Consider the following 56,863-nt stretch of genomic DNA (forward strand, 5'->3'; position numbering starts at 1 on the left):
AGGATCGGATATTTGCACTTTTTGAATGGGTGCATAGTCAGTATACTTTTTGTCATCTGATTCACGAATATATGTAGTAAAGAGAGTTAAATAGATAGAATCGATGTTTTGATCTGCGCTCCCTCCTGTAATTTCTACTATACCCTTTGCTGTTTCACCTGCTTGATAGCTTGATTTTTCTAATTTTGTATCTACTGTAGCTGCTCCGATTCCAATTGAAGCAAACACTTTGTTAAAAAAAGACATATGATTTTCCTCCTCGATTATCTTTCTTGTCGTGTATCAATCACTCGGGATAATTCCTCCAGAATCTCCTCAGCGTCCGTAAACCCGGAATCAATCTGCAGAAGTCTTCTGATCACCATCCTCGTATCATGATGAATGGTAAGTTCTTCTTCCCAGCTTCTTTCCTTTTTCATCGTCGGTTCATACGAAGAATACAATAAAAATAACAGAAAATGCCCGATTGCGTAGAAATCACTCTTCTTCGATTTATCCCTCATATAATCCTTATGTTTCCCTGGGCCAGTTTCTGATGTTGCATTCATTTCACAAGCAAGACCAAAGTCTACTATTTGAAGCGTTCCATGATCAAGTAGAATATTAGGGATCCTTAAGTCTCGATGAACGTATCCATTTTCATGGATCCATTGAACCAAGATGACCAATTGTACACCTAACTTTAGTGATTCTCCCTCCGAGTATGTTATTCCTTCCTTGAAAATTAACTCTTCAAATGTTTGACCGTGCATTTTTTCCATTACGAAATAAGGGATCTTCCTATACTCACCTGTTGTATAAACGGATGGAAACCGGGGATGAGATAAAGTTTGTAGTGCATTAATTTCATTTTGAACATATTGGACGTGATTAGAAAATAACTTTTTGTAAGGGCGAATTCTTTTTAATATGGCTTCTTTTCCACTTGAGTGGTCGATGACCGAGTAAGTTGTACCATAGCTTCCTTTTCCAACTAATCTATTGATATGGTAGCCATTGATGTTTTCTCCAGGGTTCCACGGCTGCTCAAAGCCATCGATCAGTCTGCGAAAAAGCGTGTGTAGCATAACCCGTTTCCTCTCACTCAATCAACTGCTAAAAAAGCTGGAAAAAAAGCTTTTACTCTTATGCTTCTTATAATGCTGATGTCCAAAATGTTTATGTTTAGGTGATTTATACTTTTTCCACGCATCACTGGAGCTGTATCGATGATGTTTCGAACCTAACAGACTTTTGATTATTTTCCTTAACATAAGCAAACCTCCCAAAATGTTACTTATCCACTTGTATTACTATATACGTTTCATTTAGAAATTAGTTTCAAACATAAAAAAATATCTTGGTGGAGCGTGATCCCTTGACCTTTTCACCGTTTCAGAAGTTTTTAAACCTTATTAAGACCGGAAACAATGACCATACGCGGCCACTTCTTAAAGAGAAATCTATTTGCGAACTTTATAACATAGCCATCCAAGAGCCTGCTCCGATTGTTAATTTCCCTCAGGATCTTGAACTGTACGAACGTATTATGATGAAAGTAAAGGATGCTAATCTCAATAACGTTACAAGAACTGCATGTTACATTGATTTTTTCAAGAAGCACCCTGAAATCCACTGGTCGTTTCTTGCTCATATGGTATCCAGGAATGCCGGCTATCATATGACTGACCTTCGAAATAATCTGCTTTCACACGTCTTGTCCAAAAAAGGGCAAAATGCGTTTTTCTCATTCCTCGAGTTGTGTAACGCAGCCATATTTCAAGATGCGTATCCTCAACTATTACTATATGAACAGTGGAAAAGAACGGGGCATGCTTCTTTTCATCTTCTCAAAAAATTCAACGTTTCCATTTTCATGAAAAGTATATGGAATGATTATCTCACAACGGGTAATGAACAAGTTTTAACCATAGGGCTCATCATGAATGAACAGCATATGATTCAAAAGAGAATATTAACGGGTATGAAGAAATCAATTGGAGTGGAAGAATGGCTTTTCCTATTGCAGGATCGATTAGAATTTGCTTCTATTCTCTTCCCGTATGGAAAACATTCCCCCTTCTCTCTTGCCGGGCTTTCTCTATCCCACTTTGAACAGGTTAATCGCAGAATTCTGTTTGGCAAGAAGTTATACGGAATTTTATTTCATCGCTCTGTCTTCCCTTCCTCATACTCATATGCGACTCACCATTCCCACAGCGGCTCGAGAGCAGATTACTGGCCACACATATATTCCAAAGAAGATAAAAAAACTCGTCTATATAGTCCCACTCTATCTTCTGCTTGGGATAACATGCCTTCTTTCACAATCTCTCCGTCTGACTGGTTTGCTGACCAGCCGATCGAAGTGATGGCACCTCTAATGACGATGGTGATACCTGATCGCTTTTCTATGACAAAAAAGTGGAAAGGGTTGACCTCAATTCTTGTGAATCTAAAGAGGGATTAACTCAAAATAAAGTGCCTTCATGTTTTTCTGTAACCCGAAAAACATGACAGGCACTTAAGAGTTAATCCCCATTATGTGAAAGGACATTCCTTACGATGTGATTTCCAATTCGATGGTTGAAAAGATTCTATACATCTTCTTCCCATTCTTCATCAATGATACATTTGGCAATCAGATACTCGAATGTGATATCCGCTATTTCTTCAAGCTCATCTTCTGACGGTACATATCCTCTTTGAACGAGTTCTTTCATGAAGAACTCGGCAATTTCTTCGGTGTCGATAAAGACTTCTATCTCCCGCATGTGATCGCCCCCTTTGATTCTCAATTTATGACAGAACTCTTCCAGTTATGCTATGAGAAAAAAGTTTTCATAAGACTTAAGAGACAAGCATAGACTTTATCATCAAAGATAAGGAGCGATTCGATGTTAAGCACATTTACTCAAAAAACGAAAACGATATTAAAAGATTTAGAAAATGGTGAGGGAATGATTGTTTCAGGAATGCAGTGGATTCTTCGGGTTGTATTGCTTTCATTTTTAATTATAAGCGTTCCGGTTTTTCTGTATATCATGTGGCTTATTCCTTCTCTTTAACAATAGATTGTGAGTTTGTATGAGTTCTCAATTGTTCTAGCACATAGTCCATCTTATTCTTATATTTAGTATCTTCAAAGAGAAGATACAGTGCTTTGTAATCATTATAATGATCCAGAAGCTGATCAATCCAACTCGGCTTTGGGTGAGCAGGTGAACGAAGCGATTTTATTTTGCCTTCTTTTTTCTGCGGAAATACGAATCCGTATTTCTTAATAAAGGCTTCTGCTTGCTCTTCATCTGCAACTAAGGTGATTTCATCTTCGTCTGCTTCTAACCACTCTCCATCTGTAATTCTCATTAACTCATAAATGACGTCTTCCCAGGCATCGTCCTTATAACGCCATATTTCTGTCCTGAAGCCAACCACTTTAAAGAGATCCTCTTCATACCCCTTAACGATAACAAGATCTCCGAATAGAAATTTATATTCAATATCGATCTGTTCCTGTTCAAAAATGTATCCATCATAAGAATCAAGCAATTCTAATGCTTTCTCCTTGAAAAGCCCTTCACTTTCGTTTACCTCATATAAAAACTCACCATCGAGTTTTTTAATATCGGTGATTTTCCCGACAGTACCATAGATTGTTACGACTACCGTTTCTCCAACTCTGAATCTAGGCTCTTTTCGTTTCTTCATTCTCCCCTCACCCTTAATCGCCTTTTTTATATGATATGCAACAACAAGCATATCGGTATACACGAAAAGCCTTTTTAAAAAAGGACCGACATTTGTTTTGAACAAATGTCAGTCCATTGGCTTTAAGGATTATTTGGTTAAACTTTTTCTTCTAATAAATAGGCGTCCCATGCCATATCGAAAATGGACATATTTTCAAGATAATGACCATTCATTTCAAGGTAAGAACTAATCTCATGGTATTGTTTTGATTGTTTAGGAAAGCTATGATCATCATAAGCTGAATTTGCGAAATGAGTTAATTCATCCTTGGCAGTAGGCTGCCTATATTTCATTAAATAATGATAAAAGGATTTTCTCACCTGTTCCACCTACCCTTGTTGTTTCTTTTCTAAAAGGATAGCCGAAGAAGATGAATTCGTAAAGTGTTTGCTATACGGAAGTACATTTACCAGAATGATCCACGGTTAAAATCGAAAGTAATTTTTCTTTAGTAGACGGGGAAGTTCCATTAAATCTGTGTACGTGATCACTTTATCGATTAAATTGGTGTCGATTAACATAAGCTGGTCTTCTATTTCATTGATGACCGCTTCTTCCTGATACTCCATTCCACAATGACTGCAGCTCATACTGGGGACATTCGAGATTTGAATCGCTCTAGTACCATCGGGGAGCTCCCAATACACGTTCGATTGATCCTCATGAGCTGTCTCTCCTTCACACCATTCGCATATTTTCGCCTTATTTTTATCCATTGATGGTTTTTTCCTTATCATCATTTTTATCTTGTTCCATTTTTGATAGCATCGCTTTATGCTTCTTTTCTTTAAGCTGATCTCTCTTTCCTCTGAAGTCCTTAAGGGAATTGTGATCCGGATTTTCCTGATATTCCTTTCGACGTTCCAAACGCTTAAGTCCGCTCGGGGTGAGGGAAGAATGGGTTTGATTCATCAAGCCGGCAATTCCAATGGTAGGTTCTTTAATCTCTTCATCATGATACACTTCTTTAAAATAATCATCTGCCCTGCCCGCTACGTATTCTTCAGGTTCCGGATAGGTTGAGATGACTCCTTCAAAATTACGGACGACCACTTTAGAAGCACTTTGAGAAATAAGATAATTCGGTTGAAGGGAAATTTTCCCTCCACCACCAGGGGCATCCAACACAAAGGTAGGTACGGCATAGCCGGATGTATGTCCCCTTAAGCCTTCAATAATCTCCAGTCCTTTGGAAACAGGTGCCCGGAAGTGGCCGATTCCTTCTGATAAGTCACATTGATAAATATAGTATGGACGTACCCTGATCTTAACAAGGTCGTGCATAAGCTTTTTCATAATAGGCACACTGTCGTTTATACCGGCGAGAATAACCGCTTGATTCCCTACAGGAACCCCAGCATTTACGAGCATCTCACACGCTTTCTTGGACTCTTCCGTAATTTCGATCGATGTATTGAAGTGAGTATTCAACCACACGGGATGATATTTCTTCAGGATATTACACAGGTTCTCGGTAATCCGCTGTGGAAACACTACGGGCGCCCTCGTTCCAATCCGGATGATTTCGACATGTGGAATCTCTCTTAAATTCTTTAAGATGTATTCAAGAATCTGGTCATTAATCAGTAGACCATCCCCACCCGACAGCAGTACATCTCTTACACTGGAAGTATCCCGGATATATTCAATGGCCGCATCAAGTTGCTTCTTTGGTACGCCCATTCCAATTTGTCCCGAAAACCTTCTTCTCGTACAGTAACGGCAGTACATGGAGCATTGATTGGTTACGAGAAATAACACTCTGTCAGGATATCTGTGCGTCAATCCAGGAACAGGGGAATCTTCATCTTCATGTAAAGGATCCTCCAGGTCATACTTCGTTTTATGAATTTCCTGTCCAATCGGAACGGATTGCATCCGGATAGGGCATCGCGCGTCATCCTCATTCATCAACCATGCATAATAAGGAGTAATATTAAGCGGGATCGTTTTGGTCGAAATCTTTACACCTTCCTCTTCATCCGGTGTCAGGTTTACCACTTTCTTTAGGTCATCAAGGGTTCTGATGGTGTTTGTCAGCTGCCATAACCAATTATTCCATTGTTCATCCGTAACGTCTTTCCAGAGCTCAATATCCTTCCAATCCCTTTTCGGTTTATAGAGATTCATTTTCATCTACTCCACCAACTTTCAAAAAAGTATCTTTCAATCAGGAACAGAACTATACATTAGCCTATGAAATAGAATCCCAATCGGTTTTCATCTTTTACATTACACTTAAATCTTTTTCCCAAATGTTCATATCTTCCATTTTGTCGAAGATGATGCAATTGTTCGCCAGTCTTCCGCCGTATCGATATCCAAGCTGATGGAATACCGCATTCATACCAAATGAAAGTGCCCTGGCAATCGTATAGGCACAGAAAATGTCGCGGTTAAGCAGTTCCCATTCCAACTTTCGGATCAGATGTTTCATATACCCGCCTTTTCGATAGGAAGAGCGTGTAGCACAATCCGTCAATTCGGCGTTCTTAAAGGTTGAGGACACATCGGCGGAAGCAGCACTGATGATTCTTCCTTCCTCCTCGATATAAACAAAGATTGTCCCACTTTTCATTGACTCTCTCACATAGTCGGGATTGTGTAATGGTACAGGATATAACTTAAATACTTCCTGATAAAGGTCGGCCAACTGCCCTGCATGCTCTTCGGTCGCGACGGAAATCGGTATAGAACCTTCGCTTTCATGTCTACCGAGCTCCTGGACGGATTGAAGAATGGCATCCTCATCCCTCCAGTACGAGCTATTTCTTCTTTCATCTGTTAAAAACTTACTCATAAAAAAAGCTTTATCCCCATTAAAGTATGCGTTTACTCCCCCCTCCAAGATGAAACCTTTTTCGAATAAATAGAGAGATTGTTCCCTTCTTGCTTTCACAATTACCTTTTCATAAAGATTGGACTGAGTTTCCTTCTTCACATACTCCCACAATAATACCGGGTTGCCTCTAAACTCATCCACCCGCAGCCTTCTGTTATAGCCATCTTTATAAATAGCAGCTTCTATCTTCGGTTTTTTAATATATTCGTATGTCTGCATTCTTATAAGCCCCTTTTTTACCAACATATGAAGTGATAAGGTAAGTTATGAAACAAACCATTATAAAAAGGAACAACCTATGTCTTAAATCATGAGGGTTGTTCCTTCTGTGGATGATATGAAGTTAATAAACATTGAAGCTGACCAACGGTATGTGAAAGGGTAAATATCATTTATTACTCTATACCCGTAAACAGGAAAATTATGACTCTTTATTACACCAATCCAAAATAAATAAGGAAAGTATTTCAGCAGTCTGATAGATTTTATTCAATTCGATGTATTCGTTTGCGTCATGAGCCACTTCAGTTGTTCCAGGACCAAATACGACGACCGGAATATTCCCTCCCCTAGATAAGATTCCACCATCCGTTCCCCAGGGAGAGGCTTCGATGATTGGGGTGGTTTCCAATACTTCATTGGCATGATAGCAAAGCTTTTCCACTAATTCATGCTCACAGGAAAGGTCCCCCGGCTGCCATCTTCCACCAAACCATTCGATTTCCACAGGATGACGATCAAACCATGAATCAACCTTATCCATCTTAGAGAGGGCATCTTCTACCTCTTTTTCTACTTGTTGTAAGGACTCCCATGGTCCAACCCCCACCCTTCCCTCAATGATAGCAAGATCAGGAACGGAGGATGGCCACTTCCCGCTTTCAATTCTTCCAATATTGATGGGTAATGGAATGGGAATATTTCTATACAAAGGATCATCCACCCTCTTGTTTCTGGATAATTCCAGTTCTTGAAGAGTTTGAATGACGGTATAGGCTTTATCAATGGCGTTTACCCCTTCATACCTGGTGCCCCCATGTGCCGATTTCCCTCTTACTTTCAGGCGGAACCACATGGATCCCTGTTGCTTCGGAAAGATCTTCATGTTGGTGGGTTCGGGAATAATGGCAGCATCTGCTTTATACCCTCTCACTAAGGCGGCAAGGGTCCCGGTCCCGCCACTTTCCTCCTCTATCACACTTTGAAAGAGGATATCACCTTTCTGTGGGATGTTTAACTCCTTCACGATTTCCAATGCAAGGAGTAAAGCAACAGATCCCCCCTTCATATCGGTTGACCCTCTTCCGTAAAGCTTTCCTTCTTCAATCACACCACCGTATGGGTCATATGTCCAATTCTCCCTGTCTCCTTCCGGTACGACATCGATGTGTCCATTTAAGAGGAGACTCCTGCCCCCACCTGTTCCTTTTAACACACCGACTACATTTGGGTTGCCTTCGAAGTTCTCACGATCACATCGATAAAAAGGATGGTCCAACACATCCGATTCTTTCACTTCCCAAATGTCCAACTCCAAGCCAAGCTTCCGGCATTTCTCGATGACAATCGCCTGGGCCTTAGATTCATTGCCCCTGACACTATCTTCCTGCACTAACCTTTGCAGGAGCTTGATTGTACTTTTCTTTTTTTCTTCTATTATTTTCTTGATGAGACGGTGAGTTTCCAAATCGGTTCCTCCTAGTCTATATACTTGATAGCGGGGCTCAGTGTATAATGAGCTTCTGTTGTCTCTTCAATATCTTGAAGTGTGTATGGATTAAATAGTTCTTTTAATATCAATCTACCATCCTCAATTGTAAATACGGCCCTGTCTGTAATGATCATTGAAACGCATGATCTCGTGGTTATTGGAAGCGTGCACTCCCGAACGATCTTGCTTCCACCTTTTTTATCCAAATGGGTCATGAGCACTATGACTCTCTTTGCCTTCGAGGCAAGTTCGGTTGCACCTCCCATCCCCGGTACTTTTTTGCCTGGTATGATCCAATTGGCAAGATCTCCTTTTTCGCTGACTTGCAGGGAACCTAGAATCGTTAAATCGACTTTGCCCCGGCGAATCATGGCAAATGCGATGGAGCTATCTGTATAACAGCCTCCATTCATCAATGACACAGGGTATCCTCCCGCATTACACAAGTTTTCGTCCTCCTGCCCTTGCACAGGTTCAGGTCCGATTCCAATAATTCCGTTCTCCGATTGAAAAACAACGGGAAACCCCGGGGGAAGATGATTTGGTACAAGTGATGGTATTCCGATCCCTAAATTTACGATCATATGCTCTTTCACTTCCAAAGCTGCACGCTTTGCTAACTTATCTTTCAATTCGTTTCCCAGGCCCATTTCCAGTCGACTCCTTTAGATAAAACAATATGATCTACAAAAACACCCGACGTAACGATTTCCTCAGGATCCAACTCGCCGACATTCACAATTTCTTCTGCCTCTACAATCGTGATATCTGCTGCCATAGCCACAAGGGGATTCGTATTTCTGGCACTTTTATCATAAATAAGGTTCCCATATGTGTCGGCTTTTTTGGCATATACTATCCCAACTTCAGCATCCAGGGCTGATTCATATAGGTAACGGTCTCCATCTATCTCCAGTATCTCTTTTCCTTTATTTAAATAAGGATCATCCACACCTATTTCGGTTACGATACCCTTCAATCCCACTCCACCAGCCCGGATTCTTTCAGCCAATATGCCCTGTGGAGAGAATTCAACTTCCAGCTTCCCTTCACTCATCAATCGACCTGCTTCCGGGTTAGACCCGATATGGGAGGCAATCACCTTCTTTACTCGGTAATGTGCAACCAGTTGTCCGATTCCGATATGAGGAAAGCCTGTATCATTTCCAATAATCGTGATATCCTTCGTTCCCCAATCCAATAAGTGCTTACATATAGTAGGAGGAGAACCCACCCCTCCAAATCCGCCAAACATCAACGTCATTCCATCATTAAAAAAATGTTTTATATTTTCATAGCTACTTCTTTTATTATGAAGACGGGACATATTTAGATCTCCTTCCAATTCTCTTCTACTAGTTGAAAGGTCCTTCTGAGTCTCTTAACCATTTCCTCGAGCTCCCTTTTCGAACTGTTCAATGGAGGAGCAACCATAATGGCGGATCCCTTCCTACCATCTATCCCCGCCGCTGCGGGATATAATAAAATCCCACATTCAACCCCTGCTTGAACAATATAAGAAGTAAATGGTGCTCCAAGGGAATTCAGCTCTATTCCCAACATCAGTCCTTTTCCTCTTACATCTTGCACAAAGGAAAATTCAGTTTTTAATTTTTCTATTAGATTTTTCAAGTATGTTCCTTTATGATCGACACCTTCAATCATCTTTTCTGAGTCAATCAGCTTTAGAACAGCAAGTGCTGCTGTTGCAGACAGAGGATTTCCACTAAATGTATGACCGCTCATAATGACTCTTGATCCATTCAATATCGGCTCCATAATGTTATCGGAAATGAGCGTGGCAGCAATTGGGGCATATCCTGCACTTAGTCCTTTTCCTATCGCTACAATATCGGCTTTTACTTGCCACTGCTCTAAAGCTAAAAAGGTTCCAGTCCGACCACACCCTGTCATCACTTCATCTGAAATAAACAAAATATTATGTTTCTCACAGATTGACTTTATCCGTTTATAATAACCTTTTGGAGGAGTAATCGCCCCACCTGCCGCACCGATGATCGGTTCTGCCATAAAGGCAGCAATATTATCGGCTCCTATTCTGCTTATCATCGTTTCTAATTGAGAAGCACAGGCAAGATCACATGATGGATGCGTTTTTCCAAAAGGACAGTGAGCACAATAAGGCGGCTCGACGGTCGGCCAGTCAACTAAAAAGGAGTCGAATCGTTCTCTTCTGGATGGATGTCCAGATGCGGATAATGCACCGAAAGTGATTCCATGGTAACTCAGCCATCGGGATAAAATCTTTCTTTTCATCGGTTTTCCTTGTTCCTGCCAATGCTGGATAGCAATTTTGATGGCCGTCTCAACCGCCTCAGAACCACTATTCACGAAGAAACTCCATGGATAGCCTGTCTTATCGTGAAGAAAGGATGCTAAATCCTCTGCAGGCTGATTACTGAATTGAGAGCGATACACAAATGCCACTTTATTTCCTTGATTCACAATTGATTGAAGAATTTCTTCCATACCATGTCCTACATTTGCGGTAACAGCTCCAGAACAAGCATCTATATACTCCCGGCCATCAGTATCGTACAAATACACACCTTTTCCATAGTCAATCGTTGGATAGTGTTCACCAATCAACGGCTTTATTAAATGCGAATGAGGCATAATCCCCCTCCTGAAAGAATCAGATTCGTACTCTCTCTCGATTCGCTGATCTGGTTGCATAAAAAGATTTCCCTACCATTATTCATATGTATGAAAAACAGAATCTTTCTTTTCTTTAAGAAAAAAGAATAATACAAATGAATTTTTTATTAAAGCTCAAAGCCTCATCAAAAATCACAATTTTTTTCAATAGGCTCTTCTCGTAAAGTTTGTTGCTATTGTAGAGGAGAAAGTAATAGTTGATTTCCGCTCCAGGATGCTCGCTTTCCGCGGGGCTGGCGGTGAGCCTCCTCGGCTGCGCCTCCGGGGTCTCACCTGTCCAGCTATTCCCGCAGGAGTCGAGCATCCTGCAGCGAGGATCAACTTTCTGAGCATGAATCCAAAATTGAAAACAATTTAAACAAGCTATTTAGCAAACAATCTTATTAAAGGTAAGTAAAGATTGAATTTCCTTTTAAGGAAGAAGAATTATTTTTTCTATTTACATTGTTTTCTTGCACACCTTGAAGCTCTGTCATGAAAATACTGTTAAAGATGGTGAGGGGAACTGCGCAGACTCCGGCGGATTTTGGACGTGCCGAGACCCCGTTCGGCTAAGCTGAGGAGGCTCGGCCGAACGCTAGCTGCAAGCGGAGCAGTTCCCCTCACCATCCAGCAAAAACCTGGTTGACAGAGCCCTGGCAGATTCTATGCTAGAAAACAACAATCTTTGCGAAAAGAGTCTTTCAATAAGAGTTTATTGAGTGAAATGTACTAAGATTCTTAAAAATTCGACAAAAAGTTCATAAAGTGACTAGATAAATTAGGTCGATATGTATAAAATAATGGTAAGTTCATCCTATGATGCTACTTTTTGCTTATCTTCAGGAGGGGGAAATGGTGAAAAAGACAAGAGAAAAACATCTGAAAAAAGCACCAAAAACAAAGAAAAATAAGAAAGAAAAACAAAAAAAGACATTGGGAGCCTTCTCATATTTCCGGACAATCCGGGGAAAAGTGGTTCTGTCTTTCGGTTTATTGACCATTGTCCTTCTAGTCCTTGCCTCAACTTCTTATTTCAATATGATGAAGCTTGAGAAAGAGATCAACACGCTGATTACATATGATATGCAGGTTGATACAAAGGTGAAGGATTTATCGAAGGTCTTAAATGAGATTGAAATTGGAGAACAAGGCTTTGTCATTACAGGGGCAACGGGATTTTTGGCACCCTATCAAAATGGTAAAGGTCAGGTAGAAAGTCACATCGAAGAATTGAATACTCTATTACAGGACGATCAGGAGCAGCTTGATAAATTGGATAAGATAGAAGCTCAATATGGATTTTGGATCCAGTTCGTTGATCGGGTAATCGAGACAAGGAAGGATAAAGGACTTGAGCAAGCAGCAACACTCGTTGAATCTGGTACGGGTAAGAAATATCTGGACGGAATCCGCTCATATGTAGATATGATTGTAGTCGACCAACAAAAGGATCTGAATAATCGTATTGATTCTCTAAATCAACAGGTTTTTCTGTCCAAAGTCGTTACCATTGGCTTATCGGCATTTGCGGTTTTATTGGCTATCTTCTTCGGCATCATTTTATCTCATACAATTAAGACGAACACCAGGAAAATCAGCCGCTCTATTTTAGAGATAGCAAACGCAGGCGGAGATTTAACAAAACGAATTCATGTGAAATCCAAGGATGAGCTAGCTGACCTGGCATCTGATACAAATCAGCTTATCGCCGGAATCGCCATCTTGGTGAAGCAGGTTTCGGAAATGGCCGAAAACGTATCAGCCAGCAGTCAGGAACTTCTTGCTTCAGCCGAAGAGACATCAAGGACGATTACTTCCATTGCAGAAACATCCACTGAAATTGCAGCTGGAAGCGATCAAACAACAAGTCGGATGTCTACCTCATTAGAAAAAATGAATAGTTTGGAAGAAGCCGCCCGTTTTTTATTCAATCAAGCAGAACAAGTACGAGAAACTGCACGTGATATGAGGGTAGTTGCTGAACGAGGCGGCAAAACCGTTCAAGCCTCTTCATCTAAAATGTTGAACATTGAAGAAACCATGTCCAATACAAGTGAAACCGTCGAAGCGTTAGGACAGCGTTCATCACAAATTACGACGATTATCGGTACCATTACTGATATTGCAGAGCAAACAAATCTTCTTGCATTGAATGCTGCCATTGAAGCGGCACGTGCCGGTGAGCATGGAAGAGGCTTTGCCGTTGTGGCAGATGAAGTCAGGAAACTGGCTGAACAATCCCGACAAGCGGCAAAAGGGGTTACAGAAATCGTACACAGTATTCAAGAAGAAGTGAATGTCATTATTAAGCAAAATTCTGATGGAGTAAAAGAGGTTATCGCAGGGGTCGAAATCACAAATGAAACAAATGCCTCCCTTGAAGATATACTAAACCAAACCACAAAAACAACTGTTGTAGTGGATGAGATGGTTGGTCATATTCAGGAAACCCTTAGTCTCAGTCATGATGTAGCAGCTTCATTTGCCTTGGTCAATGAAATTGCTGAAGCTACTGCTTCTAACACAGAAACCACTGCTGCTGCCTCCGAGGAAGGATCAGCTGCGATGGAACAAGTAACGGCAAGCGCTTCAGAGCTTTCACAACAAGCGGAAAAATTGAAAGAACTTGTTTCAAGTTTTAAAATCTAAGACTAAAAAAGAGCCGTCGTGTGACGGCTCTTTTTCATTTCTCATCTAACGATAAAATCTGGAATCACTTCCCGCAGTAGCAAACGGCTCCAATAATAATTAACAGGATGAATAACACAACAATCAACGCAAAATTATTGACACCGGCAACTGGATAAGCATATCCACCTTGATAGCATGGATCACAACCATAACCATAGTTCATACCTATCACTCCTCAAAAAATATTTATTTACATTACACTGTATGTCATTCACCTAGAAATGGTTTGTGTATTTGCCTAATTTATTTTAAGGCAATTTCTTTTCTGTACCATAGCCTTTCTATATAATAGGAATAGATTTTAAGAGAAGACAGGAGAAATGACAGTATGAAATGGTTTTTAAAATCGTTTATTAACGGTGTTCTAACAATTGTTCCGATTGGATTGGTCACTTATGTAGTTTATAAAATGTTTCTATTCCTCGATGGATTATTAGGAAATGTTTTAAAACCATATCTTGATGAAAATTATATTCCCGGTATTGGACTACTCGCAACCATCGTTCTATTGACCGTGCTCGGTTGGCTTTCCACAAAGTTTTTTACTGGTACGATCATTCGTATAGTTGATATCCTTTTACAAAAAATCCCCTTTGTGAAAACGATTTACTCGGTCATCAAAGATACCATTCACTCCTTCTTAGGAGAAAAGAAGTCCTTTTCCAAAGTGGCACTCGTCAAAATGCCTGGTACAACAATGAAATGCCTGGGCTTTATTACGACAGAGAACCTTGCAGATTTGCATAATGACCTGCAAGATCACGTAGCAGTATACGTACCTCAAACGTTTCAAGTAGCAGGAGTCACCTTTTTGATTCCCAAAAAAGATATTGAAATACTGGATATAAAATCTGAAGAAGCGATGAAGTTTATATTGTCTGGGGGAATGACGACGAAGAAGGAAAAATAGTTGATAAGCTGATTAGACAATAACATTGCGGTGATTTGCGTCCCGATGGACACCTTATAAAAAAAGACCGGCAATCAAGCCGGTCCATACCTACTATATTATTTTGTCGAAATTTCCAATACCTCATCTTGTCCTGCTGTAACAGAGGTCAACTCTTTTTTCACTAGTTCAGCCATGTCATCACCGTTTGTTAAGATGATTGGCGTGATGGTACTTTTTGCTTTTTCTTTCACAAGGTCTAAGTCATATGTAATTAATGGATCTCCGACATTCACTTTGGACCCTTCTGAAACATGTGCTTCAAAGCCTTCACCGTTCATTGAGACTGTTTCAAGACCGATGTGGATAAGAATTTCAGCACCGTTTCTCGCTTTGATTCCAACTGCGTGCTTTGTTGGGAAAAGCTGCATGATTTCGCCGTCTACAGGTGAAACGACCTTACCTACAGTAGGATCAATCGCAATCCCATCTCCCATCATCTTTTGAGAAAATACTGGATCTGGAACCTCTTCAAGTGATTTTAATGTACCCGTTAAAGGCGCAACTGCATGGACGATTTTAGGTGCCTCTTCTTTTTTACCGAAAAGCTTTTTTAACATAGTCATTCACCTTCCTATATATATTTTATATACACATATGTAGCGCAATGTAAACATCAGAAATCTATTCTAGCACATATGTGAAGACTTTCACAACACTTCATTATCTTAAAATAATTTTTTGTATTTCCCATATCCTTCTTCGTCAAGCTTCTCAGCCGGGATAAATCGAAGAGCGGCTGAATTAATACAATATCGAAGCTTGGTTGGTCCCGGCCCATCATTAAAAACGTGACCCAGGTGAGAATCTGCTTCTTTACTCCTCACTTCCGTTCTGACCATAAAATGACTGCGGTCTTCTTTTTCAGTGACTTCCTCTTCATCGATCGGCTTTGTAAAACTTGGCCAACCACAGCCGGCATCATATTTATCTTTAGAGCTAAAGAGAGGTTTTCCTGATACGATATCTACATAAATTCCCTCTTCAAACGTATTCCAATACTCATTACTAAAAGGAGGTTCAGTGCCGTTCTTTTGTGTGACATCATATTGTTCAGGAGTTAACGTTTTCTTTAAATCTGCCTTACTCATTTTTCTTCCCCCCAATGATTTTCAATAAATGCTATTCTTCCAGACCCTCGGCTATATCGATTATAATGACCAGGGTTCTTTTTGTAATAACCCTGATGATACTCCTCTGCAGGATAAAATTCCTTCGCAGGCAGAATTTGAGTAGCAATCGGTTTTTGAAACTTGCCTGACTGCTCAAGTTTCTTTTTAGATTCTTCCGCCAGCTTTTTTTGTTGTTCATTATGGTAGAATATAACCGTTTTATACGAATGTCCACGGTCAAAGAATTGCCCGCCTGGATCGGTTGGATCAATCTGCTGCCAATATACTTCCAGTAATTCCTCGTAAGGAAACACTGATGGATCGTATTCAATTTGAACGGCCTCATAATGTCCAGTCGTTTCTGAGCATACTTCTTTATACGTTGGATTCGGAACGGTTCCTCCCGTGTAACCTGAAATCACAGTGCCAATCCCCGGCTGTTCATCAAACGGTTTCACCATGCACCAAAAGCAACCTCCTGCAAATGTAGCTTTTTCATAATGCGATGCATCCGACATGCTCATCATCCTTTCCATTTCATTCTCTTTCACAATTCCCTTTGTAAGAGATTTTAACGCATTCATGTTAAAAGGGAAAATATTAAGCTTGTTGAATTGGTTTACAGTTAACAATGAAAAATAGACCCTGGAGTTATCCAGGGTCCTTCTTACCTCTTTTATTTAAGCTTCCTCTGCTTACCGATATTCTTCCATTTTTTTCGTTCTAACGACTCCAGTCGCTTATTCCCTTTTCTCTCCATATAGGCAATTTCTCTTTGCAACTTCAGATAATGCCCGTATCGTTCCTCTGACAAAGTACCCTCTTTTATCTCAGCTCTAACCTTACAACCAGGTTCATCCTCATGGCGACAATCGGTGAATCTGCATTGAAGTGCCAAATTTTCAATATCGTGATACTGAGTGGATAGCCCTTCTTGTCCCTGCCATAGTTGAATCTCCCTCATACCGGGCGTATCAATGATGGATGCACCACTATCCAATAAGAATAACTCTCTGTGTGTTGTGGTATGACGTCCTTTATCATCTGATTCCCTGATTTGTTCGGTCTTCTGAACATCATTCCCTACAAGGAGATTTGTGAGGGTCGATTTTCCCACACCGGAAGAACCTACAAGCGCTACCGTTTTTCCCTTTTCCAGATAGGGATGCAGTTCCTCAATTCCCTCATGATTTACAGAACTTATGGCTAACACTTTAACCCCGAGCAATTTGCTTTCAACTTCTCTCTTATTCTCTTCAATATCTTCACATGTATCAGATTTGGTAAGAACGACAACGGGATTTGCCCCGCTTTCCCAACATAGTAGTAAATATCTCTCCATCCTTTTACTGTTTAAATCATCATTTAACGAAGAAAGAATAAAAACCGTATCTATATTCGTGGCAATGATTTGCTCCTCCGCTTCTTCTCCTGCTTTTTTTCTTGAAAATTTACTTGTTCTTGGCAAGACCTTTTCAATGATTGCTCCTTCTGAGCTCAGGAGAACCCAATCACCTACTGCTGGAAGATCTTCACGTTTTACCGTTTGGAACCTGAGTTTCCCGGATATTTTACTTAAACGATCTTCTGTTCTCGTCATGACCATGAAGGCACCCTTTTGCTCGGTCACAACTCTTCCTAACATGTATCCTTCTTCTTCAAAGTGTTTCATCATTTCAAATACTTCTTCTCTATTATTCAATTCAGTTCCTCCCAAAATTAAAAAAATCCGTTGCGCAGTTCTACACGCCAACGGATTTTTCAAGATTGAAAGAATGAAAAAATCAGATTATCCCGTTAAAAGTGAGTTGACGCGTAGAACCATTACGAAGCATATTTAGTTTACTTGTATAACAAATCAATAATAAGTTCATATGTCATCACCCACTTTCTCAAATAGTAATTTTATTATCCATTATTTTCTTCTATAACGCAAGAAATATTTCTGATTTATTCAAAAAATAGGTTCTTTCACCATTTTTTCTCCTACGCATAATCTATTGTGTTAATAAACAAAAGGGAGAGATACGGATGAGCCAACATGATTATTTGAATAAAGCAGCGATGTATGACTTATTATCCGATTATTATAAATACACAGATCCATCCATGCATATTCATTATTATCAAAAACATTTAAAATACATGAGGCTTGCAATGCAAGCTCAGCGCGCTGATATGACTACATCCACACAGCCTTCTTATGTCCGCGTTTTACATGCTGTACCCGATGCACCGAATGTGGACGTTTATGTGAATGGAAACCGTGTTTTACGCGATGTTGCCTTTAAGGATGTCAGTGATTATTTAACCTTGCCAGCTGGGAAATATCATATCGATGTTTACCCTGCAGGTACAAGTGTAACGACTGTTATCAGTAAAAAAGTAAAAATTGATCCAGGTAAAATTTATACTCTCGCCGCTGTAGGTACTTTAAATAAACTGCAACTTCTTCCATTCCTTGATGATCCTACGGTTCCCAGCGGAGAAACAAAGGTTAAATTCATACATCTTTCCCCTGACGCCCCTGCAGTGGATATCGCAGTAAAGGGTGGAGATGTCGTATTTCCTAATATATCCTTCAAGCAAGCCACAGACTACCTTGGATTAACCCCGATGACGGTCAATCTTGAAGCCAGAGTGGCAGGAAGCAAAAATACCGTACTGAGTGTTCCGAATGTTAAATTAAGCCCTAATCAAGCTTACACCATCGTAGCTGTCGGGTTAGCCAACGGAACCCCTGAATTAGAAGCCATTCTATTAAAAGGATAATCATGTCTGTGTCCCGGTTTGTGCCTACTTACGCCCGCATACGAAAAAGGTGGCTTCCATCGGGAGGCCACCTTTTCCTATTGAGCACGATCTACCGGTACTAATAACCGGAATGAAATATTATCTTCCTTTAAATTAAATTCGTTCGCCCTTACTTTAATATCACTCTTCAATTTCATGTCCTGTAATGATACGTATATTAATTCATCGGTAGGTTGTATCTTCACCCATTCCGGAAAGTTATAAGAATCTCTTATTACCTTCAATACGTATGAAACCGGCAGATTCAATTGTCCTACTGATATGGATTTCTGTTTCAGGAGGATGTCTCCATTTTCCAGTGCTTTAGGTTCAAAATCCAACTTAAAGTCTAAGTTTGATGTAAATACCGGAACAGACCCCATTAATTCCACGTCGTCTTTTAACTGAACCTCATAATCAACAGGTCCCTTCATTCCTTCTTCTTCAATATAATGTTCAATAATAAGATTTAAGTCCTTTTTGTTTGTTTCTACGTTAAACCCTACTTCTTGATTGGTGTTTTTGTTGTCTTTAGGCAGTGCATCATCTTTAATCGGCATAAAAATCATTGAAACAATGATGGCTAATCCTATTAATACAACTCCTAAAAGAACAAAAAACCCTACCTTCCATTTGTTCTTCATGACGGCTGCTCCTCTTCCTCAACAGGTTTCTTTCTATCTGTTAATGTAGCTAATGTTTCCCCGTTTGTCAGGTTTATAAACATGCGATCTGCTATCATTTTGTAGCCTTCATCATTTGGGTGAAAGTAGTCTTCAAATAATAAAGTATCCCCTGCATCAATAAATAAGTCCTCTATCTTAACGAATAAGGTTTTATCATAATCTGAAAGAATCTCCCGGCTGGCATCATTCCAATCATGAATCACCTGGTTGACTTCTTCAATATCAGAAAACCATGTATTGAATGGATTATATAACCCTACAAGAACGATTCCTGCATTTGGGTTATAGCTCCTGATCTTTTCGATGATTTCTTTTAAACGTAATTGGTATTGGCGTTTTTCTTCTTGAAACACTTCTAACTTCAAGTGTGAAAGATTTTCACGAAAGATTTTCATAACGTCGTTTCCGCCAATTGTGATCATGACTAAATCTGATTGTTCGATCGAAGTTTTCACGTCTTCTTTTTTCAATCTTTTTAATAATTGGTCGGTACGGTTCCCTCTTACCCCATAGTTATGAAATTGGGCGTCTTTCACTCCATCCAATGATTCCAGATGTTTCTCTAAATAAGGGACATATCCACCCTTTTTCGTACTGTCTCCCACACCTTGAGTTAATGAATCTCCCACTGAAACAACTTTTAAGTTCTTCGGTATAAAGGTATCGTTCGGATTATCTTTATCCCACATGGATACTTCTCTTGTAATATGCTCAGCAGCATCTTCTAACGAACACCCTGACAGGAAAAAAACAAAAGCGAGCATGATAATCGGTAGTTTTTTCATATGCGTCACCTCGCTTGCATTTTAGTATTATTATATCACGCTTGTTTCGTCATGAAACGTTTGTAAACAAATCATTAAGAACATGTAAATTTATGTGACTTTGTCAATCTACCGGCTGGGCCCAGATTTCAACGTCTCGAATACCTCTGTGATAAACTGCCTATAGTTGAACTGCTTTGCGATCTTATGGATCTGCCAATTTTCTTTTTCCTTTGACTGCCTAAAATCTCCTATGCTCTGACCAAAAGTCCAGCCTGTATTGGTCGCAACCCTGATAGGAACTTCTTCAAACATCATTTTATCGCCATCCGCAAGTGCCCACATGGCCAATAAATCGTGCAAGGGACTTCCTGAAATATCTGGGTACGTTTTCTTATAGAACTCATAATAATAATCCACCATCGGTTTGATGATCTGCCCGACTTTGTCATTTGATTTCAAATAAAATTCATGGAGATGATCAATCATTGCAGGTGTTAAAAGAGCATACATAGTTACATCTAAGGGGATGAGATGAATTTGTTTGGGGGCGAGTTGAATCAAGATATTGGCAGCATAAGGATCTCCATAGAAATTCGCTTCTGCTGTAGGGGTCACATTGCCCGGTACATGAAATGCACCTCCCATCACATAAAATTCTTTCACCTTTTTCATTGTTTCCGGGTATAGCACAAAGGCAGTTGCCAAGGAAGTCAATCGACCAGCAGAGTATATATATAACTCACCTGCATACTTATCAATTAGTGAATTGATTTCATAAAAGTTTTCGCTTATTTCTGAGTTGTCGAGTTCTATATCATCAAGTGATATCGGTCCCAGGCCATCAATACCGTGTATATCTGGAAAAAATTGCGGTTGTATGCCCGTCAAAGCAGAGACCGCTCCCCCGATAACAGGTATATCGGTGATTCCGGTAATACTTTGAAGATATTTGACGTTTTTCAATGCACTCGCTTTAGAGACATTTCCATAATCAGAAACAATTCCTACAATTTCAATCGTATCACTATAGTAAGCATATAATACTGCGACAATATCATCGATCCCAAAGTCTGAAATCACCAATACTTTTTTCTTATCAGTCAAGTCCGGCCACTTCCTTTCATTTGATGTCAATATAATAAGAAAGAATCATTTTTTAGCTATTGGAGAGATCAGACCAAACTTCTTACCTATTATACTTCTATGATATGATTGCATTGGTTATGAGGACGCAATAAGATTCATAAAATCATCAAGAAATGGTACAAACCTGCTTTTTTAAAAGTGGTACAATACATTTATAATCGCGTAGGGAAGGAGAACGTATGAAGAAAAATCTCTTATTATATTTCACTGTTGTTATTGGTTTATTAGGCATTCTTGCCGGTTGTTCAAGCAATCAGGAGGAGGAAGCTCATCATGATCATACAGCCGCCAATGGGGATCTTAGGGAGGAAACTGCTTCCGTTGATACACTTCCCTCTTTTCTCGATGATAAGGACGACAATATGAAGCTTATCTATTCTTCAGCTGCTAAAAACCCTGAGCTGTTACAATATATCCCATGTTATTGCGGGTGCGGTGATTCTGCCGGGCACGAGAGTAATCTGAATTGCTTTGTTTACGAAATAAAAGGGGACAAAGTGGTATGGGATGATCACGGTACCAGATGTCAGGTGTGTTTGGAAATTGCGGCAGAATCCATTGTGAAGTACAAGAATGGTGAATCCATCAAGCAAATTAGAAACTTTATCGATGAACAATATAATGAAGGTTACGCTAAGCCTACCCCGACGCCTATGCCTTCATAATGTTAAAAAACAGCAGATGATTCTGCTGTTTTTTAACATAGAAAAAAGCGAAAGGAAAATTCCCTTTCGCCTTTGGTTAGATCAATCTGTGTAATACATAAATCCTATCGCACCAATTCCTGTGTGGGTACTGATGATTGGTGTTGTCGGAACGATATCGATTTGGTCGTAACCTGTTTTTTCGATAATCTTAGCTTTAAGATTTTGAGCCAGCTCCAGGCCATCGGCATGAACAAGCCCTACGCCTCGAATTGTCTTCCCTTTTACATCGTCTAAAAATTTCGTTGTTAAGTATTTTACAACCTGTGAATGGCTTCGAACCTTTGCAACTGGAGTGTATTCGCCTCCTTCTAATGAAGCGATTGGTTTAATATTTAGCAAGGAACCGATCATTGCACGTCCCTTTCCGATTCTACCGCCTTTTGCAAGGTTTTCAAGTGTATCTACCACAACGAACAAGTTTGTATTTTGACGGATCGTTTCAACTGCTTTAAGAATTTCTTCCAATGGCTTTCCTTCTTTAGCAAGCTTGGCAGCTTCAATTACCTGAAAGGCCAATCCTTTAGAAATAAAGCGGGAATCTACAACCGCCACATCTGTTGAAGACATTTCTGCAGCAGACTCAGCTGAGCGCACAGTACCACTCATTCCACCTGTCATATGTATGGATAAAACTTTCGAACCATCTTTCCCTAATTCATCATAAAGTTCCACAAATGTTCCTGCCGGTGGCTGCGAACTTTTTGGTAATTCCTTAGAAGCTTTCATTTTTTCCAGAAAGCTAAGTGGTGAAAGATCTACTCTATCTAAGTATGTCTCTCCATCGATTGAAATGGACAGAGGAACTACATGAATATCCAGTTCCTTTACGACGTCATCTGATAAATCTACTGTTGAGTCTGTTACAATCTTAATTTTGGTCAATTTTGCCACATCCTATCTCCCATATCATTAGTATTATATCGTTAAATGCAAAGGAATTAAATAGATACGAAGGATTTCCACAACCGGTTGTCTAAATTGATATATTTTTGAACGTGTATTTTCCGTAATTGTTTCATATATGTAGTGATAAGCACATAAAAAGGACTGGTCCCACGTAATAATACGCTAAAAGACCAGATCCCAAGAAAATTATGCATTATTCTTTAACTCTTCTGATTGATATATTTTTTCATACTCTGACCATTTCGTCGTTCTCTTTAAATGTTCTCTAAAGCTGTACATGGTCTTAGGCCCATTCTGATTGACAACCTTTGAAATGAATTGATGAAGCCTGAGGTTTACCCTTAGATAGAGCGGGCTATCTTCCTTCATGACAGGAACTTCTAAGATTTTGACCTTCCGTCCATCCTTTGATTTGAACTCAATGGTTTTTGTCAGCAAAGTATCAATCCTCTTTTTCACCCGTTTATACTCTTATTATACCCCATTTAATGGCGCATAAAATGTCTAATCGTGCAAAAACTCTAATATTTTTTCTCTAAATCGGCTATGAAACAGGCACAATACATTCGGGGGAATCATGTTTGGATGAATTGACGATATCGGATACCTGGTATCCTTTCATTTGGTCTTTTTGAAGCGGCGTTAAAACCGAAGAAGCTTCTTCAAAAGAGTAATCGTCTGTGTTTACCCATTTCTCAACCGCTTCCTGACTCGTGAGAATAACAGGCATTCGTTCATGTACTGGTTGTACAATGGCATTTGCACCTGTCGTAAGGATTGTGGAGGTTGTGAACTCTCCATTGCGATCCCACAATCCGGCAAACACAAATGGCTCTTCTTCTTTTAATTGAAATCTTACAGGTACCTTTTGATCTTTCTCCTTCTTCCATTCATAAAATCCATCGGAAAAAATCACCATTCTTTTCGAATGGACAAGGGAATTGAAGCTCGGTTTCTCCAATAAGGTTTCACTACGGGCATTGATCAACGGTTTCCATTTCTTCCGATCGGCCCAATGAGGCACGAGCCCCCACGTTATCTCTCCTGCTCTGCGCTTGCCCTTATGTGAAATAAGGGACAATACTTTTTGAGTTGGAGCAATATTGTATCTTGGCTGCCACTCTTCAAGGAATTCATCAATTAAGTATTGCCTTACTAATTCTTCTAGTGGGGTTGTTAAGGAAAATCTACCGCACACAATTGCCACCTCATTTGTTTTCTTTATTTAGGAATATACATCATTATGAGAAGAATTTCTAATCCAAAAGGCGCACTTTAACCCTTTACTATGTTAATGATTGCACAATGACGATAAGAGGATTATCATAAATATATACAATATTGACTCATTGAGCGTTCAATGAGGGGATAATAGAAAGGATGAGACTTCTTTGACATATGATTTCGATTTTTCCAATTGGAAAGAAGAAGTTGCGAACGCCATTACCCACGGAATTGGATTGATTTTGAGCATCCCCGCTTTAGTAATGTTAATCATTTTCGCCGTTCACGAAGGCACTGCATGGCACGTTGTCAGCTTCTCTATCTTCGGTGCTTCAATGATACTTCTATACTTATTTTCAACTCTGTTACACAGCTTTAAGCCTTCAAAGGTAAAAAATCTATTTGCCATTTTAGATCATTCGGCGATATATATCCTGATCGCGGGCACGTATACACCGTTTATGCTAGTCAGTGTGAGAGGTGCACTAGGCTGGACATTGTTTGGGATTGTCTGGGGACTCGCAGTTGTAGGGATTGTATTTAAATGTTATTTTGTTCAACGTTTCCAGGTCGTTTCCACTCTCTTTTACCTGGTAATGGGCTGGCTCGTTATCATTGCCATTAAACCGTTGTACGCAAGTCTTACCGGTGCCGGATTCGGGCTGCTGCTGGCAGGTGGGATCATGTATTCCATAGGAGCCATTTTCTATGTGTGGAACAAACTGCCTTACAATCACGCAATCTGGCATCTTTTCGTCCTGGCAGGAAGCAGCTTTATGTATTTCTGCATTTTGTTCTACGTTTAAGGATGTTATGGTTTTTCAATAAAAGGGTACTGACGGAATATCCCGTCAGTACCCTTTTATGATCTTCTCATCTATTTACGTACATATACATTAAATTCATAGTCGTAAGGATTATTCTCATCCTTCAATCCTTTAACAGATGAGATACAAGTGAAATCCTCCCATGGGATGGAAGGCATGGTCGTGTCGCCTTCAAATTCATGATGAATCTCTGTTACATACAACTTATCTACATGGGGAATGAACTGCTTGTACACTTCTCTTCCGCCCATAATAAAGATTTCTGAATCTCTTCCTTCCGCCCAATTTAGGATATCCTCCACAGAATGCAGGACAAGACAGCCATCCGGTTGAAAGCTTGTATTTCTTGTAAGAATGACATTCTCCCGATTTGGTAACGGCTTACCGATGGAATCAAACGTTTTTCTTCCCATGACGATTCCATGTCCATCCGTCGTTTTCTTAAAAAATTTCAGGTCTTCAGGAAGCCTCCATGGCAATCCATTGTCTTTCCCAATCAATCGATTCTGATCCATTGCCCAAATAAAAGAGATCATACACTCACAGCTCCTTTAATATGTGGATGCGGATCATATTCTTCAAGGTTGAAATCATCAAACTTAAATCCGAAAATATCTTTCACTTCTGGATTGATAGATAATGATGGTAATGATCTGGGTTCTCTGGAAAGCTGTAAATTCACTTGATCAAGGTGATTCTGATAGATATGGACATCACCAAAAGTATGAACAAACTCTCCAACTTCCAGATCACATACCTGGGCTACCATCATCGTTAATAGAGCATATGAAGCTATATTAAAAGGAACGCCGAGGAATACATCAGCGGAACGTTGGTACAGCTGACAGGATAATTTGCCATCGGCTACATAGAATTGGAATAAGCAGTGGCAAGGAGGCAAAGCCATATGATCTACATCCGCAACATTCCACGCACTTACAATCATTCTTCTGGAATCGGGATTGTTTTTAATCGTATCAATGAGGTTCTTAATTTGGTCAATCGTTTCCCCGTTTGCTCCAGACCATGATCTCCATTGGTGACCGTATACTGGGCCTAACTCTCCATTTTCATCGGCCCATTCATTCCAAATCCGGACACCGTTTTCCTGAAGATATTCAATGTTTGTATCTCCTTTTAGAAACCAAAGGAGTTCATGGACAATGGATTTCACATGCAGTTTTTTAGTTGTAAGGAGAGGGAATCCTTCTTTTAGATCAAAACGCATTTGATAACCAAATGTGCTTATCGTGCCTGTACCTGTTCGATCTTCTTTCTTGGTGCCATGTTCAAGGACATGTTTGCACAAGTCTAAATATTGCTTCACAACGACCACACCTTTTATAAGTTTATAGTTCTTTAAAGAATTGATATGTTGCTGGTGCCTTCTTTTTTAGAAGATTTCTAGTTTCAGAGTTTAAATAATACATAGCAAATGTTTCAGCAAAATATTCTTCTTTGTATTGAAGAAAATAGGGTTCGTTCGGGAATACCCGTGGAGCTTCCCTCTTCCAAATAGGCAAAAATTCCAGCTCGTAATTAAGATCCGTTAAGACGTAACGATCAATACTGTGAGCGAGTTCATGTAATTCCAGATTAGTCGAATTATGCCCCTTCCCTTTCTCACTATGACCGATTTTCACTAATACAAGCTTCGATCCACCGATCCCGGGAACGTCATCCCATGTAATACTTTTATTAGTGTACCCTCTTGGGGTTACTCCTTTCAAGTGACTTGTGGTAGAAAAATCGGTTAATTTTTTTTCAAACAGCCTTATTTTGATTTCCTGTGAATTCGTAGACTCTAAGAGTGCGGTCGGAATATGATCTAATCTTTCAATCATTTCCATAGCAGCTGTTTTATCATAAGCAGCATGTGGCAACAGGACCATATTTTCTAACTGTTTACTGGATTGAAGGTGTAATTGTGTTTTTAGAGGAGAATGCTTTAAGAGGGTTCCACTGTAGTTGGCTTTTGAGTTGGTCCACAGAATGACCAGAGTAACCGAAATAGCGAGGATGATGAATATACGCTTCAATTATTGTCCCTCCTTTCTTCTAAGGAAAGTATCATGATGTTATTACTATTTTAACATAATGATACAGTTGTTTTTAGGAGAGATTGTTTCCAATAACTAAAGCGGAGGCGGCTTGCTCAGAGGCGACATGCATAAGACGAAGCTGCCGGAAAGGCGCTCTTTGCCTTTTTGGCAGGTTTGACTTATGACCTCGAGCCTCTAGCCGCCGGAGCTGGATGATAACTAAAGCGGAGGCGGCTTGGGCAGAGGCGACATGCATAAGGCGAACCTGCCATTCGAATTGGAACAAAAAAGCAAGCACGCATAATTCACGCACTTGCCTTTATTCTTATATGGACGTTGAAATCAGGAGACACTCATCCATTGCGGCGGAGTGTTTTTATCCCAATATATACTTCCTAAATCATGATGTGCTTGAAATTGATCATGCACTGTATGATAGTGAAAGTTGAAGTAATAGCCATCTTTAGGCGGATGGTCTTTTCTTACATGGAACCGTATGACATCTTCACCAGAGCGTTGGTCATAAATATGAAAAATCTTTTCTGTTTTTGCATATTGGGGCACTTCTGAAATAGTAAGTGACGTTAAGTCTTCTTCTGGGAATTGAACAGCTGTATCAGCTATCGCCTTTTCGATCTTAGGAAGGATTAAAGACTTGAATTCGTCTTCAATGACAGGCTTGATCTTAGTCCCAAACTTTTCATAAGCGTTTTTCTCTGCTTGGGCCATCATATTCACTATGAAATCCTCATGGGAAATGGAAGACTCCTCTTCCAGTACTTCCTCTGGAACAGATTCAACCGACGAAGGCTTCCCATTGCCTTTTGCCATGGTATGATTTTGTTCATTCAGGAAGGATTGTGAAGGGGAAACAAGTCCAAATGTTAGAATGGATAGCAGGATAAAAAACGACTTTTTGAGCCAGATTGACATAGATAACGTCCTTTCCTATGTATTACGTCTATTATTATACTATTTCTTACGGATAAAAAGTGAAAAAGGTTTCATTTTTTTGTAGGATATAAAAATATTTATGTGGTAGTATATTAAAGAGGATACTTTGTAAGGAGGATAACTAGATGGATACAGGACTTATGATCAATATCGGATACTTACTTCTATTAGGTTATTTCATTGTACTAGGATTTACTGATTAATACTTAGATGATTAGACAGGCTTAAGATGCCTGTCTATTTTATTGTTAAAAAAAGGTTATTTTCACAAAGATCATTTTTTAACAAAAGGTCTTCTTCTGCTCTGTCAACCGGTGTGTGCTGGATGGTGAGGGGAACTGCTCCGCTTGCAGCTAGCGTTCGGCCGAGACCCCACAGAGACAGTACGTCGAGAAGGCTCGACTTCCTCCCCGGGGAATCTTGTGTCTGGAGCGAAAAGGAACGGTCCCTGTTTTCACACTACCAATTGTTTAAATTATTTTCTTCTTAGGAGAGACATAATTTTTGCGATTAGAGCTAAATAATAGACTTTTATACTCGAATGATCCCAAAGTGAAATTTGGCTGATGGTCTTTTGATTACGTGAAATCCCAGTTCTTCGAATAATGGGGACTGATAGTGCTCTTTTAATACTACCCGCTTTTTGGCTACCCTTATTGCTTGTTCTATTCCTTCTTTTGTTAAGCCTGTATAGCTTGCCCAATGGCGGATTGGGTTGATTCCATGAGAATCTGTTAAGGCATCTTCGAACATGGGATCAAGGTAGACGACATCAAATGCATCATCCGGAATACCTTTTAATTCTTCCTGAAAATGTCCATTGATGACACTGATTCGATTCATGGCGCTATTCAGATCGTGAAGTGGAGATACCCAGTCCTGAAGTCCGTGATGAAGGATATGTGAGATATACTTATTCGCTTCAATTCCGACTACTTTCCCCTTTTCGCCGACTATATGACTGGCGATGATACTATCTGATGCAAGACCTAGTGTACAGTCCAGAAAACTCATGCCCTCCTTAAGATCGGCAGCCTCAACGAGTGGATCGGTCTCTCCGCGAATGATTCTCTTGATTCGGAAGGAAGCGGAATTAGGGTGGAAAAAGAATGGTTCGCTATTGTCTTCTCTAGTATGAAGTTCTAATCTCTCTTTTCCGATCACTAAACAGTCTTGTTCGTGCAGAGTCATATGGTGTAGAATCGATCTCTTTTTTCTGGGGATATAGGGAATATCGAGTACCTCTGCTGTTTTATATGCTTTTTCTATGACTTCCTGGTTCGCTCTCCCACATGTTGTTACAAACACGATAAACATTCCCTCCTTTAATGGTACCATTTTGCTTATACAAATTTTTTATGTTTATTTATCCTACCATAAAAGAAACGGATGACAGAGTCACCCGTTTTTTTGGTCTTTAGCAATTTTCGTTAAAAGCTGTGGATAAATTGGAAATGATAGACGAAATATCATGATCTTCAATTTCTTCCCTTGGGATGAAATGAACGACTTTTTTTCCTTTAAGTAAAGCCATTGACGGGGAGGAAGGCTCGTACCCTTCGAAGTACTCTCTCATTTTGGTGGTTGCCTCTTTGTCTTGCCCTGCAAAGACAGTAACGAGGTGATCCGGTGTTTTTTCATTATTCATGACTGATTGCGTTGCAGCGGGTCTTGCAAGTCCCGCTGCACACCCGCATACTGAGTTAATAACGACCAGGGTTGTTCCATCTGCATTGTCCATATAATTCTCAACTTCTTCTTCTGTACCCAATTCTTTGAAGCCTGCTTGTGTAAGTTCTTGTCTCATCGGTATAACTAACTGCCTCATATACTCTTCGTAAGCCATTGACATTTATAATCAACCCTTTCCCACTATTATTGGTGACGTGCTTCGGTCATCTGTTTCCAAACAGATCCTTTTGCTTCTTCTCCGCCCTCTATTCGTTCGATGGCCATTTTCACTTGAAGCTTCACTTCGAATTCAGGGTCATTTTCCGCTTCCCGTAAGCCAGGCAATGCAGATTCATCCCCTACCTCATAAAGGAACATGGCAGCACGCCATCTCACAAGTTTACTCTTATCCTTTAAGGCTAGAATCATTTCAGGAGTGGCTTTTGCAAAACCTAAGTCCGAAAGGCAATCTCCAGCCGTTCTCCTTACTGTGACTGATTTATCACGTAACCCTTTATACAACAAAGGAAGAACTTTTTCATCTTCAATCATTCCCAAATAGACAATAGCCAATCGGCGAATGGATACTTTCTCGTCCTCCAGGGCTTTCTCCAGCAGAGGCAGGTCATCTAAAGTCGGATCCTCCATCGCATCAAGCTTCTGATACCTTGTTTGCCAGTCCGGCGCTTCAAAGTCCGCGACACTTACCTTTTGCTTTTTCTTGTAAATGAGAGGTCCTTTGGAATCGGTTGTTTCCTGTGCTTCTTCTACAAGTGCTGCCAGCCTTTCAGAAGGATAGGCTGCAACTAGTTCTTCCGTCACATTGTTACCAATCTCATCTAAGTCTCCGTACCGGATACCGTAATCTTTCCACTTTCTGAGAAGGACGACATTATCCCCATCTTTTTGAGACTGACCGATCGCTTCCAGGAATGGGGTCGGAAGTGAAAATCGCTTCTCTTGTTCCCCGTCTGTCACCTTTACTTGCATCGGAATTCCTTTGAACATCTGCACGCTAACATTCACTTCACCAAAATGTTCTTCCATGGGAGATTCATTTTCCTGGTCCAGAGTATCTTCACCGAAAGCTTTTCTAACCTGTGGCAAAAGCTCCTGCCAATCGAATTTCGCATTTCGCTCAACGGCTAAGAAGTCGGCAACATGATAGACCCCTTTAATACCGTCTATGGCAAGGATATCTTTAATGACGGGAGGAGCCCCGTCCGTTTCATCTTTTTTATAATTATTGCTCTTCCCGGCTTTCATTTCCTGATCAAGAAGAACTTTCATCGTATTAGGACTTGGAGTAGGTTCAATCGATACTATCCTCAAGCTTGATACCCCTTTCTATAAACAGTTCTTATACCATCCATTCTAACACAGTATCCATGATGCCTTAAACGAAGAGACTTATTCAGCAAATTCGGAAAGGTATGTCCATCTTTCAATGAGCTCTTCCAATTGCTCGTTAAGATTTTGACTTTCATTCATTAACTGCTGTGCTTTTTCAAAGTCACTGCCGACCTTTTGCAGCTCAACATCTGCTTCTTTTATCCTCTGCTCGATGTCGGCCATCTTTTCTTCAATTTCGTCCCATTCTCTCTTTTCCATGTAAGAAAGTCTCTTTTTCTCTTTTTCCTTCTCTTCCTTCACGGGAGCAGATTCTTGCTTCTTGACCGGATCCTGCTTCTTACTTTTCGCTTCGTTCTTTTCCAAGTACTCAGTATATTCCCCAAAGTAAAAGTCGATTTGTCCATCTCCATTAAAGACCAGTAATTGCTCAGCTGTTTTATCTAGAAAGTAGCGGTCATGGGAAACGGTTATGACAACACCTGAAAATTCATTTATATAATCCTCCAGAACGGTGAGGGTTTCTGTGTCTAAATCATTCGTCGGCTCATCAAGCAAAAGGACATTCGGTTTTGACATCAATAACTTAAGTAAAAAGAGTCTTCGTTTTTCTCCTCCGGAAAGCTTTCGGATCAATGTACCATGCGTACTCATTGGAAAAAGGAATCTTTCCAACATGGAAGTAACTGAGATTTGCTCGCCTTTATCCGTCGTTATATATTCTCCTGCTTCCCTTATATATTCGATCATACGCATATTCTCATCAAGTTCTTCATGACCTTGAGTATAGTATGCGACCTTTACGGTTTGGCCTTTGAGTAAATCACCACTTGTAAGATCGTCGGTTCCGGCAAGAAGGTTAAGAAATGTTGATTTTCCGCTCCCGTTTTTACCTACGATTCCGATTCGGTCTTTAGGTTTAATAAGGAAAGAAAACTCATCTAAAATTCGCTTGTCTTCAAACATTTTTGAAGCATCCTTGAACTCAAACACTTGTTTACCCAGACGGTTTCCTCCGATTGCCATGTCAACCTGGCCGCCCGAAGGACCTGAAGACATCGTATCCTCTAAATTTTCAAATCGTTGAATTCGAGCCTTTTGTTTAGTGGTTCTGGCTTTTGCTCCCCTTCTCATCCAGGCAAGCTCTCTTCGATAAAGGTTTTGCTGTTTTTCGGATATTTGGCGTTCCACTTCTTCCCTGGAAGCCTTTGCCTCAATAAAAGAAGCATAATTTCCTTTGTAGGAGTAAAGGTTTCCTCCATCCAATTCGAAGATTCTGTTCGTTACCTTATCGAGGAAATAACGATCATGGGTCACGAGCAACACAGATCCGTTATACTTTCCTAGATAATCTTCCAGCCATTTGATGGACTGGTAGTCTAAATGGTTGGTCGGTTCGTCCAGGATTAATAAGTCAGGTGTTTCAATCAGGACGCCTGCCAGCGCCACTCTCTTTTTTTGCCCACCTGACAGCTCGCTCATTTTCTTTGAAAAGTCGTGAATTCCCAGTTTTGTTAAAATGGATTTCGCATTTGCACTTGCATCCCAGGCGTGAAGTATATCCATTTGCTTTTGAGCTTCAAATAAATCTTCTTGTATTCGAGGATTTTCTGAGTTGTTCTCCATTTCCATAAGGGCCATTTCATAATTCCGCATAGCCTGAATGATTTTTGCTTCACCACGAAACACTTGTTGTATCACGGTTAAATCCCCATCAAAAGCAGGCTCTTGCTGAAGGTAGGCAATATGATAATCGCCCGGCTTAGAAAGCTCTCCGGTATCATATTCTTCCATCCCGGCAATGAGTTTCAATAGGCTTGATTTACCCGTTCCATTCACCCCGATCAGTCCGACTCTTTCTTTCTCGGTAATTGAAAACGATATATCTTTAAATAGAGTTTTCTCTCCATACGTTTTAGAAAGATTCTCAGCTGTTAACATTCTCATTCTTGACCAGTCCATTCTTTATTAAATTGCTCTAAAAACCGCAGCATGAAAGCATGACGTTCCTCTGCCAGTTTCCTTCCCGTTTCCGTACACATTAAGCCTTTCAACTTCAATAACTTTTCATGAAAATGATGGATACTGGAACTATCCCCATTTCTATACTCCTCTACGGTCATTTCCGTCCTGACTTGAAATTCAGGGTTATAAAGTGGCCGACCTTTCTTACCTCCATATGCAAATGTTCTTGCAATCCCTATGGCACCAATGGCGTCAAGGCGATCGGCATCCCGAACGATTTTCGCTTCTAAAGATGTTAATACTCCTTCGTGACCACCTTTATATGAAATGGAATAAATAATCGATTTCAGTAATTTCGTTTCAGCTTCCATAAGAGACAGAGTGGATAGGATGTGATCCAGCCTTCTCTTCCCCTCTTCTTCTTCCACGAACTTATCATCCGGAACATCATGTAGCAATGCAGCCAACTCGATGATATATGTATGGGGTACATTTTCTTCCCTGGCAATGATAATTGCCTGCTTTCGTACACGATCCAAATGATACCAATCATGTCCAGTAGACTCACCAAGGTACTCACATTTCAAATAGTCGATTATACCGTCCAGCTTTTTCCGTTCCATGGTCACCTTCTCCTCTATTGTACCAAATAATATCCTCTAATCAGAATAAAAAGGAGTGGATGTATGATTCTTCACATCCCTCCTTTCTCTACTAATTCTCTTCGTTATCTCCAAACCAGCTTATTCCGATCGTATTAGCGCCTGCATGTACTCCGATGACAGCTCCCAAAGGATATGCCCCGAATTCTATCTCCGGGTACGTTTTTTTCAATTGGTCTATCCATTCTAATGCATCTTCCCGGTTTAACCCGTGTAATACGGATATTTTCTTTATTTTCTTCACGGATAGAGCTTGATCTAAGCGATCACTCATGCTCGTCAATCCTTTTTTAATACTTCTTACCTTATCCTTCACTTCAAGTTTTCCATTCTCTATGGCAAGCATAGGCTTTACATTGAGAACACTTCCAAGGAAGAAAGAAAGCCCACTCATTCGTCCACTTTTATGTAGTTGCTCTAAGCTGCCCACCATTACATAGGTTTCACAAGAAGCGATTCTTTTTTCAATTGCTGCTTTTATTTGTAGTGGATCTTTTCCTTCATGCAGCAGTCTTTGACCGTACAGGATCAATTCTGTCAATGGATTGGAAATGACCTTGGAATCTATACAGATAATGTTCGGCAGGGTATCCTTTAACAGTTCTGCAGCTTGATGGGCAGATGAATATGTGCCGCTGAAATGGGAAGAAACATGAATCGAAAAGATATAATCATAGTCCTTGGATAATTCTTCAAACAACTCTTTAAACGTCCCGATTGAAGGTTGTGAGGTTTTCACTTCTACCTTTTCTTCCTTTAATTTCAAGAACAGTTCTTCCGGAGATAAGTCTACGCCGTCTTGATACTCCCGCTCCCCAAAGAGTATATTCATTGGAACGATATAGATGTGATTTTCTTTACTACTTGAATGAATTGGAACAAATGCTGTGCTATCTGTTACCCAGGCTATTCTCATTGTAAAATCCCCTTTTTCTATATAATGATAAACTCTTTGTAGTACTAGAAGTCTATTCGATCAAGCTGTTGTAATGTATCAACGGAAAATGAGATCATTTGAAGAACATCATCCACCATTTCTTCTGTAATGACTCTATTAAAAGTCAGTACCCCCTCGTACGCAGTCGGTTGAAGAGAAGATATAACTTCTTTCCATTCCCAATTTTTATCCTTATTCCATGTTTCTTCAAGAAAAGACCGGCAATGGTGCAACTTCTCATCTCCCTTATAGACGATGAGGATATCAGCTCCTGCCATATTCTTTTCTGTCATCATCTTTCTCTCTGCCAGAAAATGACCCATATCAGCTTTTAAATGAAATTCAATCGAAATGGATTTCTTGTAAGGTAAAGAATAGTGAATTTGATAGCAACGCTCATAGTGGGCAAAGTCAAATAAATCCTTCCGGTCAAGGATTTGGATTTCCCCTGTCAAATCAAGATCATAGACAGCTCCTTCAAAGACTACCTTTAAGTTATCAAAGGCTGTTGGATCAAACATGTTCTCCTCTCCTTTCAAACCTCAATGACTAAAATAACCCTACAGCCCTGCCGTCATCATCCACATTCATTCCGAATGCTGCCGGATTTTTTGGCAGGCCAGGCATGGTCATGACTTCTCCTGTTAATGCAACAATAAATCCTGCTCCGATCTTCGGCTTAAGCTCTCGGATTGTGATTGTAAAATCTTCAGGACGGCCGAGTTTAGATGGATCATCTGATAAGGAATATTGGGTCTTGGCCATACAAACCGGCAGGACGCCCCACCCTTGATCTTCAAACTGCTGAAGCTGCTTTCGTGCTTTCACCGTGTAATCTACTTCTTTCGCTCCGTAAACCTTTTTCGCAATCGTTTCAATTTTAGATTGGAGTGAATCAGAAAGTTCATATAGACGAGAAAATTCTTTCGTGTTCCCTTCTATCTCATCCAATACCTTTTCGGCTAAGTCTCTTCCACCCTCTCCACCTTTAGCCCATACATCGGTTAGTGAAACTTCTACTCCCAGGTTTTCGCACCACTTTATAAGGGTCTGGATTTCGTCATCACTATCCGTCACAAATCGATTAACCGCAATCACATAAGGTACGTTGAAATGATCTAACGTTTCCATGTGCTTCTTCAGATTAGATAGTCCTTTTTGCAGTGCCTGAAGATTTTCAGTTTGAAGATCACCTTTCCCTTGACCTCCATGCATCTTCAGAGCACGAATGGTGGCAACAAGCACGATGGCATCCGGTGCTATGTCTGCAGCTCGAGATTTGATATTCAGAAACTTCTCGGCTCCTAAATCAGCACCAAACCCAGATTCCGTTACAACATAATCAGCCAGCTTAAGAGCCGTTTTGGTTGCCATGACACTATTACACCCATGGGCAATGTTTGCGAATGGCCCGCCATGAATAAGGGCAGGAGAATGTTCGATCGTTTGAACGAGATTAGGTTTTAAGGCATCCTTTAACAATAAGGTCAGCGCACCTTCAACTCCTAAATCTTCAACGGTCACCGGTTGTTTTGAAAAGTTGTATGCGACAACCATTCTACCAAGCCTTCTTCTTAATTCCTCAAGATTTTCAGATAAACATAGAACAGCCATAATCTCAGATGCCACTGTAATATCAAATCCGTCTTCACGGGGAACACCTTGCACCGGTCCACCTAAACCAACGATGATTTGTCTGAGGGCACGGTCATTCATGTCCAGAGCCCGTTTCCATACGACCCTTCTTTGATCAATATTCAATTCATTTCCCTGATGGATATGATTATCTACCAATGCGGCTAAAGCGTTATTCGCAGTCGAAATAGCGTGGATATCACCTGTGAAATGAAGGTTGATATCCTCCATGGGCAGGACTTGTGAATACCCTCCTCCTGTTGCTCCGCCTTTTATTCCCATCGTTGGACCAAGTGATGGTTCCCTCATGGCAATGATGGTGTTTTTATTTAACTGATTTAACGCATCCCCGAGTCCAACCGTAACCGTTGATTTCCCCTCGCCTGCAGGAGTCGGGTTAATCGAGGTTACAAGGATTAATTTCCCATTGGCATGGTCCTTGAGTTTATGTATCGCTTCATAGGATAATTTCCCTTTGTATTTACCATAAAGCTCTAGATCATCTTCTGTGAGACCGATTTTTTTCGCAATGTCCAGTATCGGTTGCATAGTTGATTGTTGAGCAATTTCAATATCTGATTTTACTTTTTTCTTCGTTGTCGTCACTTGAACTCACCTTCTAGTTTCATATTTACAGCTAAGCAGCATGTACTTTTATTACATTCACTATTTACTTTACAAAATAGCATGCATTTCCTTAAAATTCATTTACAGAGAGTTTGTACTCTGTAACGATTGTATTTCTTTATTTTACACTATAAATCAACCTTATCTCTTTTAAGTTTATATCTCCACCATTATATCCTTCCTAATAAAAACATGACCGGTCCTCACATTTGAGAATCGATCATGTTTTTTTATTTTTGGAACATAAACAAGGTCATAAAGGTTAAAGCCTGTTTTAATTCATTTGTGAGATTCTCTGTTATGGACGACTTCACACCCTTTTTATATACCCAGTCTTCATCGACCTTCTTCCACCCTTTTTCACCAGCCAGTTTCTCTAATTCCCATGGCATCATCGTATTACATATAGCTTCCTTTCCGTGTAAACGAGGAAAGGCATTATCTCTGGGGTGAGCAGTGGGACCTAATAAACCAATACATATGTACCCATTCGGAGTCACAACCCGTTCGATTTCGTTTAGAGTATGTAAGGGATCTTCAGTCCATTCAACTGAATTTATCGCCATGACGGCATGAAATTGTTCATCTTGAAATGGAAGGGATCGCAAATCACCCTGTAGAAATGATAGTTGGTCCATTTCTTGCTTCTTCGCTATTTCAACCATTTTCCCAGAAAAATCCATCCCTGTGACCACATAGCCCTTCTTATATAACAAGTAGGAACCATATCCGTCACCACATCCTAAATCAGCTACACGATTCCCAGTATCAATATGTTTAGTGAAGAATGGGATGATCGCTTTCCTACTTCCGCTCGTCCACATTTCAACACTTCTTTCGTGCCAATAATCTGCATTGTCTTCCCAGCGGGTTTTCGCACTTGTATGCCATTCTGAATTTTTCATATGTACACCTCAATAATATTTTCTCTTTAGTTTAATATTCTCATTCGATAAGCGAAAATCCTTCTTTCAAGGGTGAAGACTTTGGGAACGCGGAATAAATAATAATATTATGTAAACTTAATAGACGAATTGGCAAGCCGATTATGTTTTCCATCCTTTTTGTCCATACTAGTCCTATAATCAGAACAAGAAAGGTGATGTTGTATGGAAGAGATTTCTAAAGTTCAACGGAACTACCATGGAGACATTATCAGTTTCCAAACTTCTTCTGGCCGTATAATCTCTTATCGAAAAGCTGTTTTAGAAGCTTCTGAGGGATTACTTCAAGGAGTGACCTTGAATGAGAATGAATGGGGAGAAACAGAATTATCAAGTATGTCCGTTGATGATGGAAGCTTCAATGACTATCCTTCAATTTTTTGAACGGGACCTTTTACTGATTTATGCACTAAGAAACAGTACCTAAATACAACAAAAAGGACATTCATGCCATGTTGCATGAAGTCCTTTTTTTCTGTTTCAGTTGCCATGATTTTTATTCACTACGATTTTGAATGGTTCGAAGTTCTTCCACCCGGTCCTTCTCTTCATCGAAGAATTGGACGAGATCTCCAATACGATCAATGGAATCCCAGCTTAAGTGGTGTTCGATTCCTTCCACGTCTTCATAAATATGCTCTTCTTTCACTCCAATTACACGAAGGAATTGTTCTAATAGTTCATGTCTATATACTAAACGCTTTCCTACTTTGTTTCCTTTTGGAGTCAGAACAAGCCCGCGATATTTCTCGTAAATGAGATAATCGTCCTTATCTAACTTCTGCACCATTTTGGTAACCGAGGAGGGGTGAACAGATAAAGCTTCTGCTATATCTGATACTCTGGCATAACCTTTGTTCTCAATTAACATATAAATCTGTTCTATATAATCTTCCATACTTGGTGTAGGCATTCTGTACCCTCCAAATTTCCATAAATATCATTAAAAGTTTACTATAACTACAGAATGAATACAACCCAAGCACTTTAAATTACTCCTCTGTCAACCGTTGATTCAGCACCCTGGATACCAACCCGTGTTTCGGTGATAACATCCATACGATGAAGAAAACAAGTCCGGCGGACACTGCCATTGCACCTGAAATGGACACATCGAACATCTTTGCCCCGTAATATCCGATGATGCTATCAAAGACTCCAATGCCCCCGCTTAAAAGAAGCATCACTTTATATCGGTCAGTAAGTAAATATGCTGTAGCTCCAGGGGCAATGAGCATCGCTACCACGAGAATCGCACCTACGCTATCAAATGCGGATACAGTCGTAACGGATACCAGACCCATTAATATATAATGAACCGCAAGTACCGGGATACCGATAGCCGCTGCCATACTTGGATCAAAAGAAGTTAATTTAAACTCTTTGAACAGAAGGAAAATGATGAGAATATCCAATAGCAATACAAATCCCAGCATCACAACTGATTTAGGAATGTCCCCAAGTATTGGCAATGACAAGGTATTCCAAGGGACGAATGCAATTTCACCCATTAAGGCATGCTCCACATCCAAATGAACATTCTTAGCAAACAATGAAATGAGGATGACCCCTACAGCAAACAGGGAAGTAAACACTACACCTATTGCAGCATCTTCCTGGATCCCGCTGGAATTCAATAACTGAACCATAAAGGTAGTCAACAATCCAGCCACTGCTGCACCGATCAACATATAAAATCCATTCATACTTTGGCTGACAATGAATGCCATAACCAGTCCGAGGAGCACGGTATGGCTGATTGCATCTGCTAACATCGACATCTTTCTCAGGATTAAGAAGCATCCTACGATGCCACAGGATAAACCTACTAAACTACCAGTCAGAAGAATCCATAATTCATAACTCATATCCTTGCCCCCCTCTTCTGCTTGACATCTTTACGTTTAAGAAAGGATATTGCATATAAATATCGGACATTTTCATTTGCAGCTTTGTGAGTTGTTCTTTTGATAACGCCTCTTTTTCTTCCTTTTCAATCCACTGGATATCAAGTGACCCCAACTCACTCGGGTACATTTCTTTCAGTTCCATGATTTCATCAACAAAGCTGAATTGCTCCGCTTTCATTAGCCCTGATTTTGTAATCGTCAATATTCCATCCTCTTGATTCAGGTAACCTTTTTTCATTAAATGCTTCAATACCCGATTAAATCTTAAGTTAGAAATATTGCTTTGTTGAAATATATATTCTACACGTATCGTTTGTTTACCGGATTCATACATCTTTTTCAGTATAAAGCGCATAGCCAGTCGATCATCATTTTTCAATCTTTTCAATATAACCGAGATTAATCCGCGCTTCGGAGAGAACAGCATGGATATGATGAAAATAACTGTGGCCGTCAATACAATGAATGGGCCGGTCGATAACCCTTTACCAAGGGTACTGATCAGCGTTCCGATTGCCCCTGATAAGCCTCCGACCATTCCAGATATAAAGACCATTATCCGTAATGAATCCGTCCAGTATCTTGCTGATATGGCTGGAGTGATCAGCATAGCCGCCATCAGGATGACGCCTACTGCTTGAATTCCGATGACAACCGTAATAACCAATAAGGAAACAAAAAGAAAATTCAAAAATCCTACAGGAAGCCCGATTCCCTTCGCAAATTGAGGATCAAAGGTACTTACCTTAAATTCTTTGAATAAAAGTGACGTAATAATAATTAAAGCCGCTGCCGTTAAGCCCATAAGCTGAACATCTCTCCCCACCAGGGAAGCTGCCTGCCCAAAGATAAAATCATCCAAGCCGCTTTGGTTACCCGTAGGCATTTGAGCAACCTTTGTTAAAAGGACGATTCCCAATCCAAAGAATACAGACAATACTAAGCAAATAGCCGTGTCTTCCTTGATTCTCGTTGTGTTCGTAATGAGTTGTATCGTGTAAGCAGCAAGTAGACCCGTGGCGGCAGCACCAATCAATAGTACAAAGAAATTTTTCTCACCCATGAACATAAATGCAAAACAGATTCCCGGCAATGCTGCATGGGCGACCGCATCCCCTATTAAGCTTTGTTTCCTTAGTAAAGCAAAGCTGCCTAAAACTCCGCTCGCAATTCCCAGTAATAAAGTACTAAGTAATACCCATTGGGTATTTCCGTCCGTTAAAATCGATTGCCATAAATGATTCATCGTATTCACCTCTTTCTATGGATGAATTAACATTTGATCCTTTTCCAGGAAAGATAGTTTCCCACCATAGGTTAGTTGTAAATTCTCTATACTAAACACATCTTTTGTCGGACCATAGGCTATCGTTTTTCTATTCAGTAACAGCGTCCAATCGAAATACTCTGTAACAGTCTGTAAATCATGATGAACAACCAATACAGTCTTGCCTTGTTCCTTCAATTCATTCAATAAGGAAATGATTGCTTTTTCCGTCGCAGCGTCCACACCAACAAATGGTTCATCCATGAAATAAACTTCCGCTTCCTGAGCCAGTGCCCTCGCAAGAAAAACCCTTTGCTGCTGTCCTCCTGATAACTGACTGATTTGTCTTGATGCAAATTGAGTCATTCCTACTTTATCGAGACACTCCATTGCAAATTGAACATCTTTTTTTGATGGTCTCTTAAACCATCCTAAATGACCATATCTCCCCATTAATACGACATCCAATGCATTTGTAGGGAAATCCCAATCTACAGATCCACGCTGGGGGACGTACCCGACTAATTTGCTTTTAGGGGAATAGGCTTTTTCAAAGATTTTGATATCACCGGACGAGCGGGGAATCAATCCCAGAATGGCTTTAATTAATGTAGACTTCCCTGCACCATTAGGACCGACAATTCCGATTAACTTACCCTTTGGAACAGAAAACCCTACGTCCATCAAAACCGGTTTTCTATGATACGCAACGGTTAACCCCTTAATATCAACTGAATTCATGGTATCGCCTCCTAAGACTTACTTTAGTCCCTCTACAATCGTATCAACGTTATGCTTATACATACCGATGTACGTTCCTTCTTCTGTACCTTCTTTGCCCATAGCATCTGAGAATAATTCCCCGCCTTTTTCAACTTCATGGCCTTTATCTTGCGCACCTGCTATAACGGCGTTGATCGATTTTTCAGAGATACTTGATTCTACAAACACAGCTTTGATGTTTCTTTCTACCAAAGTATTTACAAGAGACTGAACGTCTGCTAATCCATATTCAGCATCAGTACTCAGACCTTGTAATCCCATAACTTGAAGATCGTATTTTGCTCCGAAGTAATTAAATGCATCGTGAGCTGTTACAAGAACTCTTTGTTCCTCTGGAATCTTTGACATTTCTTCCGTAGAGTATGCTTTCAGTTCATCTAATTCGGCAAAGTACTTTTCAGTATTTCGAATGTAGTCTTCTTTGTTTTCAGGATCTTTCTCGATCAACCCGTCCCGCACTTGCTCCAATGCAATTTTCCATAAATCAATATCGAACCACACATGTGGGTCAGTTGCCGTATTATCTGCCTGATCCTTACGCAGTTTATCTTTAGGTATACTATCAGCGATTGCATAAGTCGGTTTTTCCTTGTTCATTTTTTCGAAGATCTCAAGCATTTTCCCTTCTAAATGGAGACCGCTATAGAAAATAATATCTGCTTCCTGAAGTTTACCAATATCCGACTGTTTAGCTTTGTAAAGGTGAGGATCCACACCAGGTCCCATTAAACTTTGAACCTCTACATGCTCTCCTCCAATATTTTTAACTGCATCCCCTATTTGCCCTATTGTTGTCGTAACGACTATTTTATCGTTTTTAGTACCAGTGGTAGTAGCTCCACAGCCTGATAGGATAAGTCCTGACGCTAAAATTATGATCATCCCGACAAGAGCCATTAATCTTATTTTCATGTTTGATCTCCTCTCCAACCCAATTTTTTTGATATCTACTACATCTACCTTATTCATCAAACTTATATATGTTCACTTTTTTTTACACAAGTAATTTCTTTTTTATAAGACTACAAAAGTTTCCTTAGTGCAATAAAAGTTTCCTTAGTGCAAATTTTATTTCCTTACTCAATATTTGTCAATACATATTAACCAAATTGTTTAAACATTTCAGCAAAAAAGGAGGGAATGTTGACTCGAAAATCGTCATATTGTATAGTAAAGACATCATTGAAGTGTACGATTTTTATGCTTATTTCCAATGTATGAGAGTCAATCATTTCGTGAAAAATATTTTTCAGAGGCACAAACGTGCTTGAACGATTTAGGAGGATTCGAAAATGCAAAATGGTAAAGTAAAATGGTTCAACAATGAAAAAGGATTTGGATTCATCGAAGTTGAAGGTGGAGACGATGTATTCGTTCACTTCTCAGCGATTCAAGGTGAAGGGTTCAAATCATTAGAAGAAGGTCAAGAAGTTTCTTTCGACGTTGTTGAAGGAAATCGTGGACCTCAAGCAGCAAACGTAGTTAAATTATAATCGTTCGAACAATATAGCATACCAAAGGGCAGCAATTCTTATGTAATCCTAAGAATTGCTGCCCTTTATTATTCAATTCAATTTTTGTCCGTAATTTCGAATTTGTTCACCAATGGTGCATTTTTCTATACAAAAGCGGTGAGCATAGGTTTTACCATACTCTTTGCGAAAGTGAGCTTTAAGTAAGCAGTCGTTACAGTAGGTGTCTATGAGCTCATCCACTTTATCCACCACTTCTTTTCGATTCATGTGATCACTCCTAAGCTTGTTCAAGGACTTACTGTGTATTGTTATTTATAGAGTATATAATAGGGAACGAAATTATTCTATTCGTTTATTACTGTGGACTTTTGTCCCTTCTAAAGCTTGATTGGCAAGCTTATCCGCTTCTTTATTATCTTTTCTATTCAGCACGACCCAATTGATTTTCAATCGAAGCTTTTTGATGAGGGCTTCAATACGATCGAGCCACCGACTCAAGCTCTCTTCATAACAAGGCCATTCCCCTTCCAACTGTTTTATTACCACCTGGGAATCTCCATTAATCGTACAAGGAGCATTCTTCACGCCGATTTCATCAAGCAATCCAAGGGCAATATGTAAAGCTGCGTATTCTGCTTCATTATTATTTTCAATTTCCTCGAGAAGTTCATTTTTTCTGATTCTAAATGATTCTCCACCTTTATCGTAATAGATGACAATCCCTGCACCGGCAATGAGCGATTCCTTATCAAACCCTCCGTCGAAATATACAACGATGTTTTCTGGTTCCTTTTCTAATTCCTTATTCAGTTTGACAAATTCCTTTCTGGACCACGAATTCCCCATTTCATCTATGATTTCAAGATCATGGACTCTTCCGGTTTTCATGAGATCATCGATATGAATCATTGTTTCTTTTCTTGGGAAGTAGTTGGATTCAAACCATATACTTGACGCTGTTTTGCTTGCATATTTAAATTTTAATTTCATTTCCATAATCATTCGCTCCTTTTTCTTCATATGATTGTTCATTTATACTTTTATTTGTATAATGAGGACTATTGTTTCATTTACACGTTCATTAGGAGGCCTTTATATGTTTAATATATGGTTTGGATTAGTCTTCGTTCTCATTACATTCTCTTTACTTCTGCTTATGTATCGAATGTTTGGACGAACTGGACTGTTTGTATGGATAGGGGTATCCACGATACTTGCTAACTTACAGGTCGTTAAAACGATTGAAATTTTCGGGTTGACCGCTACTTTAGGGAATGCCATGTACGGAACAGCTTTTTTAGTAACAGACATACTTAACGAAAAATATGGAAAAAAAGAAGCCCAGAAAGCGGTGTGGCTGGGTTTCTTCACTTTAATCGTTATGACTATTATTATGCAGCTCGTGTTAGTATTTCAACCACATCCTGAAGATTTCGCCCAAGAATCTCTGGCAACAATCTTTGGGATCATTCCAAGAATTGCTCTTGGAAGCTTAGTCGCTTACCTCGTGAGTCAATTAACAGACGTGTATATCTTCACGTATTTAAAGAGGAAATTCCCTTCAGATTCACAGTTTTGGATTCGCAATAACGGGAGTACGATGGTAAGTCAGCTTTTGGATACTCTTGTCTTCACAAGCATTGCTTTCCTGGGAGAATATCCGATGGATGTCTGGTTTGAAATATTCATTACTACCTACCTCCTCAAATGGGTCATATCCATTATTGATACCCCATTTGGTTATGTAGCAAAACGATTCCCTAAAGATATGTGATAGTTGGATAGAGCCTGGGGATCTGGTTTTCCCCAAGCTCTTTTATAGAAGGGATGAATCATGGATTCTTACTCCCTGCCTTCTATTTTATATGCTACTATAAACTTATTCTAAAGATGTACTTTGAGGTGAACTCATATGATCGAAGTGAATATTGATGGAGCAAGTGCTGGTAACCCCGGGCCAAGTGGAGCCGGTATATTTATTAAAGACAACGGAAAAGTGGAAAAACACGCCATTCCTTTAGGGGTCATGGATAATCATGAGGCTGAATTTATAGCCTGCAGGAAAGCTCTGGAGATCTGTTTAGAAAAACATGCTGATACCGTTTGGCTGAAAAGTGATTCTCAAGCTGTCGTTCATGCGATTGAAAAAGAGTTTGTAAGGAATATTCAATATAAACAGTTGCTCGATGATATATTGGACTTGACCAAGCAAGTAGACCTTTTCTTCGTTAAGTGGATACCCAGTAAGGAAAATAAAGCTGCAGATGAGCTGGCCCGAAAAGCTATTCATCTGAACTAAAGAGTGAAATAGGAGGCCGATTGGTGGCTCTCCCATTTTTTATGGTGTGAAGTTTGGGATCGAATGGAATTGCTTTGATTTATCGACCGTTATCTGGATTTATCGACCGTTATTCAAATTTATCAACCGTTCTTTCATTTTATCAACCATATTTTCAATATACCGACCGTTCTACAAAAATCGACTGGCTCACAGACCCATACCAACAAAACAAAGACCATCAAAAAAGAAGCAATCCCTTTCTGATGGTCTCATGTCTTATGCTTATCGGGTCTGACCAAGCCGCCTACGCTTTTCTATTGTCCAGCTTCGGCGCCTAGACCCTCGAGATCATAAGTCAAACCACCCAAAAAGGCAAAGAGCACCTTTCCGGGTGGTTCGTCTTATGCTTGTCGGGTCTGACCAAGCCGCCTACGCTTTTCTAGGCCAATCCCTGATTCACCATCCATCTCAGCGCTTCTTTTCGGGATGGGATGTTTTGGGAATGAAGTCTTTCTAATATGGACATGTAAAAACTGCTATCGAATTGTTTTTGAGCTTTTAATGTGATTTCAATGGCGCTATTGACCAGTTCATCCGGGGCATCTGTGTATTTTTTACCAAAATAGATGAAGCCAATTGCGTCTTCTTGAAATTTGAAGCCTTTGTTTTCAAGATCTATGAGAAATTCTTCGGTTGTCTTTTTCACGTTTCTCCTCACCTTATCGCCACTTTGTCTTCTCTTATCTTACAGAAAATTTTTTCTTTTGCCTATCCTTTTTAGAAAACAGGAAGGCAATGTAGCCCATAAATGAACCAAGTAATGCCCCTCCGACTACTTCTTGAGGTTGATGTCCCAGCATTTCTTTCAGTCGCTTTGGCTTTTTCTCTTCGAATTCTACCGCTTCTTTATCATGAGCTTTGCGAACGAGCTCATCCAAACTATTCACTTTAAGGGTCAGTTCACCCGTTTGTCTTCGGATTCCTTGTGCATCGTACATGACGATTAGACCAAAGATAAATGAAAGAGCAAAGTCAATGGTTCTGCCCCCCCTCTTTAAGGCAATAAATGTTGTTAACGAAGCAACCCCTGCACTATGAGAACTTGGCATTCCCCCTGTTTGGAAAAATAGCTCAGGTTTCCATTCCTTCTTTTTTAAAAAGTGCAGTGGTATCTTCAGACCCTGTGCGAGAGCTATACTGATAAGTGCTGTAACAATCCCTTTATTCACCCTTACACCTCCCTGCCTTTAGTTTGTCCTAAAATTCTCTGCACATAGGATATTTATTATGAACATAGCCAAAATAATAATGATTACAGAAAAGGAGGGGTTTCGGTATGACAAAAGGAAATAACAAAAACAAAGGTAGAAATGCCAAAAGCGTGAATCCACAAGGAATATCACAGGATGCAGAATTTGCCATGGAGCCGAAGAGCCAATTGGAAAATGCGGCTAAGAAATCGAATACAAAGTAAGCATTTCCACGTAAAAAGTGTCAGGGGCCAAACGGATCCCTGACACTCCTATAAATGGCTAGCTTGTGGCAACCATCACATTAGAACCTACTAAATATCTTCTAAGCACCTTCAACTCTAATTCGTCCACAAATGAAAGAGTTTCATGAGCTACGTTATTCCACCGAGCTTCCTCTACCGAAACAGACAGGGGCACACCACAGTGAATCTCGGCTAACTTTCTTGAAACATGAAGCATGTCAAGGTCGGCTTCAATCTTTTTCTGTTGGGATGGGGTTAACTTGTGCAGGTTCTCGAGTATACCTGAGATATCCTTATATTGTTGAATCAGCTTTAATGCCGTTTTCTCTCCGATCCCTTTTACCCCGGGATATCCATCACTTGTATCACCCATTAATGCTTTCACATCAATAAACTGCTGAGGAGTAATTCCTCTCTCTTCCACAAAAATCTCTTTCGTATAGGTTTGATAGTTACCAAAGCCTTTTTTCAAGAGCATAATGTCAATATTGTCGTCCAAAAGCTGCAGGAGATCCTGATCACCGCTTAGAACGGATACTTTGCGATCGGTTTGATGAATTTTGGCAAGAGTCCCAATACAATCATCTGCTTCGTAACCAACTACACCCACATTCGAAAGATTGAATCCTTCTGCCACCTCTTTTGCAAGATCAAATTGAGGGATCAGTTCAACTGGTGGTGCATTCCGATTCGATTTATAGTCATTGAATACTTCATTACGGAATGTCTGACTCCCCATATCCCAGCATACTATGATATGTGTAGGCTTTACATGATCCGCCGCCATCAGTAAATGCTTCATAAACCCCTGAACTCCATTAGTGGGAAGTCCTTTTGAGTTCATCATGAATTGACCCGTTACAGCTGTTGCAAAAAAAGATCGAAATAATAGTGCCATACCATCTATAAGTAATAAATGCTCATTTTTATTATTCAATTCTTACACTCCTCATCGCTCATTCTCGTTTTTGTTCACTTTATAAAGTATAACATATACGAATAAATAGCTAATTGGAAAAGTGATGAACCTTTTCCAATTAGCTATTCGCCTTTATTCCTTCTCAACCGTGTGATTCTCATAGGACACCCAATCACTGTAGCTTCCAACATAAAGTTTCACATGATTGAATCCTGCTTCCTTAAGAGATATGAAATTAGGGGTCGCTGTTACACCTGAACCGCAATAGACAATCACTGGCTCATTTTTATTAAGATGGGCGAATCGATCATACTGCTGTTCTCCTTGAATAAAATATCCATCCTTCACACCCTCGGTCCATGGAAGATTGGTGGCTCCTGGAATATGACCCGGGATGCGGTCTATCGGTTCTTCTTGGCCTAAGTATCTTTCCCTGCTGCGGGAATCGATTAAAGGAGTGTCTCGAACCCCATCTGCGATACTCCTCACCTCATCCAGAGAAGCTACAATCGTTTCATTAAAGCTTGGACGATAGCTTTTTGAAGGGTACACAGGTACGGTCGATTCTGTTTTCCCTCCAGCCTTTTCCCAAGCTGCAAATCCACCATTTAAGATATATACCTTCTCATGTCCAATATATTGGAACAACCACCAGCAGCGGCCTGCGAAGGCACCTTCCTTTTCATCATAAATGACAACCGCTGTATCATTATCAATACCGACATCCTCCACCTTGCGCAAAAAGTTCTTCATATTCGGAAGGGGATGGCGGCCCCCATGCTTTTTCACATATCCTGATAAATCCTTTTCTAAATCGAAAAATACGGCTCCCGGAATATGATTCTCTTTGTACCTCTCCCGCCCCTCTGCCGGGTTTCCCATAGAAAATCGACAATCAATGATTCTTAGATCCTCATCATGAATATGACCTCTCAGCCAATCCGTATCGATAATTGCCTTCATGATATTATCCCCCTCTTCTTCATTAATGCCAGTACTTCCTCCTTAGGTTCCCAGCAAGAGAATTGATAAGTGGTTTTGGTTTCATAGCCTAGTCGGGAACAGAAATAGGAGGTCTTCTGATCAGTCTTGATTCCTCGAATGTGAATACATGTAGCACAGCAATGATAAGTATTCGCCACGACCTTCCTCCTTCTTTTCTTTAAGCTTGAATCTGTTCTAGTTGCTTCAAATCATACTTTAGCTTGTTCAGGTCCTGAACGGTCTCTAAAGCCTCCATATTTGAATTGATCTGCTCCATCACCTGAATCAACATTTCTTCTTTAAGTGTGTCAAACTCTCTGTTTAAATACGAAACACCCCAATCTTCCAGCCGTTCCTGCTCCTGTTCTAAATAGCTATCTGCAGGCTCTTGAAGTAATGCTTCCAATTTTTCCTGAACAATCTTTTTTCCGCCTTGTTCAAAGAAATGCTTCGGATTCTTAAATGAAGAAAAGGCTTCTTCGAATAGTCGCAGCTCTGTTTGTTTAAATGCGTTCTCAAATTCAATGGTGCTTTCGTTTTTGTAGTCCTGAGGAGATAATACCAGTTCTTTCTCAACCTGTTGAATCATTTCTCCAAGGACCAACCACTGCTCAGTCAGTATTTTCTGAATGAACTGCTGAATGCGAAGAGAAGTGGCTCTCATTTCCTGTGCCAGATCAAATCCGATACTTGCAAGAAATTCCTTCAATCCTTCCTTTATCGCTTGGGATTGGTTGGAGTATTGCAGAAACAATCCTGAATGGAAGGCTTCCTTATAAAAATCGGATACCCGGAAAAATACCCTTTGCTTCACATAAAACACAAGTTCCTTGGATTCTTGATGCATTTCGACCTCAAGTGGGTGGACGGATTTGGTATCGATAAGTGAGCGAACCTCATCCTTTGCATCTTTCAGCTCCTGTTTGCGTACTTCCTTGTATGTTTTATCACTTGAAGCCGTATGAATATATTGTTTAAATCGTTGCAGGCCTCTATCCCATTCACTGAGAGCGGACTCAATACTCATGCTCACTAATTCATTCTGTATAAAAGTTTTGAATTCCTTCTTAAATATATCCATTCCTGACTTTTCAGAATCTGATTCTCTAAGAGCCTGAAGAGAAGATACTCCAAAGATCCTTGGAAAACGGATTCCATATTGAATCAGCTGCGTCTCCACATAGTCGATCACTTCATTTTTTTCTTCCTCGTCGCTTGCAAGATCGATGGCATTGACGACAAAGAACATTTTATCTAATTCAAACGTGTCCTTCACCCGGCCCAATTGAATGAGGAATTCACGGTCTGCCTTGGCAAATGCATGGTTGTAATAAGTCACAAATAGTATCGCATCCGCATTTTTGATATATTCAAATGCTACTCCCGTATGACGTGCATTAATTGAATCTGCTCCTGGTGTATCGACGAGTGTGATTCCCTGCCTTGTAATATCACAATCGTAATAGAGATCGATGGATTCCACAAAACAAGCTTGAGCTTCATCCGCCACAAACCCTCTATACTCTTCAAGATTGGCCTTTATTCTCATTCCAAGACTTCCTTTAAAGGCCGGATAACCATTATAAAAAGCCTGCAGGAATGAAAGATGTACATTTTCCTTACCGCTTCCTTCACTCGTTAAAGCAGGGACAACCTCCATAGCTTCATCCAGTGTTGAAACACTGCGATTGAAATAGGATAGGGAATGGGCAATGTCTTGAAATAGCTGGTCGTACGTCTTGATTTGGACGTGAGCGGTCTCATGCTCACCGACTTCTGATACGGGATTGATTCGATTGATGGAGGCCGTTGTCGGATTCGGACTCACCGGGAGTATTTTCTTCCCTAATAGTGCATTGGCAAATGATGATTTCCCCGCACTAAACGCACCGAATAATGCGATGGTAAAGGATTGATTGGACAGCCGCTCTTTCTTTCCTTCTAATAAATCTGCCGTCTTTCCAAAACCTTTGTATCTCCTGAATACGCTGGTCATCGTTTCTAAACGTTCGATAACCTGTTCAATAGAAGCTTGTAGGTCTTGGTGTGGCTTAGGCGAAATCTCTTCCCTTGTTCGAATTGTTTTCTCTTTCTGAGCAGTCTCAATGTCAGGTGCAGTAATATAATCTTCCGCTGTTGCTTTCCATTTCCCTATCCATTGTTTGATCACAAGATCAGCCTGTCTTTGATCGACCTTAACACTCATTAACTTTCCAAGTTGAGCGACCTTCTCTTCATGCAATGTGTTCCATTGATAGATGAATGCTGTTTTCTTTTGGAGTTCCTTAAGGTCTTCCTCTAAAGCTGAATTCTCTTCTGAAGAGGCGCTTTCAATTTCATTCAAAGTATCTTCAATTAAATCATTTGTATAGGCCCTGGCTTTCCTCTTTAACTCCTCAGAAAGATCATCACAGTATTGGAGGACGTAATCACTCGTTATTCCTGCACCAGGTTTGATCATATCCATTAGGAATTGTTCATCCACTTCCAGAGATAATTGATCCCACTTGATGCGTTGGTCTGATGAAGGACTGTATTCTTTCAGCATGTGTTTTCCCAATGTCTTAAGATGCCATTCTAATTGAGACTCGACCCGTGTATTTATATCGTCTTTAAACTTCTGGATCCTGACCGTTTTTTCATCTTCTGTTTTTTGTTTTGAAAATAAAAATCCTACTTTAAAGTCTGATTGTCTGCTTTCCAGAAAATCCTTCGCTAATTCTCTCGTTTCAAACGGCATTAAATACGCATTTTTCAGGATTTCCCTTCTTTCTTCTTCAAAATGCTCTTTTATCGCTTTTACGTTCCCTCTTGCTAATGTTTCAATTAAATTTTTCTCAGTCTGAAGAAGGGAATCTTTGTCATTCCATTCTTCGGGTGTCAGGATGTTTCTTCCTTTTTCCTCGATTTTTCCGAGCTCTTCCTCATACCACTTTTCATGCTCAGACCTCAATTGGGAGATGGCCGATTCTGCAGAAGCTTCAATCAGTTCACTTTTCTTCATCACCTGCTCTTCAATCAAAGATTCTAATTTTTCAAGATCATTATGAGGATGATGTGGAGCTTTTAAACTTGTAAAAAACATCCCATTGGGTACAACACCCCAAGATGCAAAGGAATTCTCTACACTTTCTTTAAAGTCGCTGAATGACAATTCTTCTTCCTGGTGTTTATCAATCTGATTTACAATGAGATACAGCTTGACTCCATGACGGATCATTTCCTTTGTGAACTCGAAGTTCACCTGAGATTGAACATGGTTATAATCCATCACATAAAAGACGGCGTCGGCGAGATGGATGGCCGATTCCGTTGACAATCTGTGGGCATCATCCGTACTGTCTACACCCGGTGTATCTAAAATGGATACACCCTCGGGCATCTCACTTTTGCTACGACCTATTTCAACAGAGTATACTTCCTCACCGTTTTTGCAGAAGTCCCTAATGGTGGCAAACTCATACGGTGCCTGAAAGTATAGGTTCTGGGAATGATGATAATGAATTTTTGCGAAATCCGTTGGTGCATGGTGCACCTTTACTAAATTTGCACTGGTAGGAATCGGACTAGACGGGAGGATTTCTTCTCCCATTAAGTGATTGATCATCGTTGACTTCCCTGCAGAGAAATGGCCGCAAAAGGCTAGAATCAATTCATCATTGTGTAATTTCTCTGCTAATCTTTCTACCTTTGAAGCCCGCTCGTCGTCTCCGGATTGAAGGAACCGATCGTGGTAGGCTGTAAGTTGTTGCAATGTATTATGTAATTGTGTACTTTTATGCTTTATCTGACTCATTGTAATAGTTCCTTTCTGTTTTCAGAAAAATGGTAACGGTTTTATTTTATCGTATTTATCTCAATTTCTCTATGAAATCATATCAAGCAAAGGAAATAATGATAACGGTATCAGTATATGCAGAGGTTTTATTGATTGAAAAACAAAAAAGCCCTCTTCCGGAGAAGAAGGCTTTGTATCTATTGAGTTGTTTCGGTTGCAGTCAGGTTTGAATGAACAAAAGTTTTTGAGTTTTTCTGGTATGAAGATATTTTCTTTTTTTGTGCTGAATCCTTCATCACATTTGATAAAACATACTTCATCATGAAGCCATACACTATTACAGTAAATACGATCAGAAACCATACCATATTTGTCTCCACCCTTTTGTTATTTTATAAATGAGAATAATTTTCATCTTCAATTAGAATCTTATCAAAAACGATAATCATTTTCAATAAGAAATTTATTTTTCTTTTTTGAATAGTGGAATCCAGCCTTTAGTATGAAGGTGAATCCTTTCGTAATCGGTTTCAATTCGGAGGGCATTTTCCTCCAATGGGATCCGGATAGAGAGAATGAATTGATTCAATAGTGCAAAGATAAAAAGTGTCCAATAAGCATTAAAGAGCAATGGGACAACTAAAAATTCCAATGTAACGATAAAATAATTAGGATGTTTCAAAAATTTATAAGGACCTTTCGCGACCACTTCAGCGTTCGGAAGCACAATGATCTTCGTATTCCAGTACTTCCCGAGGGAAGTAATCACCCATATTCTTCCCAGTTGAGTCAGGATAAAACCAGTCAACAGGAGTGGCCAATAGGCATTAACTCCTTTATGAAAGATCCCTCCTTCTATTAGTAAAGAAACAAAAAACGCTATATGGATGGCGACCATCATTTTATAATGGGACTGCCCATATTCTTTAGCTCCCAGTTCCTTCATCCACTTTTCATTGGACTTGGCAATGAATAGCTCCACAAGTCTCTGAATCATCAGTACTAAAAAAAACAGAATGAAATAGAGCATCATTCCCACCTCATCAAAAGCAGTTCTGAACTAAACCCTGGTCCTAAAGCGGTTCCCAAGCCTATATCTCCACGCTTACAGCCTTTATTCATAAATTCCTTCAGCACATACAAGATGGTTACAGATGACATATTCCCATATTCCTTCAACACCTTCAAAGATTCAGAGGTCATACTTTCATCCATCCCTAAAGCTTCCTGGTAGGCTTCAATCACTTTCCTGCCGCCGGGATGAGCCACGAAATGTTTAATGTCTTCAAGCCTAATACCATTAACGTTGATGAACCCCTCCACATTCGGACGTAGCCAGTTCCTTACAAGTGTTGGTATATCCTTTGAAAACACCACATACAGTCCATTATTCTTTACATCCCACCCCATCACATCAAGGGAATCCCGAAGCAGTGTCGACTGAGTGGCAAAAATGGTTGGCAAAGGATGCGTAATGCCTTTAAGCACTGGACTATCATCACCACAAATAACGGCACAAGCCACCCCATCCGCAAATAACGAGGTACCAATCAGATTGCTCTTTGACCGATCTCCATGCTGAAAGGTGAGAGAACAAAGTTCAATGGAAAGGACGAGAACATTCGCTTTAGGAAATGCTAAACAGTACTCATAAGCACGTGACAATCCACTCGCTCCACCAGCACACCCCAATCCCCAAATTGGTATTCGTTTTACATGAGGTGAGAATGGCAGATGATTCATGATTCTTGCTTCGAGACTTGGTGTCGCGATACCTGAGGTTGATATCGTAATAATCGCATCAATATCTTCTAATGTAAGTTGATGTCGGGATAAGCTCTTCTTAACAACTTTGCTGCCTAAATCAACTGCATGATGAATGAATTCATCATTCTTTTCTTGAAAGGTATGCTCTTCCGAGAACCAGTCGATATCTTTTACGAAATAACGGCTATCTATTTCACCATTTTCAAACACGGAGAGAAGACGTCCGATATCTTTAAAACTTTTGGAAAACAACTGTTTCGCAAATTCTGCCGCTTCTTTTTGCGTAATTTTCACAGGGGGAATCTCGGTTTCAACTGAGAGAATTTTGGGCATAATCAAATCACTCCTTACAATTCCATGTAAGGATAGCTTTTCCATTCACTCACAAATCATGTATTAGATTCCCCTTCTCTTACCAAAGGAGCGATTGAAACCCTCCAAAATGTTCATTATTATGAAAATAATACTAAATTACACATCTTTAGTACCAGGTATTATGGTATGATTACAGTGACAAAATAGCGGAGGATACGACATGATTTTAACGAGAAGTGTAACAGATATTTTAAATAGTTCAATTGAAGCCCTTAAAGGGGTGATCCCCTTATACATTGACGTTTTACAGCCCTCGTTATTGACTGAGCCCTTTAGTCAGCATAAAATCGGAGTACTCATTGGAATTACCGGGGATGTAAGGGGCCGAATGATTATTGATGGTGAAGAAGAGTGCTTTCAATCCCTTGGGGCTTCAATGTTCGGTATGCCACTAGAAGGAGAAATGCTTGAATCTTTTGCAGGTGAATTAGGAAACATGATTGCAGGAAACCTTGCTACTCTATTAGCTCAAGCCGGCCATACCCTGGACATCACTCCCCCTACCGTCATTGTTGGTCAATCAAAAATGTACGGGTTCGAAAAACCCCTAAAGCTGCCCATAGTCATTGAGAATGTGGGACATTTCTTAGTAATTCTAATGATTGAATAATTGCCCTGAAATAGATAAAAGGCTAACCTCAAGCATATTGGTTAGCCTTTTAGTGTTTAGAAACCTTGAATCGTCATGCCGCCATCTACAAAAATGGTTTGACCGGTAACATAATTCGAAGCATCCGATGATAAGAAAACAGCCGGTCCCACAAGTTCTTCCAGTTCACCGATTCTTTTTAAAGGTGTTACGGCCAAAATATCGTTTACATATTCTTCATTTTGCAATAATTCTGCCGTTAATGGTGTTTTAAAATACCAAGGCCCGATACTATTCACATTGATATTGTATTTTCCCCATTCCATGGCTAAAACCTTCGTCATTTGAATCATGGCCGCTTTCGTCGAAGCGTACACAACCCCCGTACGTAAGGCAACATGACCAGCAACAGACGCTATGTTAATGATTTTCCCCTGCTTCTTTTCCTTCATATGTTTACCTGTTTCCTGACTCATCATAAAAGCAGATTTTAAATTTGTATCCATGATGGTTTGCCACTCTTGATCCGTAACCTCAAGGGCAGTAGAACGGATATTCATTCCTGCGTTATTAATCAAAATATCAATGGAACGTTTTTGATCTTCTATGTAAGCAATCGCTTTTCGAATTTCCTCCCTTGATGTTATATCTGTAGGGATTATATACGCCTTTCTACCCAGCTTTTCTATTTCACTTGCCACATCTTCTAAATCATTCCGCGTTCTAGATAGCAGGACAACATCCGCTCCTGCTTCAGCTAAACCAATACTGAGAGCTCGTCCAATTCCACGGCCTGCCCCGGTGACCACTGCCAATTTATCGTTTAATGAAAATGAAGGTAAATACATCTTCACACCACCTCACCAATTATTTGAATCTTCTATATATTAACACAGTCCCTTTGTCGATAACACTTTAACCGTTTTTCTTATTTCCTTGTCCATTTTGAACATGAATATTGATTTTCCCCTCGACATCGATGTGACATTGAGGACAAACCGTTTTCTCAGAATAAATCTGGCAGCACTGTTTACAATAATATTTTTCCATCGGATAGCCCCCCATAAATTGCTCACTCATACACTCTATGCACATTCTTGACAGATGTGAACCAGTGAAAGACCTATCCCTTCCTGACTTCACATTTATTTCACAATATTTCAAGTAACCTGTGACATTTATCACAGATTCATAGCGGTTTACACCTTTATGATAGTGATAACAAAATCAATCATCCAATGAATGGAAGGAATGAAATATATGCCGAAACCGGAATTTCATCAAAAGTCAGAGGTTAAGGTCGAAGAGTCTACTTCTTTAAAAGGTACTTTTATTTCGGTCCTGTTTCTAGGCGGATTTTTAGTGCTTACATGGCTAGGGGTATTCATCCTATTTTTAAATCGTTTTTAACTTTGAAGGAGTGGTTTACATGCACATGCATCGTTATGAAAAATGGTGGTTAACGTTAGGAACAGGGTCTCTTATTTTATTTTTAATTATTTTAGGCATCAGTGCTTTTCACCAAGGACATCAACCTCCAAGCGCGAAAGCATACGTCAATCCTGAGCAAGTGGATAAAATCTCGCCTTTTAACGAGCCGGGATTGAAGAAAGTAGAAGGAAAGGCTTGGGATTACGAATTAGTGTTTGTCGCATCTGCCTTTCTCTACACGCCCGGGGAAATTGAAATACCTAAAGGA

At 40.0% G+C, this 56,863-nt stretch carries 66 protein-coding genes (2 of these 66 only partly in view); 14 read left to right on the forward strand and 52 right to left on the reverse strand.

Features of this window, described 5'->3' with window-relative positions:
* Window positions 1–246, reverse strand: partial view of a sporulation protein gene (locus FZC88_RS06645; protein ID WP_148969365.1) — the 5' portion only. 525 nt of this gene lie to the left of the window's left edge; only the first 246 of its 771 coding nucleotides appear in the window; it begins with the start codon at window positions 244–246; its stop codon lies off the left edge, out of view.
* A gap of 17 nt (window positions 247–263) precedes the next feature.
* Complete coding sequence (locus FZC88_RS06650) at window positions 264–1,067, reverse strand: serine/threonine protein kinase (RefSeq protein ID WP_148994109.1); 804 nt, start codon at window positions 1,065–1,067, stop codon at window positions 264–266.
* Window positions 1,068–1,357: 290 nt separating this feature from the next.
* On the opposite strand from FZC88_RS06650, the gene FZC88_RS06655 reads away from it, so the two are divergent.
* The gene (locus tag FZC88_RS06655; protein WP_148994110.1) at window positions 1,358–2,449 is read left to right on the forward strand and encodes a DUF2515 family protein; all 1,092 of its coding nucleotides are present in this window, start codon (window positions 1,358–1,360) and stop codon (window positions 2,447–2,449) included.
* A 127-nt stretch (window positions 2,450–2,576) separates the two neighbouring features.
* On the opposite strand, the gene FZC88_RS06660 is transcribed toward FZC88_RS06655, so the two are convergent.
* The gene (locus tag FZC88_RS06660) at window positions 2,577–2,753 is read right to left on the reverse strand and encodes a YozD family protein (protein ID WP_148969368.1); all 177 of its coding nucleotides are present in this window, start codon (window positions 2,751–2,753) and stop codon (window positions 2,577–2,579) included.
* A gap of 123 nt (window positions 2,754–2,876) precedes the next feature.
* On the opposite strand from FZC88_RS06660, the gene FZC88_RS23900 reads away from it, so the two are divergent.
* Window positions 2,877–3,047, forward strand: a complete 171-nt coding sequence (locus FZC88_RS23900; protein WP_187443263.1) for a hypothetical protein — start codon at window positions 2,877–2,879, stop codon at window positions 3,045–3,047.
* Here the strand turns inward: FZC88_RS23900 and FZC88_RS06665 are convergent.
* From FZC88_RS06665 to FZC88_RS06705, 9 genes are all read right to left on the reverse strand, one after another.
* Window positions 3,031–3,690: a hypothetical protein gene (locus FZC88_RS06665; RefSeq protein ID WP_148969369.1), complete on the reverse strand. Its 660-nt coding sequence runs from the start codon at window positions 3,688–3,690 to the stop codon at window positions 3,031–3,033. The genes FZC88_RS23900 and FZC88_RS06665 overlap by 17 nt on opposite strands.
* 137 nt (window positions 3,691–3,827) lie before the next feature.
* Complete coding sequence (locus FZC88_RS06670) at window positions 3,828–4,052, reverse strand: YozE family protein (protein ID WP_148969370.1); 225 nt, start codon at window positions 4,050–4,052, stop codon at window positions 3,828–3,830.
* Window positions 4,053–4,157: 105 nt separating this feature from the next.
* Window positions 4,158–4,448 carry a YokU family protein gene (locus tag FZC88_RS06675; RefSeq protein WP_148969371.1) on the reverse strand — a complete coding sequence of 97 codons (291 nt, stop codon included), beginning with the start codon at window positions 4,446–4,448 and terminating at the stop codon, window positions 4,158–4,160.
* Window positions 4,441–5,868, reverse strand: coding sequence for a lysine 2,3-aminomutase (gene kamA / locus FZC88_RS06680; RefSeq protein WP_148969372.1), 1,428 nt, complete (start codon window positions 5,866–5,868; stop codon window positions 4,441–4,443). The genes FZC88_RS06675 and kamA overlap by 8 nt, the downstream gene beginning before the upstream one ends.
* A 91-nt stretch (window positions 5,869–5,959) precedes the next feature.
* Window positions 5,960–6,793 carry a putative beta-lysine N-acetyltransferase gene (gene ablB, locus FZC88_RS06685; protein WP_148994111.1) on the reverse strand — a complete coding sequence of 278 codons (834 nt, stop codon included), beginning with the start codon at window positions 6,791–6,793 and terminating at the stop codon, window positions 5,960–5,962.
* A 202-nt stretch (window positions 6,794–6,995) separates the two neighbouring features.
* Window positions 6,996–8,261, reverse strand: a complete 1,266-nt coding sequence (locus FZC88_RS06690) for a peptidase (protein ID WP_148994112.1) — start codon at window positions 8,259–8,261, stop codon at window positions 6,996–6,998.
* Window positions 8,262–8,272: 11 nt separating this feature from the next.
* Window positions 8,273–8,935 (reverse strand): 3-oxoacid CoA-transferase subunit B, encoded by a 663-nt coding sequence (locus tag FZC88_RS06695; RefSeq protein WP_148994113.1) that lies wholly within the window; start codon window positions 8,933–8,935, stop codon window positions 8,273–8,275.
* Window positions 8,914–9,612, reverse strand: coding sequence for a 3-oxoacid CoA-transferase subunit A (locus FZC88_RS06700; RefSeq protein ID WP_148994114.1), 699 nt, complete (start codon window positions 9,610–9,612; stop codon window positions 8,914–8,916). The genes FZC88_RS06695 and FZC88_RS06700 overlap by 22 nt, the downstream gene beginning before the upstream one ends.
* A 2-nt stretch (window positions 9,613–9,614) precedes the next feature.
* A complete protein-coding gene (locus tag FZC88_RS06705) occupies window positions 9,615–10,922 on the reverse strand; it encodes an aspartate aminotransferase family protein (RefSeq protein ID WP_148994115.1) in 1,308 nt (435 codons plus the stop codon).
* Between the two features lie 879 nt (window positions 10,923–11,801).
* Here FZC88_RS06705 and FZC88_RS06710 point away from each other — a divergent pair.
* On the forward strand, window positions 11,802–13,595 hold the full coding sequence (locus FZC88_RS06710; RefSeq protein WP_187443519.1) for a methyl-accepting chemotaxis protein: 1,794 nt from the start codon (window positions 11,802–11,804) through the stop codon (window positions 13,593–13,595).
* A 64-nt stretch (window positions 13,596–13,659) separates the two neighbouring features.
* Here FZC88_RS06710 and FZC88_RS24220 read toward each other — a convergent pair whose 3' ends face one another.
* Window positions 13,660–13,800 (reverse strand): YjcZ family sporulation protein, encoded by a 141-nt coding sequence (locus FZC88_RS24220; RefSeq protein WP_113970745.1) that lies wholly within the window; start codon window positions 13,798–13,800, stop codon window positions 13,660–13,662.
* A gap of 165 nt (window positions 13,801–13,965) precedes the next feature.
* Here FZC88_RS24220 and FZC88_RS06720 point away from each other — a divergent pair, with 165 nt between their 5' ends.
* Entirely contained in the window at window positions 13,966–14,547 is a 582-nt protein-coding gene (locus FZC88_RS06720) for a DUF502 domain-containing protein (protein WP_148994116.1), read from the forward strand.
* Between the two features lie 98 nt (window positions 14,548–14,645).
* Here the strand turns inward: FZC88_RS06720 and FZC88_RS06725 are convergent, their stop codons facing one another.
* The 4 genes from FZC88_RS06725 to rsgA form a co-directional block, all read right to left on the reverse strand.
* A complete protein-coding gene (locus FZC88_RS06725) occupies window positions 14,646–15,146 on the reverse strand; it encodes a PTS sugar transporter subunit IIA (protein ID WP_148994117.1) in 501 nt (166 codons plus the stop codon).
* A 108-nt stretch (window positions 15,147–15,254) separates the two neighbouring features.
* Window positions 15,255–15,677, reverse strand: a complete 423-nt coding sequence (gene msrB / locus FZC88_RS06730) for a peptide-methionine (R)-S-oxide reductase MsrB (protein ID WP_148994118.1) — start codon at window positions 15,675–15,677, stop codon at window positions 15,255–15,257.
* Window positions 15,674–16,216 (reverse strand): peptide-methionine (S)-S-oxide reductase MsrA, encoded by a 543-nt coding sequence (gene msrA / locus FZC88_RS06735; RefSeq protein WP_148994119.1) that lies wholly within the window; start codon window positions 16,214–16,216, stop codon window positions 15,674–15,676. Before msrA ends, msrB begins: the two co-directional genes overlap by 4 nt.
* 158 nt (window positions 16,217–16,374) lie before the next feature.
* A complete protein-coding gene (gene rsgA, locus FZC88_RS06740; protein ID WP_148994311.1) occupies window positions 16,375–17,373 on the reverse strand; it encodes a ribosome small subunit-dependent GTPase A in 999 nt (332 codons plus the stop codon).
* 356 nt (window positions 17,374–17,729) lie between these two features.
* On the opposite strand from rsgA, the gene FZC88_RS06745 reads away from it, so the two are divergent.
* Window positions 17,730–18,470: a DUF4397 domain-containing protein gene (locus FZC88_RS06745; RefSeq protein ID WP_148969383.1), complete on the forward strand. Its 741-nt coding sequence runs from the start codon at window positions 17,730–17,732 to the stop codon at window positions 18,468–18,470.
* Between the two features lie 77 nt (window positions 18,471–18,547).
* On the opposite strand, the gene FZC88_RS06750 is transcribed toward FZC88_RS06745, so the two are convergent.
* The 3 genes from FZC88_RS06750 to FZC88_RS06760 all read right to left on the reverse strand — a co-directional run bounded on the left by FZC88_RS06750 (window position 18,548) and on the right by FZC88_RS06760 (window position 21,048).
* Complete coding sequence (locus tag FZC88_RS06750) at window positions 18,548–19,135, reverse strand: YpmS family protein (protein ID WP_148994120.1); 588 nt, start codon at window positions 19,133–19,135, stop codon at window positions 18,548–18,550.
* A complete protein-coding gene (locus FZC88_RS06755; RefSeq protein WP_148994121.1) occupies window positions 19,132–19,962 on the reverse strand; it encodes an SGNH/GDSL hydrolase family protein in 831 nt (276 codons plus the stop codon). Before FZC88_RS06755 ends, FZC88_RS06750 begins: the two co-directional genes overlap by 4 nt.
* A 108-nt stretch (window positions 19,963–20,070) precedes the next feature.
* Window positions 20,071–21,048 carry a nucleoside hydrolase gene (locus FZC88_RS06760; protein WP_148969386.1) on the reverse strand — a complete coding sequence of 326 codons (978 nt, stop codon included), beginning with the start codon at window positions 21,046–21,048 and terminating at the stop codon, window positions 20,071–20,073.
* Window positions 21,049–21,269: 221 nt separating this feature from the next.
* Between FZC88_RS06760 and FZC88_RS06765 the strand changes: the two genes are divergently transcribed.
* A complete protein-coding gene (locus tag FZC88_RS06765) occupies window positions 21,270–21,755 on the forward strand; it encodes a PCYCGC motif-containing (lipo)protein (protein WP_148994122.1) in 486 nt (161 codons plus the stop codon).
* Between the two features lie 81 nt (window positions 21,756–21,836).
* Here the strand turns inward: FZC88_RS06765 and FZC88_RS06770 are convergent, their stop codons facing one another.
* The 3 genes from FZC88_RS06770 to FZC88_RS06780 form a co-directional block, all read right to left on the reverse strand.
* Window positions 21,837–22,679 (reverse strand): DegV family protein, encoded by an 843-nt coding sequence (locus FZC88_RS06770; protein ID WP_148969388.1) that lies wholly within the window; start codon window positions 22,677–22,679, stop codon window positions 21,837–21,839.
* A 210-nt stretch (window positions 22,680–22,889) separates the two neighbouring features.
* Window positions 22,890–23,162, reverse strand: coding sequence for a DUF2535 family protein (locus FZC88_RS06775; RefSeq protein ID WP_262371774.1), 273 nt, complete (start codon window positions 23,160–23,162; stop codon window positions 22,890–22,892).
* A gap of 85 nt (window positions 23,163–23,247) precedes the next feature.
* Window positions 23,248–23,901, reverse strand: coding sequence for an SOS response-associated peptidase (locus FZC88_RS06780; RefSeq protein ID WP_187443265.1), 654 nt, complete (start codon window positions 23,899–23,901; stop codon window positions 23,248–23,250).
* 193 nt (window positions 23,902–24,094) lie between these two features.
* Between FZC88_RS06780 and trhA the strand changes: the two genes are divergently transcribed.
* Window positions 24,095–24,733 (forward strand): PAQR family membrane homeostasis protein TrhA, encoded by a 639-nt coding sequence (gene trhA / locus FZC88_RS06785; protein WP_148969390.1) that lies wholly within the window; start codon window positions 24,095–24,097, stop codon window positions 24,731–24,733.
* A 71-nt stretch (window positions 24,734–24,804) separates the two neighbouring features.
* Here the strand turns inward: trhA and FZC88_RS06790 are convergent, their stop codons facing one another.
* The 13 genes from FZC88_RS06790 to FZC88_RS06850 form a co-directional block, all read right to left on the reverse strand.
* On the reverse strand, window positions 24,805–25,290 hold the full coding sequence (locus tag FZC88_RS06790; protein WP_148994123.1) for a dihydrofolate reductase: 486 nt from the start codon (window positions 25,288–25,290) through the stop codon (window positions 24,805–24,807).
* Window positions 25,287–26,081, reverse strand: a complete 795-nt coding sequence (locus FZC88_RS06795; protein ID WP_148969392.1) for a thymidylate synthase — start codon at window positions 26,079–26,081, stop codon at window positions 25,287–25,289. Before FZC88_RS06795 ends, FZC88_RS06790 begins: the two co-directional genes overlap by 4 nt.
* 22 nt (window positions 26,082–26,103) lie before the next feature.
* A complete protein-coding gene (locus FZC88_RS06800) occupies window positions 26,104–26,793 on the reverse strand; it encodes an anthrax toxin lethal factor-related metalloendopeptidase (RefSeq protein WP_148969393.1) in 690 nt (229 codons plus the stop codon).
* Between the two features lie 345 nt (window positions 26,794–27,138).
* Window positions 27,139–27,729 carry a YpjP family protein gene (locus FZC88_RS06805; protein WP_148994124.1) on the reverse strand — a complete coding sequence of 197 codons (591 nt, stop codon included), beginning with the start codon at window positions 27,727–27,729 and terminating at the stop codon, window positions 27,139–27,141.
* A 552-nt stretch (window positions 27,730–28,281) separates the two neighbouring features.
* Window positions 28,282–29,058, reverse strand: coding sequence for a class I SAM-dependent methyltransferase (locus tag FZC88_RS06810; RefSeq protein ID WP_148970008.1), 777 nt, complete (start codon window positions 29,056–29,058; stop codon window positions 28,282–28,284).
* A gap of 109 nt (window positions 29,059–29,167) precedes the next feature.
* On the reverse strand, window positions 29,168–29,602 hold the full coding sequence (locus FZC88_RS06815; protein WP_148994125.1) for a BrxA/BrxB family bacilliredoxin: 435 nt from the start codon (window positions 29,600–29,602) through the stop codon (window positions 29,168–29,170).
* Between the two features lie 23 nt (window positions 29,603–29,625).
* Complete coding sequence (locus tag FZC88_RS06820) at window positions 29,626–30,753, reverse strand: conserved virulence factor C family protein (RefSeq protein ID WP_148994126.1); 1,128 nt, start codon at window positions 30,751–30,753, stop codon at window positions 29,626–29,628.
* Window positions 30,754–30,831: 78 nt separating this feature from the next.
* Complete coding sequence (locus FZC88_RS06825) at window positions 30,832–32,718, reverse strand: ABC-F family ATP-binding cassette domain-containing protein (RefSeq protein WP_148994127.1); 1,887 nt, start codon at window positions 32,716–32,718, stop codon at window positions 30,832–30,834.
* Window positions 32,715–33,359, reverse strand: a complete 645-nt coding sequence (locus FZC88_RS06830; RefSeq protein WP_148994128.1) for an HD domain-containing protein — start codon at window positions 33,357–33,359, stop codon at window positions 32,715–32,717. The genes FZC88_RS06825 and FZC88_RS06830 overlap by 4 nt, the downstream gene beginning before the upstream one ends.
* Before the next feature lie 91 nt (window positions 33,360–33,450).
* Complete coding sequence (locus tag FZC88_RS06835; RefSeq protein WP_148969399.1) at window positions 33,451–34,314, reverse strand: DegV family protein; 864 nt, start codon at window positions 34,312–34,314, stop codon at window positions 33,451–33,453.
* Between the two features lie 44 nt (window positions 34,315–34,358).
* Window positions 34,359–34,856, reverse strand: a complete 498-nt coding sequence (locus tag FZC88_RS06840) for a hypothetical protein (RefSeq protein ID WP_148969400.1) — start codon at window positions 34,854–34,856, stop codon at window positions 34,359–34,361.
* Between the two features lie 28 nt (window positions 34,857–34,884).
* Window positions 34,885–36,576, reverse strand: coding sequence for a formate--tetrahydrofolate ligase (locus tag FZC88_RS06845; protein ID WP_262371775.1), 1,692 nt, complete (start codon window positions 36,574–36,576; stop codon window positions 34,885–34,887).
* A gap of 251 nt (window positions 36,577–36,827) precedes the next feature.
* Window positions 36,828–37,502, reverse strand: coding sequence for a class I SAM-dependent methyltransferase (locus tag FZC88_RS06850; RefSeq protein ID WP_148969401.1), 675 nt, complete (start codon window positions 37,500–37,502; stop codon window positions 36,828–36,830).
* 204 nt (window positions 37,503–37,706) lie between these two features.
* Between FZC88_RS06850 and FZC88_RS06855 the strand changes: the two genes are divergently transcribed.
* Window positions 37,707–37,925, forward strand: a complete 219-nt coding sequence (locus tag FZC88_RS06855; protein WP_148969402.1) for a DUF3892 domain-containing protein — start codon at window positions 37,707–37,709, stop codon at window positions 37,923–37,925.
* A gap of 112 nt (window positions 37,926–38,037) precedes the next feature.
* Here FZC88_RS06855 and mntR read toward each other — a convergent pair whose 3' ends face one another.
* From mntR to FZC88_RS06880, 5 genes are all read right to left on the reverse strand, one after another.
* The gene (mntR, locus tag FZC88_RS06860; protein ID WP_113970769.1) at window positions 38,038–38,454 is read right to left on the reverse strand and encodes a transcriptional regulator MntR; all 417 of its coding nucleotides are present in this window, start codon (window positions 38,452–38,454) and stop codon (window positions 38,038–38,040) included.
* A 79-nt stretch (window positions 38,455–38,533) separates the two neighbouring features.
* Window positions 38,534–39,409 carry a metal ABC transporter permease gene (locus tag FZC88_RS06865; RefSeq protein ID WP_148994129.1) on the reverse strand — a complete coding sequence of 292 codons (876 nt, stop codon included), beginning with the start codon at window positions 39,407–39,409 and terminating at the stop codon, window positions 38,534–38,536.
* A complete protein-coding gene (locus FZC88_RS06870) occupies window positions 39,399–40,697 on the reverse strand; it encodes a metal ABC transporter permease (RefSeq protein ID WP_148994130.1) in 1,299 nt (432 codons plus the stop codon). The genes FZC88_RS06865 and FZC88_RS06870 overlap by 11 nt, the downstream gene beginning before the upstream one ends.
* A 15-nt stretch (window positions 40,698–40,712) precedes the next feature.
* Window positions 40,713–41,459, reverse strand: coding sequence for a metal ABC transporter ATP-binding protein (locus tag FZC88_RS06875; RefSeq protein WP_148969405.1), 747 nt, complete (start codon window positions 41,457–41,459; stop codon window positions 40,713–40,715).
* Window positions 41,460–41,477: 18 nt separating this feature from the next.
* Complete coding sequence (locus FZC88_RS06880) at window positions 41,478–42,413, reverse strand: metal ABC transporter solute-binding protein, Zn/Mn family (protein WP_148994131.1); 936 nt, start codon at window positions 42,411–42,413, stop codon at window positions 41,478–41,480.
* Between the two features lie 380 nt (window positions 42,414–42,793).
* Here FZC88_RS06880 and cspD point away from each other — a divergent pair, with 380 nt between their 5' ends.
* Entirely contained in the window at window positions 42,794–42,994 is a 201-nt protein-coding gene (gene cspD / locus FZC88_RS06885; RefSeq protein ID WP_034758543.1) for a cold-shock protein CspD, read from the forward strand.
* A 72-nt stretch (window positions 42,995–43,066) separates the two neighbouring features.
* Here cspD and FZC88_RS06890 read toward each other — a convergent pair whose 3' ends face one another.
* Together FZC88_RS06890 and FZC88_RS06895 are read right to left on the reverse strand one after the other, a co-directional pair.
* Entirely contained in the window at window positions 43,067–43,243 is a 177-nt protein-coding gene (locus FZC88_RS06890) for a zinc-finger domain-containing protein (RefSeq protein WP_113970772.1), read from the reverse strand.
* 72 nt (window positions 43,244–43,315) lie between these two features.
* Window positions 43,316–43,972 carry a reverse transcriptase-like protein gene (locus FZC88_RS06895; RefSeq protein WP_148994132.1) on the reverse strand — a complete coding sequence of 219 codons (657 nt, stop codon included), beginning with the start codon at window positions 43,970–43,972 and terminating at the stop codon, window positions 43,316–43,318.
* Between the two features lie 100 nt (window positions 43,973–44,072).
* Here FZC88_RS06895 and FZC88_RS06900 point away from each other — a divergent pair, with 100 nt between their 5' ends.
* Together FZC88_RS06900 and FZC88_RS06905 are read left to right on the forward strand one after the other, a co-directional pair.
* The gene (locus FZC88_RS06900) at window positions 44,073–44,750 is read left to right on the forward strand and encodes a queuosine precursor transporter (RefSeq protein WP_148969409.1); all 678 of its coding nucleotides are present in this window, start codon (window positions 44,073–44,075) and stop codon (window positions 44,748–44,750) included.
* Between the two features lie 138 nt (window positions 44,751–44,888).
* Window positions 44,889–45,275: a reverse transcriptase-like protein gene (locus tag FZC88_RS06905; protein WP_148969410.1), complete on the forward strand. Its 387-nt coding sequence runs from the start codon at window positions 44,889–44,891 to the stop codon at window positions 45,273–45,275.
* A gap of 421 nt (window positions 45,276–45,696) precedes the next feature.
* Here the strand turns inward: FZC88_RS06905 and FZC88_RS06910 are convergent, their stop codons facing one another.
* Together FZC88_RS06910 and FZC88_RS06915 are read right to left on the reverse strand one after the other, a co-directional pair.
* Entirely contained in the window at window positions 45,697–45,963 is a 267-nt protein-coding gene (locus tag FZC88_RS06910; RefSeq protein WP_148969411.1) for a DUF6123 family protein, read from the reverse strand.
* Window positions 45,964–45,997: 34 nt separating this feature from the next.
* A complete protein-coding gene (locus tag FZC88_RS06915; protein ID WP_148994133.1) occupies window positions 45,998–46,486 on the reverse strand; it encodes a divergent PAP2 family protein in 489 nt (162 codons plus the stop codon).
* Between the two features lie 107 nt (window positions 46,487–46,593).
* Between FZC88_RS06915 and sspL the strand changes: the two genes are divergently transcribed.
* Window positions 46,594–46,731 (forward strand): small, acid-soluble spore protein L, encoded by a 138-nt coding sequence (gene sspL / locus FZC88_RS06920; protein WP_148969413.1) that lies wholly within the window; start codon window positions 46,594–46,596, stop codon window positions 46,729–46,731.
* A 58-nt stretch (window positions 46,732–46,789) separates the two neighbouring features.
* Here sspL and FZC88_RS06925 read toward each other — a convergent pair whose 3' ends face one another.
* From FZC88_RS06925 to FZC88_RS06950, 5 genes are all read right to left on the reverse strand, one after another.
* A complete protein-coding gene (locus FZC88_RS06925; RefSeq protein WP_148969414.1) occupies window positions 46,790–47,689 on the reverse strand; it encodes a 5'-3' exonuclease in 900 nt (299 codons plus the stop codon).
* A 114-nt stretch (window positions 47,690–47,803) separates the two neighbouring features.
* Window positions 47,804–48,634 (reverse strand): sulfurtransferase, encoded by an 831-nt coding sequence (locus tag FZC88_RS06930; protein WP_148994134.1) that lies wholly within the window; start codon window positions 48,632–48,634, stop codon window positions 47,804–47,806.
* Between the two features lie 199 nt (window positions 48,635–48,833).
* Entirely contained in the window at window positions 48,834–52,451 is a 3,618-nt protein-coding gene (locus FZC88_RS06940; RefSeq protein WP_148994135.1) for a dynamin family protein, read from the reverse strand.
* A 445-nt stretch (window positions 52,452–52,896) separates the two neighbouring features.
* Entirely contained in the window at window positions 52,897–53,463 is a 567-nt protein-coding gene (locus FZC88_RS06945) for an isoprenylcysteine carboxyl methyltransferase family protein (protein ID WP_148994314.1), read from the reverse strand.
* On the reverse strand, window positions 53,463–54,533 hold the full coding sequence (locus FZC88_RS06950) for a type III polyketide synthase (protein ID WP_148994136.1): 1,071 nt from the start codon (window positions 54,531–54,533) through the stop codon (window positions 53,463–53,465). Before FZC88_RS06950 ends, FZC88_RS06945 begins: the two co-directional genes overlap by 1 nt.
* A gap of 202 nt (window positions 54,534–54,735) precedes the next feature.
* On the opposite strand from FZC88_RS06950, the gene FZC88_RS06955 reads away from it, so the two are divergent.
* Window positions 54,736–55,185 (forward strand): chemotaxis protein CheX, encoded by a 450-nt coding sequence (locus FZC88_RS06955; protein WP_148969419.1) that lies wholly within the window; start codon window positions 54,736–54,738, stop codon window positions 55,183–55,185.
* A gap of 56 nt (window positions 55,186–55,241) precedes the next feature.
* Here FZC88_RS06955 and FZC88_RS06960 read toward each other — a convergent pair whose 3' ends face one another.
* Window positions 55,242–56,012, reverse strand: a complete 771-nt coding sequence (locus FZC88_RS06960; RefSeq protein ID WP_148994137.1) for an SDR family NAD(P)-dependent oxidoreductase — start codon at window positions 56,010–56,012, stop codon at window positions 55,242–55,244.
* 67 nt (window positions 56,013–56,079) lie between these two features.
* Window positions 56,080–56,214: a hypothetical protein gene (locus FZC88_RS24405; protein WP_262371776.1), complete on the reverse strand. Its 135-nt coding sequence runs from the start codon at window positions 56,212–56,214 to the stop codon at window positions 56,080–56,082.
* A 379-nt stretch (window positions 56,215–56,593) separates the two neighbouring features.
* Between FZC88_RS24405 and FZC88_RS06970 the strand changes: the two genes are divergently transcribed.
* A protein-coding gene (locus tag FZC88_RS06970) for a cytochrome c oxidase subunit II (RefSeq protein ID WP_148994138.1) crosses the window boundary here: on the forward strand, window positions 56,594–56,863 show its 5' portion. It continues 207 nt past the right edge of the window; 270 of the gene's 477 nt are visible here — the first part of the coding sequence; it begins with the start codon at window positions 56,594–56,596; its stop codon lies off the right edge, out of view.

It is taken from the genome of Rossellomorea aquimaris, from assembly GCF_008180865.1.
GTDB lineage: Bacteria > Bacillota > Bacilli > Bacillales > Bacillaceae_B > Rossellomorea > Rossellomorea yichunensis.

What these genes read in the sequence shown, in the direction of transcription:
- FZC88_RS06650 (WP_148994109.1), bottom strand. Translation starts at nt 1,067, where the DNA reads ATGCTACACACGCTTTTTCGCAGACTGATCGATGGCTTTGAGCAGCCG.
- FZC88_RS06660 (WP_148969368.1), bottom strand. Translation starts at nt 2,753, where the DNA reads ATGCGGGAGATAGAAGTCTTTATCGACACCGAAGAAATTGCCGAGTTC.
- FZC88_RS23900 (WP_187443263.1), top strand. Translation starts at nt 2,877, where the DNA reads ATGTTAAGCACATTTACTCAAAAAACGAAAACGATATTAAAAGATTTA.
- FZC88_RS06665 (WP_148969369.1), bottom strand. Translation starts at nt 3,690, where the DNA reads ATGAAGAAACGAAAAGAGCCTAGATTCAGAGTTGGAGAAACGGTAGTC.
- FZC88_RS06675 (WP_148969371.1), bottom strand. Translation starts at nt 4,448, where the DNA reads ATGGATAAAAATAAGGCGAAAATATGCGAATGGTGTGAAGGAGAGACA.
- kamA (WP_148969372.1), bottom strand. Translation starts at nt 5,868, where the DNA reads ATGAAAATGAATCTCTATAAACCGAAAAGGGATTGGAAGGATATTGAG.
- ablB (WP_148994111.1), bottom strand. Translation starts at nt 6,793, where the DNA reads ATGCAGACATACGAATATATTAAAAAACCGAAGATAGAAGCTGCTATT.
- FZC88_RS06695 (WP_148994113.1), bottom strand. Translation starts at nt 8,935, where the DNA reads ATGGGCCTGGGAAACGAATTGAAAGATAAGTTAGCAAAGCGTGCAGCT.
- FZC88_RS06700 (WP_148994114.1), bottom strand. Translation starts at nt 9,612, where the DNA reads ATGTCCCGTCTTCATAATAAAAGAAGTAGCTATGAAAATATAAAACAT.
- FZC88_RS06705 (WP_148994115.1), bottom strand. Translation starts at nt 10,922, where the DNA reads ATGCCTCATTCGCATTTAATAAAGCCGTTGATTGGTGAACACTATCCA.
- FZC88_RS24220 (WP_113970745.1), bottom strand. Translation starts at nt 13,800, where the DNA reads ATGAACTATGGTTATGGTTGTGATCCATGCTATCAAGGTGGATATGCT.
- FZC88_RS06720 (WP_148994116.1), top strand. Translation starts at nt 13,966, where the DNA reads ATGAAATGGTTTTTAAAATCGTTTATTAACGGTGTTCTAACAATTGTT.
- FZC88_RS06725 (WP_148994117.1), bottom strand. Translation starts at nt 15,146, where the DNA reads ATGTTAAAAAAGCTTTTCGGTAAAAAAGAAGAGGCACCTAAAATCGTC.
- msrB (WP_148994118.1), bottom strand. Translation starts at nt 15,677, where the DNA reads ATGAGTAAGGCAGATTTAAAGAAAACGTTAACTCCTGAACAATATGAT.
- msrA (WP_148994119.1), bottom strand. Translation starts at nt 16,216, where the DNA reads ATGTCGGATGCATCGCATTATGAAAAAGCTACATTTGCAGGAGGTTGC.
- rsgA (WP_148994311.1), bottom strand. Translation starts at nt 17,373, where the DNA reads ATGATGAAACACTTTGAAGAAGAAGGATACATGTTAGGAAGAGTTGTG.
- FZC88_RS06745 (WP_148969383.1), top strand. Translation starts at nt 17,730, where the DNA reads ATGAGCCAACATGATTATTTGAATAAAGCAGCGATGTATGACTTATTA.
- FZC88_RS06750 (WP_148994120.1), bottom strand. Translation starts at nt 19,135, where the DNA reads ATGAAGAACAAATGGAAGGTAGGGTTTTTTGTTCTTTTAGGAGTTGTA.
- FZC88_RS06755 (WP_148994121.1), bottom strand. Translation starts at nt 19,962, where the DNA reads ATGAAAAAACTACCGATTATCATGCTCGCTTTTGTTTTTTTCCTGTCA.
- FZC88_RS06765 (WP_148994122.1), top strand. Translation starts at nt 21,270, where the DNA reads ATGAAGAAAAATCTCTTATTATATTTCACTGTTGTTATTGGTTTATTA.
- FZC88_RS06790 (WP_148994123.1), bottom strand. Translation starts at nt 25,290, where the DNA reads ATGATCTCTTTTATTTGGGCAATGGATCAGAATCGATTGATTGGGAAA.
- FZC88_RS06805 (WP_148994124.1), bottom strand. Translation starts at nt 27,729, where the DNA reads ATGTCAATCTGGCTCAAAAAGTCGTTTTTTATCCTGCTATCCATTCTA.
- FZC88_RS06815 (WP_148994125.1), bottom strand. Translation starts at nt 29,602, where the DNA reads ATGTCAATGGCTTACGAAGAGTATATGAGGCAGTTAGTTATACCGATG.
- FZC88_RS06825 (WP_148994127.1), bottom strand. Translation starts at nt 32,718, where the DNA reads ATGAGAATGTTAACAGCTGAGAATCTTTCTAAAACGTATGGAGAGAAA.
- FZC88_RS06830 (WP_148994128.1), bottom strand. Translation starts at nt 33,359, where the DNA reads ATGGAACGGAAAAAGCTGGACGGTATAATCGACTATTTGAAATGTGAG.
- FZC88_RS06835 (WP_148969399.1), bottom strand. Translation starts at nt 34,314, where the DNA reads ATGAGAATAGCCTGGGTAACAGATAGCACAGCATTTGTTCCAATTCAT.
- FZC88_RS06840 (WP_148969400.1), bottom strand. Translation starts at nt 34,856, where the DNA reads ATGTTTGATCCAACAGCCTTTGATAACTTAAAGGTAGTCTTTGAAGGA.
- FZC88_RS06850 (WP_148969401.1), bottom strand. Translation starts at nt 37,502, where the DNA reads ATGAAAAATTCAGAATGGCATACAAGTGCGAAAACCCGCTGGGAAGAC.
- FZC88_RS06855 (WP_148969402.1), top strand. Translation starts at nt 37,707, where the DNA reads ATGGAAGAGATTTCTAAAGTTCAACGGAACTACCATGGAGACATTATC.
- mntR (WP_113970769.1), bottom strand. Translation starts at nt 38,454, where the DNA reads ATGCCTACACCAAGTATGGAAGATTATATAGAACAGATTTATATGTTA.
- FZC88_RS06865 (WP_148994129.1), bottom strand. Translation starts at nt 39,409, where the DNA reads ATGAGTTATGAATTATGGATTCTTCTGACTGGTAGTTTAGTAGGTTTA.
- FZC88_RS06870 (WP_148994130.1), bottom strand. Translation starts at nt 40,697, where the DNA reads ATGAATCATTTATGGCAATCGATTTTAACGGACGGAAATACCCAATGG.
- FZC88_RS06875 (WP_148969405.1), bottom strand. Translation starts at nt 41,459, where the DNA reads ATGAATTCAGTTGATATTAAGGGGTTAACCGTTGCGTATCATAGAAAA.
- FZC88_RS06880 (WP_148994131.1), bottom strand. Translation starts at nt 42,413, where the DNA reads ATGAAAATAAGATTAATGGCTCTTGTCGGGATGATCATAATTTTAGCG.
- cspD (WP_034758543.1), top strand. Translation starts at nt 42,794, where the DNA reads ATGCAAAATGGTAAAGTAAAATGGTTCAACAATGAAAAAGGATTTGGA.
- FZC88_RS06890 (WP_113970772.1), bottom strand. Translation starts at nt 43,243, where the DNA reads ATGAATCGAAAAGAAGTGGTGGATAAAGTGGATGAGCTCATAGACACC.
- FZC88_RS06895 (WP_148994132.1), bottom strand. Translation starts at nt 43,972, where the DNA reads ATGGAAATGAAATTAAAATTTAAATATGCAAGCAAAACAGCGTCAAGT.
- FZC88_RS06900 (WP_148969409.1), top strand. Translation starts at nt 44,073, where the DNA reads ATGTTTAATATATGGTTTGGATTAGTCTTCGTTCTCATTACATTCTCT.
- FZC88_RS06905 (WP_148969410.1), top strand. Translation starts at nt 44,889, where the DNA reads ATGATCGAAGTGAATATTGATGGAGCAAGTGCTGGTAACCCCGGGCCA.
- sspL (WP_148969413.1), top strand. Translation starts at nt 46,594, where the DNA reads ATGACAAAAGGAAATAACAAAAACAAAGGTAGAAATGCCAAAAGCGTG.
- FZC88_RS06930 (WP_148994134.1), bottom strand. Translation starts at nt 48,634, where the DNA reads ATGAAGGCAATTATCGATACGGATTGGCTGAGAGGTCATATTCATGAT.
- FZC88_RS06940 (WP_148994135.1), bottom strand. Translation starts at nt 52,451, where the DNA reads ATGAGTCAGATAAAGCATAAAAGTACACAATTACATAATACATTGCAA.
- FZC88_RS06945 (WP_148994314.1), bottom strand. Translation starts at nt 53,463, where the DNA reads ATGCTCTATTTCATTCTGTTTTTTTTAGTACTGATGATTCAGAGACTT.
- FZC88_RS06950 (WP_148994136.1), bottom strand. Translation starts at nt 54,533, where the DNA reads ATGCCCAAAATTCTCTCAGTTGAAACCGAGATTCCCCCTGTGAAAATT.
- FZC88_RS06955 (WP_148969419.1), top strand. Translation starts at nt 54,736, where the DNA reads ATGATTTTAACGAGAAGTGTAACAGATATTTTAAATAGTTCAATTGAA.
- FZC88_RS06960 (WP_148994137.1), bottom strand. Translation starts at nt 56,012, where the DNA reads ATGTATTTACCTTCATTTTCATTAAACGATAAATTGGCAGTGGTCACC.
- FZC88_RS24405 (WP_262371776.1), bottom strand. Translation starts at nt 56,214, where the DNA reads ATGGAAAAATATTATTGTAAACAGTGCTGCCAGATTTATTCTGAGAAA.